Annotated in this window: 50 protein-coding genes, 1 other RNA gene and 1 pseudogene (1 of these 52 cut by a window edge); 28 read left to right on the top strand and 24 right to left on the bottom strand. The window is 66.3% G+C overall.

Features of this window, described 5'->3' with window-relative positions:
• Window positions 1-146: 146 nt before the first annotated feature.
• The gene (locus tag ACZ6YI_RS10270; protein ID WP_465778546.1) at window positions 147-734 is read right to left on the bottom strand and encodes a YceI family protein; all 588 of its coding nucleotides are present in this window, start codon (window positions 732-734) and stop codon (window positions 147-149) included.
• Window positions 735-805: 71 nt separating this feature from the next.
• Window positions 806-1399, bottom strand: coding sequence for a malonic semialdehyde reductase (locus tag ACZ6YI_RS10265; RefSeq protein WP_465778545.1), 594 nt, complete (start codon window positions 1397-1399; stop codon window positions 806-808).
• A gap of 149 nt (window positions 1400-1548) precedes the next feature.
• On the opposite strand from ACZ6YI_RS10265, the gene ACZ6YI_RS10260 reads away from it, so the two are divergent.
• Window positions 1549-2511, top strand: a complete 963-nt coding sequence (locus ACZ6YI_RS10260) for a mitochondrial fission ELM1 family protein (protein ID WP_465778553.1) — start codon at window positions 1549-1551, stop codon at window positions 2509-2511.
• Between the two features lie 86 nt (window positions 2512-2597).
• Here ACZ6YI_RS10260 and recG read toward each other — a convergent pair whose 3' ends face one another.
• The 4 genes from recG to rpoZ all read right to left on the bottom strand — a co-directional run bounded on the left by recG (window position 2598) and on the right by rpoZ (window position 7858).
• A complete protein-coding gene (recG, locus tag ACZ6YI_RS10255; RefSeq protein ID WP_465778544.1) occupies window positions 2598-4718 on the bottom strand; it encodes an ATP-dependent DNA helicase RecG in 2121 nt (706 codons plus the stop codon).
• Window positions 4719-4740: 22 nt separating this feature from the next.
• Window positions 4741-5124: a RidA family protein gene (locus ACZ6YI_RS10250; RefSeq protein ID WP_440330340.1), complete on the bottom strand. Its 384-nt coding sequence runs from the start codon at window positions 5122-5124 to the stop codon at window positions 4741-4743.
• A gap of 143 nt (window positions 5125-5267) precedes the next feature.
• Window positions 5268-7448 (bottom strand): RelA/SpoT family protein, encoded by a 2181-nt coding sequence (locus tag ACZ6YI_RS10245; RefSeq protein WP_465778543.1) that lies wholly within the window; start codon window positions 7446-7448, stop codon window positions 5268-5270.
• Window positions 7449-7567: 119 nt separating this feature from the next.
• The gene (rpoZ, locus tag ACZ6YI_RS10240; RefSeq protein WP_045828432.1) at window positions 7568-7858 is read right to left on the bottom strand and encodes a DNA-directed RNA polymerase subunit omega; all 291 of its coding nucleotides are present in this window, start codon (window positions 7856-7858) and stop codon (window positions 7568-7570) included.
• A gap of 177 nt (window positions 7859-8035) precedes the next feature.
• On the opposite strand from rpoZ, the gene ACZ6YI_RS10235 reads away from it, so the two are divergent.
• A complete protein-coding gene (locus tag ACZ6YI_RS10235) occupies window positions 8036-8866 on the top strand; it encodes an MlaA family lipoprotein (protein WP_465778542.1) in 831 nt (276 codons plus the stop codon).
• A 281-nt stretch (window positions 8867-9147) separates the two neighbouring features.
• Window positions 9148-10740, top strand: a complete 1593-nt coding sequence (locus ACZ6YI_RS10230) for a hypothetical protein (RefSeq protein ID WP_465778541.1) — start codon at window positions 9148-9150, stop codon at window positions 10738-10740.
• Between the two features lie 133 nt (window positions 10741-10873).
• Here the strand turns inward: ACZ6YI_RS10230 and ACZ6YI_RS10225 are convergent, their stop codons facing one another.
• The 9 genes from ACZ6YI_RS10225 to ACZ6YI_RS10185 form a co-directional block, all read right to left on the bottom strand.
• Window positions 10874-11005 carry a hypothetical protein gene (locus ACZ6YI_RS10225; RefSeq protein ID WP_440327267.1) on the bottom strand — a complete coding sequence of 44 codons (132 nt, stop codon included), beginning with the start codon at window positions 11003-11005 and terminating at the stop codon, window positions 10874-10876.
• Between the two features lie 556 nt (window positions 11006-11561).
• On the bottom strand, window positions 11562-11858 hold the full coding sequence (locus ACZ6YI_RS10220) for an STAS domain-containing protein (RefSeq protein WP_465778540.1): 297 nt from the start codon (window positions 11856-11858) through the stop codon (window positions 11562-11564).
• Entirely contained in the window at window positions 11855-12547 is a 693-nt protein-coding gene (locus tag ACZ6YI_RS10215) for an MlaC/ttg2D family ABC transporter substrate-binding protein (RefSeq protein WP_465778539.1), read from the bottom strand. The genes ACZ6YI_RS10220 and ACZ6YI_RS10215 overlap by 4 nt, the downstream gene beginning before the upstream one ends.
• Window positions 12548-12568: 21 nt before the next feature.
• Window positions 12569-13453, bottom strand: a complete 885-nt coding sequence (mlaD, locus tag ACZ6YI_RS10210; RefSeq protein ID WP_465778538.1) for an outer membrane lipid asymmetry maintenance protein MlaD — start codon at window positions 13451-13453, stop codon at window positions 12569-12571.
• A gap of 58 nt (window positions 13454-13511) precedes the next feature.
• Window positions 13512-14279, bottom strand: a complete 768-nt coding sequence (gene mlaE / locus ACZ6YI_RS10205) for a lipid asymmetry maintenance ABC transporter permease subunit MlaE (RefSeq protein ID WP_465778537.1) — start codon at window positions 14277-14279, stop codon at window positions 13512-13514.
• Window positions 14276-15088, bottom strand: coding sequence for an ABC transporter ATP-binding protein (locus ACZ6YI_RS10200; RefSeq protein WP_465778536.1), 813 nt, complete (start codon window positions 15086-15088; stop codon window positions 14276-14278). The genes mlaE and ACZ6YI_RS10200 overlap by 4 nt, the downstream gene beginning before the upstream one ends.
• Window positions 15085-15702, bottom strand: coding sequence for a guanylate kinase (gene gmk, locus ACZ6YI_RS10195; protein WP_440324702.1), 618 nt, complete (start codon window positions 15700-15702; stop codon window positions 15085-15087). Before gmk ends, ACZ6YI_RS10200 begins: the two co-directional genes overlap by 4 nt.
• A gap of 138 nt (window positions 15703-15840) precedes the next feature.
• The gene (locus tag ACZ6YI_RS10190) at window positions 15841-16647 is read right to left on the bottom strand and encodes a DUF4339 domain-containing protein (RefSeq protein ID WP_465778535.1); all 807 of its coding nucleotides are present in this window, start codon (window positions 16645-16647) and stop codon (window positions 15841-15843) included.
• 63 nt (window positions 16648-16710) lie between these two features.
• Window positions 16711-17637 carry an AraC family transcriptional regulator gene (locus ACZ6YI_RS10185; RefSeq protein WP_465778534.1) on the bottom strand — a complete coding sequence of 309 codons (927 nt, stop codon included), beginning with the start codon at window positions 17635-17637 and terminating at the stop codon, window positions 16711-16713.
• A 95-nt stretch (window positions 17638-17732) separates the two neighbouring features.
• On the opposite strand from ACZ6YI_RS10185, the gene ACZ6YI_RS10180 reads away from it, so the two are divergent.
• On the top strand, window positions 17733-18713 hold the full coding sequence (locus tag ACZ6YI_RS10180) for an oxidoreductase (RefSeq protein WP_465778533.1): 981 nt from the start codon (window positions 17733-17735) through the stop codon (window positions 18711-18713).
• Window positions 18714-18859: 146 nt separating this feature from the next.
• On the opposite strand, the gene ACZ6YI_RS10175 is transcribed toward ACZ6YI_RS10180, so the two are convergent.
• The 5 genes and pseudogenes from ACZ6YI_RS10175 to ACZ6YI_RS10155 form a co-directional block, all read right to left on the bottom strand.
• The gene (locus tag ACZ6YI_RS10175) at window positions 18860-20158 is read right to left on the bottom strand and encodes an amidohydrolase family protein (protein ID WP_465778532.1); all 1299 of its coding nucleotides are present in this window, start codon (window positions 20156-20158) and stop codon (window positions 18860-18862) included.
• Window positions 20155-22346 (bottom strand): annotated as a pseudogene (locus ACZ6YI_RS10170) (penicillin acylase family protein). Before ACZ6YI_RS10170 ends, ACZ6YI_RS10175 begins: the two are co-directional and overlap by 4 nt.
• Before the next feature lie 82 nt (window positions 22347-22428).
• Window positions 22429-23796 carry a VgrG-related protein gene (locus tag ACZ6YI_RS10165; RefSeq protein WP_465778531.1) on the bottom strand — a complete coding sequence of 456 codons (1368 nt, stop codon included), beginning with the start codon at window positions 23794-23796 and terminating at the stop codon, window positions 22429-22431.
• 22 nt (window positions 23797-23818) lie between these two features.
• Window positions 23819-24613 carry a lysozyme inhibitor LprI family protein gene (locus ACZ6YI_RS10160; RefSeq protein WP_465778552.1) on the bottom strand — a complete coding sequence of 265 codons (795 nt, stop codon included), beginning with the start codon at window positions 24611-24613 and terminating at the stop codon, window positions 23819-23821.
• Window positions 24614-24791: 178 nt separating this feature from the next.
• Window positions 24792-25694, bottom strand: coding sequence for a LysR substrate-binding domain-containing protein (locus tag ACZ6YI_RS10155; RefSeq protein WP_465778530.1), 903 nt, complete (start codon window positions 25692-25694; stop codon window positions 24792-24794).
• A 100-nt stretch (window positions 25695-25794) separates the two neighbouring features.
• Here ACZ6YI_RS10155 and ACZ6YI_RS10150 point away from each other — a divergent pair, with 100 nt between their 5' ends.
• Window positions 25795-27021, top strand: a complete 1227-nt coding sequence (locus ACZ6YI_RS10150) for an MFS transporter (RefSeq protein WP_465778529.1) — start codon at window positions 25795-25797, stop codon at window positions 27019-27021.
• A gap of 3 nt (window positions 27022-27024) precedes the next feature.
• Here ACZ6YI_RS10150 and ACZ6YI_RS10145 read toward each other — a convergent pair whose 3' ends face one another.
• Complete coding sequence (locus tag ACZ6YI_RS10145) at window positions 27025-28233, bottom strand: pilin (protein ID WP_465778528.1); 1209 nt, start codon at window positions 28231-28233, stop codon at window positions 27025-27027.
• A 244-nt stretch (window positions 28234-28477) separates the two neighbouring features.
• On the opposite strand from ACZ6YI_RS10145, the gene ACZ6YI_RS10140 reads away from it, so the two are divergent.
• Together ACZ6YI_RS10140 and ACZ6YI_RS10135 are read left to right on the top strand one after the other, a co-directional pair.
• On the top strand, window positions 28478-29686 hold the full coding sequence (locus tag ACZ6YI_RS10140; protein WP_465778527.1) for an AAA family ATPase: 1209 nt from the start codon (window positions 28478-28480) through the stop codon (window positions 29684-29686).
• Window positions 29683-30207 carry an RloB domain-containing protein gene (locus ACZ6YI_RS10135; RefSeq protein WP_465778526.1) on the top strand — a complete coding sequence of 175 codons (525 nt, stop codon included), beginning with the start codon at window positions 29683-29685 and terminating at the stop codon, window positions 30205-30207. Before ACZ6YI_RS10140 ends, ACZ6YI_RS10135 begins: the two co-directional genes overlap by 4 nt.
• Window positions 30208-30271: 64 nt before the next feature.
• Here the strand turns inward: ACZ6YI_RS10135 and ACZ6YI_RS10130 are convergent, their stop codons facing one another.
• Window positions 30272-31135: a YicC/YloC family endoribonuclease gene (locus ACZ6YI_RS10130; RefSeq protein ID WP_465778525.1), complete on the bottom strand. Its 864-nt coding sequence runs from the start codon at window positions 31133-31135 to the stop codon at window positions 30272-30274.
• Window positions 31136-31210: 75 nt separating this feature from the next.
• Here ACZ6YI_RS10130 and rph point away from each other — a divergent pair, with 75 nt between their 5' ends.
• The 12 genes from rph (at window position 31211) to cydX (ending at window position 42505) form a co-directional block, all read left to right on the top strand.
• Window positions 31211-31942: a ribonuclease PH gene (gene rph / locus ACZ6YI_RS10125; protein ID WP_440326911.1), complete on the top strand. Its 732-nt coding sequence runs from the start codon at window positions 31211-31213 to the stop codon at window positions 31940-31942.
• On the top strand, window positions 31939-32448 hold the full coding sequence (locus ACZ6YI_RS10120; RefSeq protein WP_440326910.1) for a GNAT family N-acetyltransferase: 510 nt from the start codon (window positions 31939-31941) through the stop codon (window positions 32446-32448). The genes rph and ACZ6YI_RS10120 overlap by 4 nt, the downstream gene beginning before the upstream one ends.
• Window positions 32448-33041: an RdgB/HAM1 family non-canonical purine NTP pyrophosphatase gene (gene rdgB / locus ACZ6YI_RS10115; RefSeq protein ID WP_440326908.1), complete on the top strand. Its 594-nt coding sequence runs from the start codon at window positions 32448-32450 to the stop codon at window positions 33039-33041. The genes ACZ6YI_RS10120 and rdgB overlap by 1 nt, the downstream gene beginning before the upstream one ends.
• Window positions 33038-34195 carry a radical SAM family heme chaperone HemW gene (hemW, locus tag ACZ6YI_RS10110; protein ID WP_465778524.1) on the top strand — a complete coding sequence of 386 codons (1158 nt, stop codon included), beginning with the start codon at window positions 33038-33040 and terminating at the stop codon, window positions 34193-34195. Before rdgB ends, hemW begins: the two co-directional genes overlap by 4 nt.
• A gap of 126 nt (window positions 34196-34321) precedes the next feature.
• Window positions 34322-36583 carry a DUF1631 family protein gene (locus ACZ6YI_RS10105; protein ID WP_465778523.1) on the top strand — a complete coding sequence of 754 codons (2262 nt, stop codon included), beginning with the start codon at window positions 34322-34324 and terminating at the stop codon, window positions 36581-36583.
• Window positions 36580-36927, top strand: a complete 348-nt coding sequence (locus tag ACZ6YI_RS10100; protein ID WP_440329091.1) for a PilZ domain-containing protein — start codon at window positions 36580-36582, stop codon at window positions 36925-36927. Before ACZ6YI_RS10105 ends, ACZ6YI_RS10100 begins: the two co-directional genes overlap by 4 nt.
• Window positions 36928-36988: 61 nt before the next feature.
• Window positions 36989-37636 carry a hypothetical protein gene (locus ACZ6YI_RS10095; protein WP_465778522.1) on the top strand — a complete coding sequence of 216 codons (648 nt, stop codon included), beginning with the start codon at window positions 36989-36991 and terminating at the stop codon, window positions 37634-37636.
• Window positions 37637-37765: 129 nt separating this feature from the next.
• Window positions 37766-39091 (top strand): Xaa-Pro dipeptidase, encoded by a 1326-nt coding sequence (pepQ, locus tag ACZ6YI_RS10090; RefSeq protein WP_465778521.1) that lies wholly within the window; start codon window positions 37766-37768, stop codon window positions 39089-39091.
• Window positions 39092-39423: 332 nt separating this feature from the next.
• Window positions 39424-39642 carry a cytochrome oxidase putative small subunit CydP gene (gene cydP, locus ACZ6YI_RS10085; RefSeq protein WP_440329086.1) on the top strand — a complete coding sequence of 73 codons (219 nt, stop codon included), beginning with the start codon at window positions 39424-39426 and terminating at the stop codon, window positions 39640-39642.
• Window positions 39639-41213 (top strand): cytochrome ubiquinol oxidase subunit I, encoded by a 1575-nt coding sequence (locus ACZ6YI_RS10080; protein ID WP_465778520.1) that lies wholly within the window; start codon window positions 39639-39641, stop codon window positions 41211-41213. Before cydP ends, ACZ6YI_RS10080 begins: the two co-directional genes overlap by 4 nt.
• Before the next feature lie 13 nt (window positions 41214-41226).
• The gene (gene cydB, locus ACZ6YI_RS10075) at window positions 41227-42357 is read left to right on the top strand and encodes a cytochrome d ubiquinol oxidase subunit II (protein WP_465778519.1); all 1131 of its coding nucleotides are present in this window, start codon (window positions 41227-41229) and stop codon (window positions 42355-42357) included.
• Window positions 42358-42373: 16 nt separating this feature from the next.
• Window positions 42374-42505 (top strand): cytochrome bd-I oxidase subunit CydX, encoded by a 132-nt coding sequence (gene cydX, locus ACZ6YI_RS10070; protein WP_465778518.1) that lies wholly within the window; start codon window positions 42374-42376, stop codon window positions 42503-42505.
• 80 nt (window positions 42506-42585) lie between these two features.
• Here the strand turns inward: cydX and ACZ6YI_RS10065 are convergent, their stop codons facing one another.
• Together ACZ6YI_RS10065 and ACZ6YI_RS10060 are read right to left on the bottom strand one after the other, a co-directional pair.
• The gene (locus ACZ6YI_RS10065) at window positions 42586-43824 is read right to left on the bottom strand and encodes an aminopeptidase P N-terminal domain-containing protein (RefSeq protein WP_465778517.1); all 1239 of its coding nucleotides are present in this window, start codon (window positions 43822-43824) and stop codon (window positions 42586-42588) included.
• 44 nt (window positions 43825-43868) lie between these two features.
• A complete protein-coding gene (locus ACZ6YI_RS10060; protein ID WP_440329078.1) occupies window positions 43869-44435 on the bottom strand; it encodes a UPF0149 family protein in 567 nt (188 codons plus the stop codon).
• A 115-nt stretch (window positions 44436-44550) separates the two neighbouring features.
• Between ACZ6YI_RS10060 and ACZ6YI_RS10055 the strand changes: the two genes are divergently transcribed.
• The 9 genes from ACZ6YI_RS10055 to ACZ6YI_RS10015 all read left to right on the top strand — a co-directional run.
• On the top strand, window positions 44551-44775 hold the full coding sequence (locus tag ACZ6YI_RS10055; protein WP_247329781.1) for a TIGR02449 family protein: 225 nt from the start codon (window positions 44551-44553) through the stop codon (window positions 44773-44775).
• 8 nt (window positions 44776-44783) lie between these two features.
• A complete protein-coding gene (locus ACZ6YI_RS10050) occupies window positions 44784-45092 on the top strand; it encodes a cell division protein ZapA (protein WP_440329076.1) in 309 nt (102 codons plus the stop codon).
• Between the two features lie 8 nt (window positions 45093-45100).
• Window positions 45101-45284: non-coding RNA, 6S RNA (ssrS, locus tag ACZ6YI_RS10045), on the top strand.
• 108 nt (window positions 45285-45392) lie between these two features.
• Window positions 45393-46004, top strand: coding sequence for a 5-formyltetrahydrofolate cyclo-ligase (locus ACZ6YI_RS10040; protein ID WP_440329074.1), 612 nt, complete (start codon window positions 45393-45395; stop codon window positions 46002-46004).
• A complete protein-coding gene (locus ACZ6YI_RS10035; protein ID WP_440329072.1) occupies window positions 46001-46459 on the top strand; it encodes an EVE domain-containing protein in 459 nt (152 codons plus the stop codon). The genes ACZ6YI_RS10040 and ACZ6YI_RS10035 overlap by 4 nt, the downstream gene beginning before the upstream one ends.
• On the top strand, window positions 46456-47109 hold the full coding sequence (gene rpiA / locus ACZ6YI_RS10030; RefSeq protein ID WP_465778516.1) for a ribose-5-phosphate isomerase RpiA: 654 nt from the start codon (window positions 46456-46458) through the stop codon (window positions 47107-47109). The genes ACZ6YI_RS10035 and rpiA overlap by 4 nt, the downstream gene beginning before the upstream one ends.
• Before the next feature lie 129 nt (window positions 47110-47238).
• Entirely contained in the window at window positions 47239-48690 is a 1452-nt protein-coding gene (locus ACZ6YI_RS10025) for a DNA recombination protein RmuC (protein ID WP_465778515.1), read from the top strand.
• A gap of 48 nt (window positions 48691-48738) precedes the next feature.
• Window positions 48739-49335: a GTP cyclohydrolase I FolE gene (folE, locus tag ACZ6YI_RS10020; RefSeq protein WP_331641818.1), complete on the top strand. Its 597-nt coding sequence runs from the start codon at window positions 48739-48741 to the stop codon at window positions 49333-49335.
• A 2-nt stretch (window positions 49336-49337) separates the two neighbouring features.
• Window positions 49338-50315, top strand: partial view of a hypothetical protein gene (locus ACZ6YI_RS10015; RefSeq protein WP_465778514.1) — the 5' portion only. Its footprint extends 333 nt past the window's final position; the window shows 978 of its 1311 coding nt (coding positions 1-978); its start codon is at window positions 49338-49340; its stop codon lies beyond the right edge, outside the window.

Genomic DNA, 50315 nt, shown 5'->3' with positions numbered 1-50315 from the left:
GGGGGTGGGGGGTGGGGGGGCGGGCGGGGCGCGCCCCCCCAAGGATACCCCCGCCGTTTTTTATTTTGGGGGGGGGGGGGGGGGCGGGTGGGGGGCCCCCCCCCCCCCCCCGCGCCCCCCCCCCCGCTCCCACAGGGCCTTTCGCCTTATTTGGCGGCCGAGGCGTCGTGGGCTTCGGTGGTGATGCGGATCTTGATCTCGTCCGAGACGTTCGGGACATAGGCGCCGACGCCGAAGTCCGAGCGCTTGATGGTGGCGGTGGCGTCGAAGCCAACCGTCTGTACCTTCATCATCGGGTGCGGGCCGACCTTGTTCAGGGTGACGTCCAGGGTGACCGGCTTGGTCACGCCGTGCACGGTCAGGTCGCCGGTGACCTTCAGCTTGCCCTTGCCCGCCGCGGTGACCTTGGTGCTCTTGAAGGTGACGTTCGGGTACTTGGCGGCATCCAGGAAGTCGGCGGACTTCAGGTGCTCATCGAGCTTAGGCACGAAGGTGTCCAGGCCGGCGAGCGGCAGGGTCGCTTCGACGGTGGAATCGGCCGGCTTGGCTTCGTCATAGACGAGCGTGCCATCGACCTGGCCCAGGTTGGCCGACGGGTTCGAGAAGCCGAAGTGGTTCCAGCTGAACAGGACCATGGTGTGGCCCGGGTCGAGCTTGTAGGTAACCGGGGCAGCGTTGGCGGCGCCGGCGGCGGCGAGCAGGCCCGCGAGGGCAACGTAACGGAGAGCGCGCATCGGTAGAACTCCTGCAGTGGGGTGGGTACTGCCAGTGGACAGCGGGACCACGAGGTCACCGCGGGAAACGATCAGAGGATCTGGGCCACTTCGTCGAAATCGAAGCGCGGCAGGCGGCCGAACAGGTTCTTGTCGGGATCGCCGTAGCCGATGTTCACGAGGAAGTTCGACTTCACGTGGGTGCCCGGGAAGAACTCGGCATCGAGGCCGGCCTGGTCATAACCGGACATCGGGCCGCAATCGAGGCCGAGCGAGCGGGCGGCCATGATCAGGTAACCACCCTGGAGGGTGCTGTTGCGGAACGCCGTGGCTTCGATGAGCGCGTCGTTGCCGACGAACCAGTCGCGCGCCGGGGCATGCGGGAACAGCTTCGGCAGGTGGTCGTAGAAGGCGAAGTCGGTGGCGATGATCGCGGTGACCGGCGCCTGCATCGTCTTCTCAGCATTGTTCTCCGACAGGAACGGCTTCAGGCGCGCCTTGGCATCCTGCGACTTGATGAAGATGACGCGGACCGGCGACGAGTTCGCCGAGGTCGGGCCCATCTTCATCAGGTCGTACAGTTCCTTGAGCTGCCCATCCGTCACGTCCTTGTCCTGCCAGGCGTTGAAGGTGCGGGCGTGGCGGAACAACTGGTCAAGCGTGGCATCGGAAAGCGGAGCGCTCATGGGATTCCTTGTACAGTGAACGGGCGCCGGTCTAACCGGCAAGGCCAACAGTGTAAGGGTCGCGGCCTGCCTCGTGGACCCATCTGGCAGGAACGAACTGTGTCGAATTCGACAACAATCCGGTACGAGGGGTCGCGGTGAGTGCCGCGATGCTGCCCCGTGGTTCATGCTGGGTGATCACGGACGGCGCCGCCGGCAACCGTCGGCAGGCGCTCGCGCTCGCCGAGGCGCTGACCCCGTCGATCCGCGAGCTCGTCGTGGAGCTGCGCACGCCGTGGGCATGGGCCGCGCCGCGACTCCTGCCCGGCGGGCGCATGGCGCTATCGCGCCGCGCGGAAAGCCTGGAGCCGCCCTGGCCGACCCTGGTGATCGGCTGCGGCCGCGCCGCCGCCTGGGCGACCCGGCAGGTGCGTGCGTGGTCGGGTGGCCGCACCCTCGCCGTGCAGGTGCTCGACCCGCGCATCGCGCCGCGGCACTGGGACCTCGTCGTCGCCCCGAAACACGATGGGCTGCACGGCGCGAACGTGCTGACCCCCGTGGGCTCGCTGAATCCGGTGGATGACACGTGGCTGGCGGACGCGCGCGAGGCCTTCGCCGCCTTCGGTGACCTGCCGGGCCCAAGGATCGGCCTCCTGCTTGGCGGCCCGCGGCATGGGGGTGCGCCGGATACCGCCGGACTCGCCGCGCTACTGGAAGCCGTGAAGCAGCGCGTGGCGCGTGAGGGCGGCTCGGTAATGGCCGTGGCCTCGCGGCGCACGCCGGGCGCGCTGCTGCCGATGGTCCGTGCCGCGTTCCACGACATCCCCGGTTTCCTGTGGGCGCCCGACGATGGCGATCCGAACCCCTACCCCGGCGTGCTCGGCTGGGCCGACCGCCTGGTGGTTACGCCCGACTCGGTGAACATGCTTTCCGAAGCCTGCGCCACGGGGCGGCCGGTGCACACGCTGGTGAGCGCACCGCTACCCGCGAAGCTCGAACGCTTCCACGCGGAACTGCGCGCCACCCGCCGCCTCCACGACATCGAGGCCAGCACGCCACCCACCCAGCCCATCCTCCGCGAAACCGAACGGATCGCCGCGGAAGTGCGCAGGCACCTGGGCCTGGCGGGCTGACAAAAGCGCTTGCCCTTGTGGGAGCGCGCTCGCGCGCGATGGGGCTGGCGGCGAGCACCCATCGCGCGCAAGCGCGCTCCCACAGGTCAGGCATCGACGTAGCGCGCGGCGTCGCCTACCCAGCGCGCGATGAGCTGCTCACATCGCGCGGCGTGGTCGCGCATCATCGCTTCCGCGACGCGCTGGACATCCGGCATGAGGTGCGCATCGCGGGTGAGGTCGGCGATGCGGAACTGTAGTTGTCCGGTCTGCCGCGTGCCCAGCACTTCGCCGGGGCCGCGTAGCTCGAGGTCTTTCTCCGCGATGCGGAAACCATCGTTGGTCTCGCGCATCACCTGCAGGCGCTCCTTCGCGAGGCGCGATAGCGGCGTCTGGTAGAGCAGCACGCAGGTGGAGGCGATGGAACCGCGGCCGACGCGTCCACGCAGCTGGTGCAGCTGGGCCAGGCCAAGTCGCTCGCTGTTCTCGATCACCATGAGGCTCGCATTGGGCACGTCCACGCCGACCTCGATGACGGTGGTGGCGACCAGCACGGCGATCTCGCCGGCCTTGAAGGCATCCATCACCGCCTGCTTTTCCTTCGGCTTCATGCGGCCATGGATCAGCCCGATGTTGAGGTCGGGGAGGCCCGCCACGAGTTCGGCGTGCGCCACCTCGGCGGCCTGCGCATTCATCTGCTCGTTTTCTTCAATCAGCGTGCAGACCCAATATACCTGCCGGCCTTCCATGCACGCGCCGTGGATGCGTTCCATGACGTCGTAGCGGCGTTCGTTGGAAATGGCGACGGTCTGCACCGGCGTGCGCCCGGGCGGAAGTTCGTCGATCGACGACACATCGAGATCCGCATACGCGCTCATCGCGAGGGTACGCGGGATCGGCGTGGCCGTGAGCACGAGCTGGTGCGGGATGAGTTCGCCGCTGGCGCCCTTGTCACGCAGCGCCAGCCGCTGGTGCACGCCGAAGCGGTGCTGCTCGTCGACGATGACGAGGCCGAGCTTGTGGAACACGACGCCTTCCTGCATGAGCGCGTGCGTGCCCACGACGACGTGCGCCGTGCCTTCCGCGGCATGGGCGAGCGTCGCCTTGCGCGCCCTGCCCTGCACCTTGCCGGCAAGCCATTCGACATGCAGGCCCAGCGGCTCCAGCCACGCACGGAAGTTGCGCAGGTGCTGCTCGGCAAGCAGTTCGGTCGGTGCGACGAGCGCCACCTGATAACCGGCTTCGACCGCAGTGAGCGCAGCCAGCGCAGCGACCACGGTCTTGCCGCTGCCTACATCGCCCTGCACGAGACGCAGCATCGGATGCGCACGGGCGAGGTCGCGACCAACTTCACCGGCGACGCGCGCCTGCGCTTTCGTCAGCGCGAACGGCAATGCTTCGAGCATGCGCTCACGCAAGCTGCCCGCGCTCTTCAACGCCGGCGCCTTGCGCTTCTTCACCGCCGCGCGCATGCGGCGCAGCGTGAGATGCTGGGTGAGCAGTTCTTCGAAGGCGAGGCGCTTCTGCGCGGGATGGCCGCCCTCTTCCAGCTGGCGCAGGTCGACATCCGGCGGCGGCCGGTGCACGTACAGCAGCGCATCGCGCAACGAGGTGAGGCCGAGCGGGCGGCCTACCTCGGCGGGAATCAGTTCGAGCCGGTCATCGCCCGGCAGGTGGAACAGCGCCTTCGCGATGACGCTGGCGAGCCTTCGCGGGCCAAGGCCTTCCGTGGTCGGATAGACCGGCGTGAGGCGCTCGTCGACGACGACCGCCTCGTCGCTTTCGATCCGCTGGTATTGCGGGTGCACCATCTCCAGGCCTTGCGGGCCCTGGCGCACCTCGCCGAAGCAGAGCAGGCGCGTGCCCTTCTGCAACTGATCCATCTGCGATTTGCGGAAGTGGAAGAAGCGCAGCAGCAGCGCGCGGCCGGAGTCGTCGCTGATGATCACCTTCAGCTGCATGCGGCCGCGGAAGCTGCGCTCGACGAAATCGACGCTGCCCTCCACCTGCACGTGCATGCCCGGGCGGAGGTCGCCGATGGACACCACGGTGGTGCGGTCTTCGTAACGCAGCGGCAGGTGGAACCAAAGGTCCTGCACCTCGCGCAGGCCGAGCTTGCCGAGCGTCTCGGCAAGCGCCGGCCCCACGCCACCGAGCGTCGTCAGGGGCGCGCGACCCGGATCCGCCACGCTGGGCGCGGCGGGTGGCGTGCTGGTGCTGCGGGCCACGGGAATGGCGGTGCCCTTGCGGTTACGGCAGGACGAGGATCGCGTCGACCTCGACGTGGGCGCCCTTCGGCAGGCCCGAGACCTCGATGGTGGAACGCGCCGGGTACGGCTGCTGGAAGTACTCGGCCATCACCGCGTTCACCGCGGCGAAGTTGCCGAGGTCGGTCACGTAGATGCCGACGCGGACGATATCCGCCAGCTTGCCGCCCGCGGCTTCGGCCACGGCGACCAGGTTGTCGAACACGCGGCGGGTCTGCGCGGTGATATCGCCTTCCACGAGGTTGCCGGTGGCCGGATCGAGCGGGATCTGCCCGGAGAAGTACACGGTGTTACCGGCGCGCACGGCCTGCGAATACGGGCCAATGGCGGCCGGCGCCTTGTCGGTGGCGATGATGCTGCGGGTCATGGGCGATCCTCCGGAATAAGACACCCAGTCTAAACCGTGAGGGGCTTTCTTGTGGATGGGGGGATCCGCCGTGGGGGGGGGGGGGGGGGCGGGGGGGGGGGGGGGGCGGCCCCCCCCCCCCCCCCCCCCCCGCTCCCACACCTTTAGAGCGGGTGGCGGTACACGCCGCTGACGACGCCGGTGCGGCGGACGCGGCGCATGACGTCGGCGAGGTGCTTGCGGCCCTTCACCTCGATCGCGAACAGCAGCGTGGCTGCCGTGCTGTCACGCTCGATGTATTCCACGTTCTCGATGTTCGACCCGGCATCGGCGATGGCGGCCGCCACCGTGGCGAGGACGCCCGGGCGGTTGAGCACTTCGATACGCAGCTCGGCGCGGTAATCGCCGGTGACATCGCGATCCCATTCGATCGCCACGATGCGTTCCGGCGTCTTGCGGAACTCGGCCACGTTCGGGCATTCCACCCGGTGCACGACGATACCCTTGCCGGAAGAGAGGAAGCCGACGATCTCGTCGCCCGGCAACGGATGGCAGCAGTTGCCGAAGCTGAGCACGCCACGCTCGGCACCGCTGATGCGGATCTTCTCGACGGCGTGCTCGGCGGCCGCCTGCGGCTGCGATTCGCGCGGGCCCATGGCGTGGACCAGCTGGCTGGCCACCTGGTCGGCGAAGCGATTGCCCAGCGCGATCTCGGACAGCAGTTCCTCGAGGCGCTTGAACTTGGCTTCGTCGAGGAAACGATCGAGCACCGCCGGCGGGATCGCGTCGAGGCTGAGCCCGCGGGCATCCAGCGCGCGGTCGAGCATGCGGTGGCCGAAGTCGACCGCATCCTCGTGCTGCAGGTGCTTCAGGTACTGGCGGATCGCAGTGCGCGCCTTGCCGGTGACCACCGCTTCCAGCCACGCCGGGTTCGGCACGGCGGAAGGCGCGGTGATGATCTCGACCACCTGGCCCGAGATGAGACGGGTGCGCAGCGGCACCAGCTTCTTGTCAACGCGCGCGGCGACCGCATGGTCGCCCACGTCGGTATGCACGGCGTAGGCGAAATCGAGCGCGGTGGCGTTACGCGGCAGCGAGAAGATCGCGCCACGCGGGGTAAACAGGTACACCTCGTCCGGGAACAGGTCGATCTTGACGTTTTCCAGGAACTCGGCGGCCGACGGCGTGCTGGCCTGGCTGTCCGCCAGCGCGGAAATCCACTCGCGCGCACGCAGCTGCGCGTTGTTGGCCGGGCCCGAATCGGTCTTGTACGCCCAGTGCGCCGCCACGCCGCGTTCCGCCACGGATTCCATCTCCGACGTGCGGATCTGGATCTCGATGGGTGCGCCGAACGGCCCGAGCAGCACGGTATGCAGCGACTGGTAGCCATTGCCCTTGGGAATGGCGATGAAATCCTTGAAGCGCGCATCGACCGGCTTGTACAGGCCGTGGACCGCGCCGAGCGCCATGTAGCAATGCATGGCGGTATCCGTCACCACGCGGAACCCGTACACATCCATGAGCTGCGCAAACGATTTGTGCTCGTTGCGCATCTTCGAATAGATGCTCCACGGGCTCTTGATCCGGCTGACCGCGCGGCCAGGGATCTTGTCGGCGGCGAGGCGGCCTTCCAGGGCCATCTCGATCTTCGCCATGGCCTCGCGACGGTTGCCCAACGCGGCGCGGATGCGCTCGCCGATGATGCGGTGGCGGTCGGGATACAGGGCCTTGAAGCCAAGATCCTGCAGCTCGGCCTTGAACTTGTTCATGCCCAGCCGCTGTGCGATCGGGGCGTAGATCTCCAGCGTTTCACGCGCGATGCGGCGGCGGGACGCGGCGTCCTTCGCCCCGAGCGTGCGCATGTTGTGCAGGCGATCGGAGAGCTTGATCAGGATGACGCGCAGGTCGCGCGCCATCGCGAGCAGCATCTTGCGGAAGCTCTCCGCATCCGCTTCGGCGCGGGTGGAGAAGCGCATCTTGTCGAGCTTGGTGACACCATCGACCAGCTCGGCGACGGTTTCGCCGAACGCGCCGGCGAGTTCCTCGCGGCTGAGGTGCGTGTCTTCGAGCGTGTCGTGCAGGATCGCCGCGATGATCGTCTCGGCATCGAGGCCAAGCTCCGCGAGCACCTGCGCCACCGCGACCGGGTGGGTGATGTACGGCTCACCGGATTTGCGTGTCTGCCCGTCGTGCGCCAGCGCGCCAACCAGGAAGGCGCGGCGGATGCGCATGACCTGCTCTTTCGGCAGGTACGCGCCCACGCGATCTTCCAGCGCCTGCACATAGGCCGGCACCGGGGTGTCGTCGGAGACGTCGGTCAGTTTTTTGGCGGGGATGACTTCCATGGGAATGCCTCGCGCCCTGGTTCAGGCGACCTGGCCTCCCGCGCGCGGCTGCGAGAGCCGCGCTTCAACAACGTGCGCAGTGAACGGATGAACGCAGGGTCGACAGGGACCCGGCGTCATCAGTCATCTCCACCCTTCGAGAGGTCGTCGTCCACTTCCGTGGCGGCCCACTCGAGGGCTTCGCGCTCGGCACGCTCGCGAGCGGCCTTGTCGATTTCGTCGATCATCTGCTCATTGACGCGGCGATCGGCGATCTCGCGGAGGGCGAGCACGGTCGGCTTGTCGTTGTTCGGATCGAGCGTGGGCTCAGCGCCCTTGGAGAGCTGGCGAGCGCGCTTGGTCGCCATGAGCACGAGCTCAAAGCGGTTGTCGACTACCTCGAGGCAGTCTTCGACGGTAATACGGGCCATTTCAAATCCTTGACAACAAAGACACTTATGACCGTGCAGTTTAGCGGCCCAGCCCGTTGGCTGTCCATCAGGGGGAGGGGTATCATGTCGGGTTCTGGCCAGGAAGGACGGGCGTTAGTGCAAATAATAAAACCAAGCGGTACACTAAAGTATCGCCCCACCCCCAGAGTCACCCCGATGGACCCCAAGATCAACTTCAAGCGGCTGGCCCGCCTCGCGTTCGGCCTGGTGGCCATGACGCTGCTGGCGGCCTGCCACGTGGCCCCGCCGCGTACGGATGACCCGAACGAGAACCTGAACCGCAAGGTTTACGCGTTCAACGACAAGCTCGACAAGGCGGTGATCCGCCCGGTCGCGGTCGGTTACCGTAATGTGACCACCCCGGGCGTCCGCACGGCGGTGAGTGATTTCTATACGAATATCCGCCTTCCGATCACCATCGGTAACCAGCTGCTCCAGGGCCGTCCGGGCCAGGCGGCGGTGACCACGGGCCGGTTCATCGTGAACCTGGGCATCGGCTTCCTGGGCTTCAAGGACCCGGCGAGCATGCTGGGCATGCCGCTGTATGACAGCGACTTCGGCGTGACCCTGGCCCGTTGGGGCGTGCCCGAAGGCGAGTACCTGGTGCTCCCCTTCGTCGGCCCGACGACGGTCCGCGACGTCTGGCGCCTGCCGGTGGATAGCTACTTCTTCGATCCGCTGAGCTACCTGTCGCGCAACCACGATTTCCACCATGGCCAGTACTACGTGCCGTCGGTGCTATACCTCGTGACCCTGCGCGCCCGTGCGATCGATGCGGAGAGCTTCCTGGCGTCGGCGTACGACCCGTACGTGTTCATGCGTGATGCGTACCGCCAGCGGCGCCTGTACCAGATCTACGACGGCAACCCGCCGGCGGATGTGATCGAGCAGATGCAGGGCCTGAACGACACCAAGGATTTCGACCCGGATGAGCTGCTGAAAGAACAGCACACGTGGGAGAAGCAGAACGGGCAGAACCCGGACTGATAATTCAAGAAGGCCGCCTCCGGGCGGCCTTTTTTTGGTTAGTCGTTTGCTTACGCAATCCCCGGTCGTCCCGGTTGACCTGGTCCCAGGAACGAACGGCGAGCTCCTACGCGCGAAAAAAAGCCGCGAACCATGAGCGTTAAGCCCTCGTGCCGATTGCCGAGCATTTACCATCGGCGCCGGCGTCCTCGGAAAACCCGCTCGATGCGGCTACGACCCGTACCAGGGTATCTGGCGCCAGACGACGACGCCGGAAGTCGAACTCGGAGGATTCCATACTCATGCGTTGTAAGATCATTTTTGGCGCTTGCCTACTTGCTATGAACCTTTCCGTCTCGGCTTCAACGACTGACGAACACCCCGTCAGCGTGCTGTTCATCGGGAACAGCCTGACCTACTACAACGCGATGCCAGCGACTTTCGCACGGATGGTTGAACGCACGCAGCCGGGCATGCGCCTTTACGTCCGTTCCGTGGCCAGTGATGGCGCGATGCTCGAGGACCACTGGAAGCTTGACTGGACGCGCACGCGACTGGCCGAACGCCATTGGGATTTTGTCGTGTTGCAGGACCAGGGGGCGTTATCGCGCTGGGTGGAAGACGGCAAGTCGCACCAGGCTCCGCCTGCATCCCTTGATGCCTATGTCGACAAATTCGCCCGACTGGCCCGCGACGCTGGCTCGACGGTCGTACTGTACGAAACCGCTCCCACGGGTGCCGATCGCATGCCCTACATTGCCTGGGCGTACACCCAGGCTGCCAATCGTGAACGTGCGATCCTGGCGCCGGCAGGTAGCGTGCTGTATGCGTTGGATGACGACGCGAGGAAAATCATGCTTCCCAAGGGCGGCGGAGGACATCCTTCACCGCGAGGCTCTTGCGTCATCGCCGCGACCCTTGCCTCGGCCATGTTTCGGGCTCCTTCTCAACCCATGCTCGACTCCTGCGCCTCTGGGGACGAGGCGGTCCGCGCCGCGGGCCCATTGATCGACCGTCAACTTGTGAGCATGGGGCAGCCCGGTGGCTACCATGTGCCGGCGGCGCCGCACTTTGATCCACCTCCGTCAGTCACCCCCGGGCAACCGGTGGGGGTGAGCGACACGGCGGGCAGGTGGTACGCGAGGGAGAGCGGTCTCCCCATGAGCTTTGGTGTGCGCCTTTCATTTGGAAAGGCAACCGTTGAGCCAGAGGTGGCGATCGACAACTACGGCGTAAACACCCGGCAAGGCATGCGGATCGATAGCGTGGACCGTGCTCACGGACTGATACGTATCGACTCGCATGGTGATGGGCGTACGTATCGATACACCCTCGCCCGGCACGGCAATACGCTGTCCGGCTACCTTGCCGCATATGTGAACGGGGGAACCACGTATACGCCGGTCTCATTCGTCCACAGGGATGCCGCAGACGGCCACTTCACGCGCCTTGATGACCTGCAAGGTACGTTTGATCGCGAGCGCAAGGAACTAGGCCTCGACGCAGCCTTACTCGGACGCTACAAGGCGCTCAATGCCTGGCTGGGCACTGAGGAGGTGAAACGCGTTGCATGGGCGGATCCAGCGTCGGACGCCTGGTATGCGCTCCTCACCGGCCAGAACTACGCTGATCTCGGCAACGATACCCTGGCCCTCGAGTACTACACGTTCGCGGTGCGGCACTTCCCAAAAAGCTATGACGCATATGGCGCGCGCGGCCAACTATTGGAACGCATGGGGCGTTTTGGTGAGGCTCTCCCGGACCTGACGCGAGCTGCCGCCATGCTTGCCGCGGATCACCGCAGTGACGGCGAGACGGAATACTCGTGGCGGCGCGATCGCGTTCGACAGTCGCTGATGCCGCGCCAGAAGGACTCACCCGTAGCTACGCAATAAGCGCAATGAACGGCGAAGCTACAGCAACGTGCTGTCGCCGGACACGCGGGCCAAGGCTTCAAGGCCCTTCGGTACGGTGGTTGTGGGAGCGCGCTTGCGCGCGATCACCTACAGAGCGGCGAAGCCGTATCGATCAGCGAGCCGCAGCGATCGCGGTCACCGGCAGTTGCGGGCCACTGGTCGTCACCATCGCGCCCATCGTCAACACGCTCAGCAGCACGGCGGCGGCGAAGAAGGTCTTCAGCAGGAAGGTTTCGGCTTTCATGGCAGGTCTCCGTGATCGAAAAGGTGAGCCCGAGAGCTCTTGCCATGGATCTTGCATCCGCCGTGCCAACATCGAGTCTGGTTCGCAAACCGCGCTGTAAAGCCATTTCGTCCTGACTTTGAGATGCGAGCTTTGCTGTCCGCGGACGAAGCCGTGTCCGGCCAGACCTGTCCGCACGCCGGACACGAAGCGAGCTTTAGCTCTCCAAACACCATGCCTCAGTGTGTCCGGGAGGCCTGGGTGCCCAACCTCGAGGCGAGTTCCGGACAAGGGAGCGGCCGAAGGCCACATAAGTACATTTGCGCCGCAGGCGCACTCCGATACGGACGTGGAGGACTGTTTGAGCAGCGAGGGTGGGCACCCGGGCCTCTTTCCGGAGACGTCAGAGCGCGAGGCGGCGTAAGCCGCTGACCACATGCATTCGCGCCAGCGGATGAACCGATTCGATAGCGCGAAGCCGAAGGCGAGCCCGCTCGATCAAGCACAAAAAACCCGGCACATGGCCGGGCTTTTGGATACGGGTATCGCGCGCAAGCGCGCTCCTACAGGAGCTGGGCTAGATCAGCGAGCTTACGCCCGAGACGCGGGCCAGTGCTTCCAGGCCCGTGGGGACGTTCGCGACGTTCAGGGCCTGGCCCTTCTGCCGCGCATGCGCCAGTAGCGCCAGCACCGTCGCCAGGCCCGCGCTATCCGCCTGGGTGACGCCGGCGAGATCCAGCGTTGCCGGCTTGCTCCGGTCAAGCGCCGAGCGACCCGCCTCCAGGACCGACGCCGACGTAGCAAACGTCAACGCGCCGGAGACCCGCAGGGCCCCCGGCGCATCAGCCAGCTGGTACGTGGCCGGCTGGATCACTTGCCGCCGCCGGCCGCCTGGCCGCCGTTGGTTTCCTGCTTCATCTCGTCGATCGCGCCGGCGCCCTTCTGCTCAAGGTCGGCCGTGAGCTTGTCCAGGCCTTCCTTCTTGATCTCGGCATCCACCTGGTTGCGGTAGTTCGTGATGTACGAGATGCCCTCGATGATCACGTCGTACGCCTTCCAGTCGCCGCTCTGGCTCTTACGGAACGCGTAGTCGACCGAAACCGACTTGCCGTCGTCCAGCATGACCTGCGTACGCACCACGGTGCGCTTGTTGTTCAGATCACCCGAGAACGGAAGCACCTTCACCTTGCCACGGGTGTAGTTGAGCAGGCCCTCGGCGTAGCGGTGGGTGATCGAGTTGTAGAACGCCTTGGCGAAGCGCTCGCGCTGCTGCGGCGAGGCCTTGGTCGCGTTCTGGCCGAGCACCAGGATCGAGGCGTAGTCGATGTCGAAGTGCGGCAGGAACGTGTCGTCGATGACGGCGATCAGCTTTTCCTTGTCGTTCTTCAGTTCGGCCTGGTGGCCCTCGATGGCCTTGGAGAGGTCATCGGAGATCTGCTGCACGACCTGCTGGGGCGACTGGCCCTGCGGGGCCGCAGCCGGAGCGGTGGCCTGGGCGAAGACCGGCGCGGCGGCGACGGTGCCGACGGCGAGGGCGATAGCGAGGGAAAGCTGACGCAACATGCGGGTATCTCCTGGACCGGCTTACTTCTTGCCGGCGTTATCGGGTTGGGCGCCGCCCTGGCCATTGCCTTGGGCGTTACCGTTGTTTGAGCTCGGGGAGCCGTTCACGAGGAACTTGCCGATCAGGTCCTCCAGCTGGAGCGCGGACTGGGTCAGCACGAGCTGGTCCCCATCCGCCAGGTACTCCGGCGACCCGCCTGGCTGGATCGCAACATACTGGCTACCGATCAAACCGCTTGTGAACACCGCGGCCGCCGAGTCATCCGGTATCCGGGAGTAGCGCTTGTCGATCGCAAGGGTCACCGTGGCCTCGACCGCACCCGGCTTGACCACCACCGATTCCACGCTGCCGATGGGCACGCCGGCCATCTTCACCGCGGCGCCGGCCTGCAGGCCGCCGATGTTGGTGAAATCACCCGTGACATGGAAGGTTCCGCCCAGGCGATCCGGGGCGCTGCCGCCGCCGAAGAACTTGCCGAGCATCTCTTCCAGCTGCTGGGCCGGACGGGTGAAGGCGAGCTCACCGCCCTCCTTCACCGGGTTCTTCGAGTGGCCGAACTGCAGGCCGATGTACTGGTCGCCGAGCAGGCCGCTGGTATAGATGGTGGCCACGGAATCGTCCGGGATGTCCTTGCGGGCATCGTCGATCGCCAGGGTCACCCTGGCCTCCTCCTTGCCCGGCACCAGCTCGATCGACGAGACCGAACCGACGCGGACACCGGCGATCTTCACCGGGGCGCGGACCTTGAGCTGGCCGACGTTGGCGAAGCGGGTCTCCACGTTGTACGTGGAACCGCCGTGCTGGTTGGCGACGGAGGTGGTCTGGGTGGCGAGGTAAGCCAGCGCGGCGAAGCCAAGCACGATGAACAGGCCGGTGCCGACGGCATAGGAACGTCTCTGGGTCACGGCACGATCCTCGAGGTAGATGCGAAAAGGGTTGCGTTCATGGCGGGCCTCCCTGCCTTCAGATCAGGAACGAAGTAAGGACGAAATCCAGCGCCAGGATGGCAATGGACGAGGCGACCACCGTGCGCGTGGTGGCGTACGCGACGCCTTCGCTGGTGGGCGGGGTGGCGTAGCCCTGGAACACCGCGATCAGCGAGACCACGATGCCGAAGGCAAAGGACTTGAGCAGCACGCCGTTGACGATGTCCTTGTGGACATCCACCGCGGCGGTCATGTTGGACCAGAAGGTGCCGTTATCGATGCCGAGCCAGGTCACGCCGACCAGGTGGCCACCGAACACGCCCATGGCGCAGAACACGATGCCGAGCAGCGGCAGCGCGATGACGCCGGAGAGGAAGCGCGGTGCGATGACATAGGCGATCGGGTCGACCGCCATCATTTCCATCGCGTCGAGCTGGTCGGTCGCGCGCATCAGGCCGATCTCGGCCGTGATCGAGGTGCCCGCGCGGCCAGCAAAAAGCAGCGCGGTGACCACGGGGCCAAGCTCGCGGTAGATGGCGATCGCCACGACGGTACCGGTGGCCGAGGTGCCGCCGAAGATCGACAGCACGTCGTACAGCTGCAGGCCCAGCACCATGCCGACGAACAGGCCGCAGGTCATGACGATGGTGAGGCTCATCGCGCCGATGAACCAGATCTGGCGGATGGTCTCGCGGAAGTAACGGAGGCTACGCGGGATCGCCGCGAGGATCGTCAGCAGGAACAGCCCGCTCGCGCCGATCTGCGCCAGGCTGCGGACGACGACATTATCTTCCCTGGTGGTCATGCCTTGTCTCCGGGAAACCCCAGCTGCGTGGCGTAGTCGCCTGCCGGGTACTGGAACGGAACCGGGCCATCGGCCTGCCCGCCGAAGAACTGTGCCGTCCAGGGCGAACCATCGCTGGCGAGCGTAGCCGGCGCGCCCTGCGCGACGACCTTGCCGTTGGCGATAAGGAACACGTGGTCGGCCACCTTCTGCACGGCGGCGAACTCATGCGCCACCAGGATGCTGGTGATGCCGAGGGTTTCGTTGAGGGTGCGGATAAGCAGCAGCACCTGGTTCAGCGAGATCGGATCGAGGCCGACGAACGGTTCGTCGTACAGGATCAGTGCCGGGTCGAACACGATGGCGCGGGCCAGCGCCACGCGGCGGGCCATGCCGCCGGATAGCTCGGTGGGCATGAGCCGCGCGGCACCGCGCAGGCCCACGGCCTGCAGCTTGTTGAGCACGATGTTGCGGATGAGTTCTTCCGGCAGCTTCGTGTGCTGGCGCAGCGGGAAGGCCACGTTCTCGAACACGTCGAAATCGGTAAGCAGCGCGGAGTTCTGGAACAGGTAGCCGATGCGCTCGCGCAGCTCGAACAGCTTCTCGCGCGAAAGCTCCGGCACGTTCTCGCCGTTCACTTCCACCGTGCCCTCATCGCCGCGCATCTGCCCGGTGATGTGCTTCAGCAAGGTGGTCTTGCCGGTGCCGCTGGGGCCCATGATGGCGGTGACCTTGCCGCGCGGGATATCGAGATCCAGCGCGTCGAAGATCGTCTTGCCATTGAGCACCGTGGTCAGGCCGCGTACGCGGACGATGGCATCGTCGGTCATGGTGCGAGCAGTTCCTCGATCAGTGCCTCATGGCGTTTCGCCGCCCATTTCGCGCGGAGGCGGACGGCACGGACGATCGACTGCAGGTCGGCCAACGCATCTTCAAACCGATCGTTGACGATGATGTAGTCGAACTCGTGCGCGTGCGCGATTTCCTCGCGGGAATTGAACAGGCGGCGTTCGATGACGTCAGGGGCGTCCGAACCTCGACCGCGCAGGCGGCGCTCGAGTTCCACGCGCGAGGGCGGCAGGATGAACACGCTGACGCAGTCGGCCTTGCCCTTGCGGACCTGGCGGGCCCCCTGCCAGTCGATCTCGAGCAGGACATCCACGCCCGTGGTGAGCTTGTCCTCGACCACCGTGCGCGAGGTGCCATACAGGTTGCCGTGGACCTCGGCGTGCTCCAGGAAGATGCCATCCGCGATCTCGCGCTCGAAATCCGGCCGTTCCACGAAGAAGTAGTGGCGGCCGTACTGCTCACCCACGCGCGGCGGGCGCGTGGTGTGCGAGATAGACAAGGAGATCTGCGGTTCGCGCTCGAGCAGCGCATTGACCAGCGTGGATTTGCCCGCGCCCGAGGGCGCGGCGACCACGAACAGGGTGCCGTCACTCATCCGCGGGGATCTCGTTGGGGGGTCATGGCTCTTTCCCGTAACGCAAAGCGGGATTGTAGCCGGAATCGTGGGTTGGCCGCCTTGCAACGGCCTTTCCCACCCATGCCGGGATAGGCGAACCGACCCCGGAAAGCCCCCTCAGTGGCCCTGGCTACCAAACACAGCCAGCATCGCCGCCATGCCGACCAGGAACGCGAAGCCGACCCACACCGCCATAAGGATCCAGAAAACACCCTTCGGCGCAGGCGGATTCACCTGGCCGGTGGTGCGCCAGCGTGCCACCCAGCTCATCTGCCCCTGCAGGTAGTAGTGGGTGAAGAAGAACAGGGTGACGTTGCCGATATCCGGCACCAGGCCGTAGGCGGGCAGCTTCTCACGCATGGAGCGGGCCATGGAGAACATGGCCACGTAGCGGAACACGATCATCGCCAGGCCCAGCAGGAAGAACAGGCCGAAGTAGGACATCACGCCCATGATGGCGCCGAGCCCGGGGTCGGGTGTGTCCAATGACCGGTTGAGCACCACGCCCATCATCACGAACCAGGTGACCGGCAGCAGGCACACCGAGATCACCAGCCACATCGTGGCCTTGCTGGCCGGATCGATCTTCTTGATCCACGACGCCTGCACGAACTGCCAGATCAGGGCCATCAACCCGCCGACGAAGAGATCGATCACGAAGATCAGCGCCCAGTGCATGTCGGGCGGCGGCGGCAGGTCATTATTCAGCGCGGCGGCCGGCATGCCCGGCGCCCGCGCCATCGGCGGCGGCATGGCGATACCCAGGATCATGTGCAGCGGCTGCCAGTCGGCCATGCCCTCGCGCCAGCCCATGGCGGTCGCCTCGACCTTTCCTTCGGCGATCCACGCGCGCAGCGTGGCCTCGTCGTACGGGCCAAAACGCTCGTCGTTTCGGCCTACCCAGATCTTGCTTTCGTCTGCCATTGCCCCTGTTCCCTTGCCCGGCGTGATGTCGCTGGCGAGTATGCCCAACGCGGGGCGCGGGCGTCACGCGACCAGCGGCGGCGTGACGGGCGCATAGCGCGCCGGCGATACGCCGACCACGCGTTTGAACGCATGGGAGAAGGCACTCTCGGAGCCATAACCCAGGTCGCGCGCCAGGGTTGCGACCGGCACGCTGCCACGCTGCAGCGCCTGGCAGGCCAGCCGCATGCGCCACTCGGTGAGGTAGGTGAGCGGCGCCGTGCCGGAGACCTTGCGGAAGTGCGCGGCAAACACGGTGCGCGACATCGCGGCCAGGCGCGCCATCTCGTCGAGGCGCCAGTCGCGGCCGGGTTCGGCATGGACGCGCCTGAGCACCGGCGCGAGGCGCGGGTCGGCGACGGCGCGTAGCCAACCCGGGGGAAGCAGGTCGCCGGAGGCCATGTGCGCGCGCAGGATCTGCACGAACAGCAGGTGGGCGAGCTGGGCCTGGGCAAGGCCGGCACCCGGTAGCGCATCGGCGCTTTCCTTCACCATCTGGTCGATCAGCCAGCGCATCGTCGCCGCTTCGGGTGCATTGCCTGGGATGTGGATCCACGGTGGCAATGCGGCGAGCAACATGGGTTCATAGGCAGGATGCACGCGGACGTGCCCGCCAATCTGCAGGGTTTCCGTGCCCTCGTTGAACGCGACGAGCCGCTGTGCGCCGTGCCATTCGAACTCGCCCGCAAAGCGCGCCGGCAGGTCCGGATCGCTCGCGAGCACGAAGGACAGCGGCGCGGCGAGGAGGATCACATCGCCCTCGCCCAAGGCGATATCGCGCGACTCCCCTTCGATCCGCATGACCACGCGACCGCGGGCCACGGCGAAGAATTTCAGCTTGTCGGGCGGCGGGAAGCGCACGGCCCAGTCGCCGCCCGCGGTGAAGCCGCCGGAGAGGACCGATTCGAACTCAGCCAGGCGGAGGATGGCGGTGATGGGGTCGTCGCTCATATCCGTACGATTGCGCATGCATGGCGTACTTTCAAGCATTCATCGTCCGGGAGGGCGCCCCTACCTTGATAGGGCACCCCACCCTGGAGCCTTCCATGCAGTCCCCTATCCCCTCTGGATTCACCGCCGCCAGCACAGCCGCGGACGTCATCAAAGGCCACGATCTCGCCGGCAAGACCGCCGTGGTCACCGGCGGCTACGCCGGCCTCGGTCTCGAAACCGCCCGCACCCTGCGCGACGCGGGCGCTCGCGTCATCGTCCCGGCCCGCGACATGGCCAAGGCGCGCAAGGCCCTCGATGGTGAGGCCGGCATCGAGATCCTGCCGATGGACCTGGCCGACCCGGCGTCGATCGATGCCTTCGCGAAGCAGGTGGTCGATCGCGGCGAGCCGCTGCACCTGCTGATCAACAACGCGGGCGTGATGGCCTGCCCGCTCGAACGCGACGCGCGCGGCTACGAGCGGCAGTTCGCGACCAACCACCTGGGCCACTACCAGCTCGCCGTACGCTTGTGGCCCGCGCTGCGCCGCGCGAACGGCGCGCGTGTGGTCTCCGTGTCGTCGCGCGGCCACCGCTATTCACCGGTGGTGTTCGACGACCCGCACTTCGAACGCCGTGATTACGATCCGTGGCTCAGCTACGGCCAGTCGAAGACCGCGAACATCCTCTTCGCCATCGGTGTCGACCAGCGCGGCAAGGCCGACGGCATCCGCGCGTTCTCGCTACACCCGGGCGCGATCGTCACCGACCTTGCCCGTTACATGAGCGTCGACGACATGCGCAAGTTCGGCGCCATCGACGACGAAGGCAAGCCGGTGGTCGATATCCAGCGCGGCATGAAAAGCGTGGCGCAGGGCGCGGCGACCAGCGTGTGGGCCGCCACCAGCCCCATGCTCGACGGCAAGGGCGGCCTGTACCTCGAGGACAGCGACATCGCGCCCCTGCTCGATGACGCGACCGTCGCCGCCGAAGACCTGCGCAACCTGCACGGCGTCCGCCCCTACGCAATCGACCCCGACGCAGCCGACGCGCTGTGGGAACTAAGCGAACAACAAACCGGCGCCCGCCTGCCCTGATGCGATAGTGCCCTTGTGGGAGCGCGCTTGCGCGCGATCGCGTAGGAGCCCACCCTGTGGGCGACATCTTTCGCTTCGGCGCGCAGGGTCTGCGGCCGTGTCGCGAACAGCGTCGCCCACAGGGTGGGCTCCTACGACGAGCCAGGTCACGGTTTCTTGTAGATCGCGCCGCCCTTCATCACGAAGGGCACGTTCGCCAGCACGGCGATGTCCTTCGTCGGGTCACCGGGTACGGCGATGATGTCCGCGTCGAGGCCGGCCTTGAGCTGGCCGATATGGTCCTGCTGGCGGAGTACCTTCGCATCGACGGCGGTGGCGGCGAGCAAGGCCTTCGCCGGGGTCATCCCGTCGCGGACCATCCACTCGAGTTCCTTGTAGTTCATGCCGTGGGTGAAGACGCCCACGTCGCTGCCCGCGCCGATCGTCACGCCCGCATCGAGGGCGCGCTTGAATGCCGTGGCCGAGGCCTGCATCGATTCGGTCGGCGGCGCGCCGGGCTTCCAGCCGCCGAAATACTCCGCATAGGCGGCACTGGCTTCGAGCGTGGGCATGTACGCGACGTTGTGCTTCTTCATCAATGCGAACACTTCGGGCGTACCGTCATACCCGTGCTCGATGGTGTCGACACCGGCGAGCACCGAACGGCGCATGCCTTCCGCCGTGGTCGAATGCACCGCCACCGGCAGGTTCAGCGAGTGCGCGACTTCCACCGCGACGTTCAGCTCCTCCTGCGTGAGCGTGGGCGAAGAGCCCTTCGCCTTGCCGCAGTGATAGTCGGCGTAGAGCTTGATCCAGTCGGCGCCATGCGCGGCCTGGTCACGCACCGCATCCACCATCTGCGCGACGCCACTCACGGGGATCGCGCCCTGCGGCAGGTCCATGTCCTCGCGGAAGCCGAGGGGCCCCGGGCCGTAGCAATGCGCGGCCACCGTCGCGCGTGTCGCCACGAACAGATGCGGGCCGGGAATCAGTCCCTTGTCGATCGCGCGTTGCACGTCGACATCGGCATAGCCCGCACCCTCGGTGCCAAGATCGCGCAGGGCCGTGTAGCCGGCCATCAGCGTATCGCGCGCGTGCTTCACGGCTTCGACGGTACGAAAGGCCAGCGTCTCCTTCACCACCTGGTCGTTCCACAGCGTCTCGTTATACGGGTGCAGGAAGATGTGCGAGTGCGCGTCGATCAAACCCGGCAGCAATGTCATGCCCGGGAGGGAGAGCGTCTCGGTGCCGGCCGGTGCGGTGACCTGGTTTTCCGGGCCGACCGCGGCGATCTTGTCGCCCTGGACCAGCACGACCCACCCCGCGTGCGTTTGCTCATCGCGCGCGTCGAAAACACGATCGGCCTTGAGCAGCACGGGATGTGCCGCCGGCTTCGGCAGGTCTTCCGCATGCGCGGCGAACGTGAGCGCGAGGCCGGTGGCGAGGGCAAGCAGCGTCTTCTTCATGGCGTGGTGTCCTTGTCACCGGGGTGGTAGGCGCGCTCGACGTGGCCTTCGAGCTCGTCAGGCCAGAAATACACCTTGCGGAGGTTGCCCGTGGTGTAGCGCTCGGCCTCGTCGTTGAAATGCTTCGAGCCGGGATGGCCGCTTTCGCCGCCGGCGGTGATCGCCCGCGCGCTCACCCTGGGCCCGAACTCGACCACGGCGACGAAGCTGTTGCCGCTCGTGCCGTAGTAACGCTTCGTGCCCGGCCAGCGATGCGCGCCGAACGAGGCCAGCGAGCCCCAGCGCGAAGAGGTGAACGGCACGGGGATGCTCGGCTTCGCATCGTCGAACACTTGCGCGATTGCCGCATCGTTGCGCTGGTAGCGGTTGACCTCGCCCCACGGAACGCCCCAGCTCCCGAAGTCCTTTTCCAGGCGGTCGGCGGCATCGGCGAGCGCCTGCAGCCGCGCCTGTGGCCCGGCCTTCCCGGCCATCACGTCATAGATGCTCAGGCCTTCCTGCGTGTCTTCCTTGCTGGCCTTGTCCCAAAGAATGTCACCCCAGAACACGGCCAGCGTTGTTGGCATCGAGGCGATGCCCCAACGGTAATCCCACGCGCGCAGCAGCCCGACCGGACCGCGCAGCTTTGCTTTCAGCGGGTCGTTGGCGGGCAGCGCGTCGTAGTCCCTGATCAGGATCGGAAGCTGGCGTTCGAAGGCGGGCAGGTACGAGTCAAACGCCGCCGCGAGCAGCGAGGCCTTGGTGAAGTCGCGCTGGCCGGTGAGCACGCGCGTCGCGTGGATGCCGCGGGATTCTCGCCTACCGAGTCCATGTACTTCGGAAAGTCCGCCTGCTTGGGGCTATCCGGGCCCGCGGCCGAGTACGGCCAGTCGTTCGTGTTGAAGATCCAGCCGGTGCCGGGATTGAACAGGCGGGGTGCCTTGTCCAGCGGCAGGAGCGCCTGCCAGTCGGTCGCCGGATCGCTGCCGTCCACCGGCTTGGTGTAATCGAAGCGGTCATCGCGCTTCGGAATGAACTGCGGGTGCAGGTAAGCGATGTTGCCCTTGTCGTCTGCGTAGATCGTGTTGTTCGACGAATTGGCCTTCAGCTCGGCGACCTTCATGTAGGCCGCATAGTCGTTGGCCTTCGTCCGCAGCCAGCTCTGCTGCAGCGCCTCGAGCGGCTTGTTCATCAGGGCAAAGGCGATCCACTTGTCGCCCTGCGTGCGCACGATAGGACCATGGTGCGTCGCATAGGTGGTGAAGTGCCGGTCGCCCTGCCCCTTCACCCGCACCACGGTCTCGCGCGTCGCCACCGGCCGCGTTTCCTTGCCATAGCGATAGAACGGCTTGCCATCCCGCTTCACGATCGTCTCGGCGAACTCATCGACCACGTCGATACCCGACGAGGTATGCATCCAGCCGATGTGCTTGTTGAAGCCCTGGTAGATGAAAAACTGGCCCCACGTCACCGCGCCATACGCGTCAAGGCCCTGGTCGCTCGACATCTGCAGTTCCGAGCGGAAGAAGAACGAGGTGTGCGGGTTGATCAACAGCAGCGCGTGCCCATCCGCGGTGAGCTTCGGCGCGATGGCGATGCCATTGGAACCGGTCGGCTCCCACCAGCTCGATGGCGGCGTGACCTGGGCCAGCGCACCGGCTGGGTCATTGCCGTAGAAGGCCTGGAGATCCTTCGTCGAGACACGCTCGATGTCGCCACCGATGCTGCCTTCCGAAAAGCTCAGCGCCATCCATGGTTCGAAATGGGTGATGACGCGCGGGTGCGTATCCGGATGACTGGCGAGGTAGTAGTTCAGGCCATCGGCCCAGCTATCCATCAAGGCCTTGAGCCACGCGGGGCTACGGGAATACATGGCCTTAAGCTGGGCTTCGTCGACGAATAGCTTCTGGCGCAGGTCTTTCCAGACCGCAGCCTCACCTTCTGCTTCGGCCAGCCGCCCGAGCGAGACCAGGTAATTGGTCTCCACCCGGTTGAAGTCGTCCTCGGCCTGCGCATAGGCCATGCCGAATACCGCATCGGCATCCGTCTTGCCATGCACGTGCGCGATACCCCAGTCATCACGGGTAATCGAAACCGCGGCGGCCTCCCGTTGCCAACGCGCGGCATCCGCATCGGCGGCGGCATGCGCCACCGGCACAAGAAGCGACGCACAAAGCACGGCCAACGCGCGACGGCGAATTCCAGACATGATCGGTTACCCCTGACGGACCGCCGATCGTAGCGCCTTGGGATGCGGCGGCGTCAAGTACCGGGACGCCGCCGCTCGATTGTTAGCGCGTCATGGTCGGGCCGCTCATCTGGGCCTGCTGGGATTCGGCCTGGATTCGATCCTGGGCCCTTTGCTGGGTAGCCTCTCGATTGAGTTCGTGCTGCTGGAACTGTTGCATCGCCTCCGGCCAGCGCGCCGCACTCTGCTCCATCGATGTATTGGCTGCGGAGGTCTGCACGCAGGTCTGCAGATCAAACAAATGATCCCGTCGCCCAGGTGGGGTTTGCACACCCCACAGCTTGGTACCGTCAGGAGAAAGAGCGACCTGGTCGACACGCTGCAAACCGTCGGACCTTGCCTGAACAGTCAGTGCGGCCGCGATGTTATCGCTGTATTGGTCCGGCGACCGGCCAAGCGATTGGTCCAACGCCACGACGTGCTCTCGCACCTGCTGATAGAGAGAGAAGTCCGGGTGCATTCTATCGTCCAGCCGGCAGGCAGCTATGCGCGGGGCAGGATTTGTGAGCGCATCTTGCTTGCGGGCTTGGACCTGTTGATCAAGCATGGTCATCGTGAGGGCCCCGGCCTCGCCAGACGCAGTCAACCCGACGGATCGCTGGAAAGCGATGACGGCTTGAGCGGTCGACGGGCCGAAGTCACCGTCGGCACGAATTTGCTGCCCGCGATCGTTCAGAATGTTAAGGGACGCTAGCTTCCCTTGGAGGTCGGTGACACGTTCACTCGGCGCCCCAGGCTTGATCGGCGACGCTTCATTCCAGAGCTTCGCAAACTCCGCGTTAGTTGCAACTCGCCCCGTCTCGTCCAACACACCGAGGGCGGCCTTTTCGCTCGCTATGCGCGTCTCCACGCCTGAACGATTCCTGGCGTCAGAACTTCGAAAGTCAGACGCGACATGGCGAAGCTTGGAATCTTGCACAGCGTCGACGATCTGCCGATCCGTCAATGATCCGGCGTCAAAGTCCTTCCCGAACGACTCCTCAAGGCCCCGCACAACGATGCCCGGCGCACTCGGATATTGAACCGACGTGCTCCAAACCATGTCCTGCACAGCCGGCCCGCGTCCCTCGACGTCAATGCCGCGTGCCGCAAGCCGTGAAATGGCCGGGTCGACATGGGTCCGCTTGATGAAGTCGTGCTGATCGGCACCGAAATCAGGCTGTTCGGCCGCAACTTCACGCCACTTGTCATTGAAGGCTGGTGTACCCGGCTCAAGATCCTTGAATTGCTCGCCGAACCGCGACTGTCGCAGATACTTCTGTAGCGTCCCCGGCCCGGTTGCCAATTGATAGGTACCGTAGGAAGCGCCACCGTGGTCACCCCTGCCGAGCGATACCGCGCCGGGATCGCCGGTCGCGCTTTCAAACCGAGCGGACGTGGCGCCTACGCGCCACTGCTCCTGATCCGTCATGTCGTGCTCCAGTGTTACGGCCTTACTTGGCCAAAAGCTTCTCTAATTCATTTGCTCGCGTAGCCGTGCCTTCCAGCCTGCAATCGGATGCCTGGACTTCCTCGGATTGCGACGCGCCCGGACGCACTTCGCATTGCTTATCCAATCCGTCGGCCCACTGCTTCTGATCCGCTTCCATCGAGGCCCTGGCGGCAGGTGCGACCCGAGCGTCCTGTCGCTCGCGGGCATGCTTGATTCGAGATTCCTGAAACTCAAGCTCTTCATCGGCACACGCGATTATCCGTGGATTGTTCGCGAAGCTGTTATCGATGCATTCCTGATACGAGGGGCGCAACCCTCTCTTCGCATTGAGTGCCAATACGTCGCGGCCGGCCGTGAGCGGCTTTGCACCATACGTTGCCGGATCGGTAAGGCGACGCTCAATTTCGGTCGCCCTGGTGGCTGTTTGAACTAGAGCGCAATCGTACGCCACCATGTCGGCGCCCTGCCCGGATTCATCGGGGGACGTACATGTGGATTCCTTGTGCTTTATCCACTGCCGTTCCTCGAGCTTCAGCGGCGTCCTGTTCGCATCGCCAACAGCCGCCATGAGCTGCTTATAAGCGGCATTGAGCCTCTTATCCTGGAAGGCGAACTCGTCACTCATGCAGGACTTGATCGCGGGCGTAACGCCGCCCGCAGCATCAAGGCACCGTAGGTAGGATGGCCTGATCTTGACGGCCAGGTATTGCGACCGTTCTTGCTCGGTTGCTGCGTGCGACGCGGAAGAAAAGGCTCCCAGTGCGCAGGAAACAATGCACAGCCATGCGTGCAACATGGAATGGTACGCACCGCCCCGGGCTATCAACGACATAGACGATCCCTGTAAACCCATATGACACACGCTGCACCGATCGACAGTCTAATGATCACCGCCGAAACTTCAAGTAACTTACTGTCGATAAAGAAAAAATGAGAGTTATCTCACGAATTTCCATCGTGCACGCGCTACGCGCTTAAGCATCTAGCGGAAGACGCCCACGCAACCGCGGCGCGGCAAAATCCAGGAATGCGCGCAACTTCAACGGCAGCGGTGCCTGCCCTTTATGCACAAGGTGGATCGGCAGCGGCGCGGTTTCGTACGGCGCGAGCACGCTGCGTAGCGAACCCTCGCGCAATGGCGCGGCGACCTGGTACGAGAGCACGCGGACGAGCCCCACGCCGAGGATCGCCGCATCGATCGCGGCCTCCGCGGTGTTGACCGCGAGGCGCGATGGTACCGGCACAGCGACCTGGGCCTTGCCTTCGCCGAACACCCACGCGCGGGTGGATTCGAGGACTTCGAAACTCACGCACTCGTGCTTTGCGAGGTCGCGCGGCGTCTCGGGTGTGCCATGTGCTGCGAGGTATCCCGGGCTTGCGCAGACCACGCGGCGCACGTTGCCGACGCCGACCGCCATGAGGTTGCTGTCGGGCAGTTCGCCGATCCGGATCGCTGCGTCCACCTGCTCTTCCATCAGGTGCACCACGCGGTCGGTCAGGTTGAGGTTCACCCCGATCTCCGGGTACTGAGCCAGGAACTCCGCGACCACCGGCACGACGTGGAGCCGGCCGAAGACCACCGGGGCGGTCACCGTCAGCTCGCCACGCGGCTGCACGTATTCGCCCATGGCGTTCCGCTCGGCCTCGCCCACCTCCTCGAGGATCCGCCGGCAGGCGGCGACGTAGGAGGCGCCCGCCTCAGTAAGGGTGAGCTGCCGGGTCGTGCGGAGGAGTAGCCGCGTGCGCAGGTGGGTTTCCAGCGCCGCGACCTTGCGGCTCACCGTCGCCAGCGGCAGTCCGAGCTGCCGCGCGCCCGCCGACAGGCTGCCCGCATCGACCACCGCCACCAGGATCGCCATGGATTCGAGCTGGTTCATGCGGCCCTCTCAAAATATGGAAGGATCATTCCCGATCGTGCCAGATTCTCTTGGATCACGGCCAGACCTATCTTCCGGTCATCCCACCCAGGAGCCTGCCGTGAACGGCCCATCCCCCACCGTTTTACCCGCCCCCGCCGAGGCCGCCTCGCGCGGGAAGATCCTGATGATGGCCGTGGTCGCCGGCGCCGTCATCACCAACCTGTATTGCGTGCAGCCGATCCTTCCGCTGATCGCCGGTGGTCTGCATGCCACGCTGACCGCGGTGGATCTCGTCGCCGGCGCGGCGCTGCTCGGCTTCTCTGCCGGCCTGGCTCTTCTGTTGCCGCTCGGCGACCGCTTCGACCGGCGCGCGCTGGTGCTCGCGCAGATCGCCGTCGCCTTTGTCCTCGATATCGTCGCGCTGTTCGTCCCAGGCATCGTCGGCCTGGCCATGGTTTCGTTCGGCATCGGCATGGTGAGTTGCGTGCCGCAGCAGCTGGTGCCGTTCGCCGGTGCGATGTCGGCACCGAGCGAGCGGGGCCGCAATGTCGGTACCGTGGTGAGCGGCATCATGATCGGCATCCTCGTCGGCCGCACGGTCGCGGGCCTGGTCGGGCAGGCGTGGGGCTGGCGCGCGGTGTATGGCGTCGAAGCCCTGCTCATGGTGCCTTCCGCCATCGTCGCGCTGTCGATGCTGCCGAAGGGCGTGCCTTCGACGACGCTTTCCTATGGCCGCCTGCTGGCGTCGCTGTGGCCGCTGATGCGCGACAACCGGCCGATCCGCGATTCGATGGTGGTGCAGGCCCTGCTCTGGGCGTGCTTCAACGCGTTCTGGGTGAACCTCGCCGCGCTGCTCGCGAATGGGCCGTGGCACCTCGGCAGTGCGTGGGCCGGCGGCTTCGGCATCATCGGCGCGGCCGGTGCGTTCGCGGCATCGCTCGGCGGGCGCACCGCCGACCGCAAGGGCACGCGCTATGTCGTGGGCGCGAGCATCGGCATCGTCACGCTGGCGTACGTGCTGCTCGCCGGTGCGAACAGCTCGCTCGCCCTGCTGGTCATCGGCGTGATCGTGCTGGATATCGGCGTGCAGGCCGGCCTGGTCTCGAACCAGACCCGCGCCTTCGCGGTGGATCCGAAGGCGCAGGGGCGGATCAACAGCCTCTATATGACCGCTACGTTTATCGGTGGCGCACTCGGCACGGTCATCAGCGGGTGGCTGATGAACCGGTTCGGCTGGAACGGTGTGGTGGGCCTGGGCTTAGTGCTCGGCGGCCTGGCCATGGCCTGGCACCGGCTGGGTGCGCCCGGGCGCCAGCCCGCAGACGATCGCCTGCAGGCTGGCTGAGGCTTAGCGGCAATCCTTCGGCAGGTACTGCGCCGGGATCGTATCCGTGCTGCAGGTGAACTGCAGCGCGCCCTGCGCAACGGCGGGGGTCAGCGTCAGCACGCCGCCGGCTACCTTGATATTCGCCTCGCCACCCAGCGTCACCGAGATGCGGCCGTCTTCGACGCTGATGGCGGTTACATACTTCGCCTGCAGCGCCGTGGCATCCATGAGCCCAGCCTGCAGGTTGTCGTGCGGCAGCTGGCCGTGGCTACCGTAATAGGCCGTCACCGCCTGCCGCACCGGGCTCGCCGCGATCTCACCCGCCATGACCTGGCTGCGGATGATGTAGTTCTGGTACTGCGGGATCGCGATGGCCGCGAGGATCGAGACCAGCGGCAGGGGAATCAGCAGGATGCACCACATGACACCGTTCGGCGGCGCCGGCTCGGTCAGGCCGGTACCCTTCCAGCGCCCCAGCCAGGTCAGCGTGCCCTGCAGGTAATAGATATGGAAGAAGAACAGCGTGATGCCGCCGAGCCGCACAAACAGGCCTCGCCTGCGGGCATCGTGTTCGACCGCACCTGCCATGGAATAGATGGCGATGTAGAACAGCACGATCGAGACAAGGAAGAGCAGGAGCATCACCAGCGGACCGAAGGGCGGCTTGTCATAAAACGCGACGGCGAAGCCGCCGACATAACTGACCGCAGAAAGGCCAAGCAACAGCATCGACTTGCTGTCCTTGTCGATCTTCTTCACCCAGCTCGCCTGGACGAAGGCCCAGGCCCAGCCGAACACACCGCCGGTGATGAATGCCAGGACGAGCACGCCAAACCAGTGCAGCGCAGGCGGCATGGGAAAACCCCGGCGCACATCCGGCGCGAACCCGCCATCGTCGCGTGCGCTGAAGGAGCTCACGGCGGGACGATGGCTGAACGGGTTGAAGTCGGGCTCTGGCTCGGGCTCGGCCCGGGCCTGGGAGGCAGGCGAATACGCACGTGCAGGTGATGGAGCAGTACCCACGTCCCAGCCAGCCGGCGACGGCGGCATCGGCGGCGGCGCCTCGACATCCGGCAGCAGGCTGGCGAGCTTCACCCACTCCACCATGCCCTTGCGCCACGCCAGCACATCCGACGTGACCTTGCCTTCCTGCACCCAGCGGCGCAGCGCGGCTTCCTCGTACGGGCCGTACTTCTGCCCGCCCCGGCCAATCCAGATCTTTTCGTCCACGTTTTCCCCCTGGGCGGCTCCCTTGCCGCGCCGGCGTACTTTCCTTTGCGCAGGAGTGGCCGTCAATCGGCCGAACCGGATATCGACGAGGCCGTTTTTTCCGGCCGGCGGGCACCCATCTCAGGAAAATCTGAGACCCAGGCGGCCCGCTCAAAATCGCACATATCAGGCAAATCGACGATTTTTTGTCGATTACGGAAAGTTATGAGATATTCGGACCCCTCTCTCTCGATCGAAGCCCGCCATGCTGCACTCCTTCAGTTGCACCAACTACCTGAGCTTCCGCCAGCGGGTCGACGTGTCGCTGCGGATGACCGACAAGGCGACAAGCACAGGCTGGGACACCATCTCGGAATCTGGCCAGCGCCTTGCGACGGCCATGGCCGTCGTCGGAGCCAATGGCGCCGGAAAGACCTCCGTGCTGAAACCCCTGGCGTTCCTTTGCTGGTTCATTTCCGGCTCGTTCCAGACGCCCGTCAATTCGAAGATCCCCATCAAGCCCCATTTCACTGCGCCCGAGGAACCCTCCGAGTTCGAGGTGGAGGCGGATGACGAAGATGGCGTCCTATGGCGCTATGTTCTTCGCGCCACGTCGCAGCGCGTCCTGCACGAGGCGCTTTACCAAAAGCCTGCGCGCAAGAATGCGGGCTTTTCGTACGTCTTCGTCCGCGATTGGGATCCAACGACGTCCGAATATGTCATTCGCCAAAAGTCCTTCGGTTTCCTGCCCTCGGAAGCCAGAAAGGTAAGGGAGAACGCGTCACTGATTTCAACCGCGGCGCAGTACGGCGTCGAGGTGGCGCAGCGCCTCGCCGCGATCAACATTTCGACAAACCTGAGTGTGTCTGGCCGCATACAGACCGATCTGTTCGGCGAGATGGCTACGCGCTTTTTCATGGAAAAGGAGGATCTGCGCACCGGCATGGAAAGCCTACTCAGCAGTTGGGACCTTGGCCTGTCTGGCATCGAAATTCGCGAACGCCCGATGGAGCTGCCACCCGGCTCGATCCCCGACGATGTCAAGCCACCGGTGAGGCTTATTCCTTACGGCATTCACGAGGTGAATGGCGAACGCTATGAGCTCCCCATGTCAGAAGAGTCGAACGGCACCCGCACGGCATTTATCAATCTCGGTCGGTTCCTGAGCATCCTCTCGACGGGAGGTATTGCCGTCATCGATGAACTCGAGAGCGACATGCATCCTCACATGCTGGAACCGTTGCTCGACCTGTTTGCTAATCCGCGCACAAACCCGAATAAGGCGCAGATCCTCTTCACCTGCCATTCCGCCGAAGTCCTGCACCTGCTCGGCAAATCGCAGGTACTTCTCGTTGAGAAGACAAGGTGTGAGAGCACAGCGTGGCGCCTCGATTCAATGTCGGGCGTGCGCAGCCAGGACAACCTGTATGCAAAGTACATGTCCGGTGCCTATGGAGCGGTTCCGAATCTATGACCAGGCCGTCACCGATCAAACGAGCCGTCAAGGTCACCTTGCTGATTGTCTGTGAAGGGGATGCCGAAGTTGCATTCATGCGTCACGTGAAGATGACCTATGAAGCGGGCCTGGGACGGGCCGTCACCATCAAGAACGCCAATGGCAAAGGAGCGCGCCACGTTCTCGAACACGCAATCAGAAGCATGACCGCCATCCCCTACGACAAGGTTGTCGTGGTCGTGGACAACGACACCTGCTGGGAGGATCACGATCGGAGGCGCGCCAGGGACCATAGCATCCTGGTCGTTGAGTCGACCCCTTGCTTCGAAGCAACACTACTGAAGATCGCAGGTCACCCGTGCGCCGGCTCAACAAGAGATCTAAAGAAGCGCTTTTACGACATCATTGGATGCGAAGCACACGAACCGCGATACCTCCGAGAACGGTACGATCGCGCCGTACTCGACGCTGCGCGTACGCACGTCGAGGAGCTGGGAGCCATAATGAATCATATGGGCATCGCGAAAGCGCGCCGGTGAGGTAGTTGCCGACATCGTCCGGGCGTCAATATCGCCCTAATGGCCACGATGACTTCGCGCAGCCTTACTCGATATTCTGCACCTGCTCCCGCATCTGCTCGATCAACACCTTGAGCTCCACGGCGGCATTGGTCGTACGCGAGTCCACCGACTTCGAACCCAGCGTGTTGGCTTCGCGGTTGAATTCCTGCATGAGGAAATCGAGGCGGCGGCCGACGGGTTCCTTCAGCGCCAGTACGCGGCGGGCTTCGCTGATGTGGGTCTTCAGGCGGTCGAGTTCTTCGTCCACGTCGATGCGCGTGATCTGCAGCACCAGTTCCTGCTCCAGGCGGCCCGGTTCGGCGGGCTGGCGGACATCGGCGAGGCGGGTTTCGAGGCGTGCGCGCAAGGCGGTGCGGATGTCCGGCAGCCAGCCGCGGACATCGCCCACGATCTTCTCGATGCCATCGAGGCGCTCGCGCAGGATCTCGCCGAGCTTTTCACCTTCGCGGCCACGGGTATCGGAGAGCGCATCGAGCGCGCGGTCCACGACATCGAGCAGGGCGGCCTGCAGGGCATCGGCATCCGCCTCGGGCTGCTGGAGCACGCCGGGGAAGCGAAGCAGTTCGGTGAACTCGATGTTCATCCGCGGGAAGCGCTGCTCCAGGTCGAGCGCCAGCTCGGAGAGCCGCGACAGCACGGAACCATTGATCCGCAGGCCGTCGGCGTTGCCCTGCTCGCTGCGTAACCGGACGGTCACGTCCACCTTGCCGCGTGACAGCTTCGTGGCGATGCGCTCACGCAGGGCGCTTTCGAAGCTGCGCAGGTCCTCGGGCAGCCGGGGGCTGATCTCGAGGTAGCGGTGGTTCACGGTGCGCAGCTCGCAGGTGAGCGTGCCGGACGGGCCCGCGCGCTCGGCGGAGGCGTAAGCGGTCATGCTACGGATCATGGGAGGCTCGCTCGCGCGTGGGGAAAGGAGGCAATGGTAAACTGACCCACCGCCCGCGCCCAACCCAGGCCCCACATGACCTTCTCCCGACCGAGCGCCCGCGCTGCCGACCAGCTGCGTACCGTCACCATCGAACGCCATTACACGCGCCACGCCGAGGGCTCCGTCCTCGTCAGCTTCGGCGATACCAAGGTGCTCTGCACCGCCTCGGTGGAAGAGCGCGTCCCGCCGTGGCTGCGTGGCAAGGGCGAGGGCTGGGTCACCGCCGAGTACGGCATGCTGCCCCGCGCCACCACCGACCGCACCCAGCGCGAAGCCGCGCGTGGCGGCCAGGGTGGTCGCACCATGGAGATCCAGCGCCTGATCGGCCGCTCGCTCCGCGCCTGCGTCGACCGCGCCGCCCTGGGCGAGCGCGTGATCACCCTGGATTGCGACGTGATCCAGGCCGATGGCGGCACCCGCACCGCGGCGATCACCGGCGCGTACGTCGCGCTGGTCGATGCCGTGGGCACCCTGCTCGAGCGCAAGGCGATCAAGCGCAACCCGATCATGGGCGCGATCGCCGCCGTGTCGGTCGGCGTATACCAGGGCGTGCCGGTGCTCGACCTGGACTACGCGGAAGATTCCAACTGCGATACCGATATGAACGTCGTGATGAACGACGGCGGCGGTTTCATCGAGGTGCAGGGCACGGCCGAGGGCCACGCATTCCGCCGCGATGAAATGAACGCGCTGCTCGACCTGGCGACCAAGGGCATCAACGAACTGGTGGTGGCGCAGCGCACCGCCCTGGGGATCGCGCCATGACCGACATCCGCGCCGCCACGCCCGCCGACCTCGACGCGATCGTCGCCGTGCACCACGCCGCGTTCGGTCGCCCCAACGAGGGTGACCTTGTGCGCCGCCTCGTCGACGCCGGCCACGCGAGCATCTCGCTGGTCGCGGTCGACGACGATGAGACCGTGATCGGCCACGTGCTGTTCTCCCCGCTCACGATCGAGACCGGTGACGACGGCAAGGCCCTGGGCCTCGCCCCGATCGCCGTGCTGCCGGATCACCAGCGCCAGGGCGTCGGCCATGCGCTGATCGAGGAAGGCATCGGCGCCTGCTTCGTCGCGGATGCCCGCGCGGTGTTCGTGCTGGGCTCGCCGGCGTATTACGCGCAGTTCGGCTTCTCCAAGGCATCGGCGCATGAACTGCACGATGCGTTCGAAGGCGGCAACGCGTTCCAGGTGTTGCCGCTCACCATCAGCGGCCTCGAAGGCTACAAGGGCCGCGTGAACTACGCACCCGCCTTCGCGGAAGGCCTGTGATGCGCATCGTCCTCGCCTCCGGCAATGCCGGCAAGGTCGTCGAACTGGAACAGCTCCTCGCCGGCAGCGGCGTGGAGCTCGTGCCGCAGACGGCACTTGGCGTGTCCGACGCCGATGAAACCGGCCTCACCTTCGTGGAAAACGCGCTGATCAAGGCGCGGCATGCCGCGCGCGCGACCGGTCTGCCGGCGCTCGCCGACGATTCGGGCATCTGCGTCGATGCGCTCGATGGTGCTCCCGGCCTGTATGCGGCGCGTTACTCCGGCGTGCACGGCGACAGCGCCGCCAACAACGCGAAGCTGCTGCGTGAGCTCGATGGCGTGCCCATGGAGAAGCGCACCGCTTACTTCATCGCCGTGCTGGTGCTGCTGCGCCACGCCGACGATCCGGCACCGCTGATCGCCGAAGGCCGCTGGCACGGCAAGATCATGGAAGGCCCGCGTGGCGAGGGCGGCTTCGGCTATGACCCGCTGTTCCTGCCCGACGGTTCCGACCTGGGCGCCGCGGAGATCGAGCCGGCATTGAAGAACCGCCTGAGCCACCGCGGCCAGGCGCTGGACGTGCTCAAGGCGCGCTTCGCCGAACTCGCATGAGCCTGCTTCCGCCGCCGCTGTCGCTTTATGTGCACATGCCCTGGTGCGTGCGCAAATGCCCGTACTGCGATTTCAATTCGCATGGCGTGCGCGGCACGCCCGAGTACGCGGCGTACGTGGATACGCTGCTGGCCGACATGGACGCGGACCTGCGTGACTTCGGCGGCGCGATCGCCAGGCGCCCCATCCACTCGGTGTTCTTCGGTGGCGGCACGCCGAGCCTGTTCACCCCCGAGCTGATCGGGCGCTTCCTCGATGGCGCGCGCGAGCGGCTGCCGTTCGCGGCGGGCGCGGAAGTGACCCTGGAAACGAACCCGGGTACGGTCGAGCACGGCCGCTTCGATGGCTACCTGGCTGCCGGGGTGAACCGGATCTCCTTCGGCGTGCAGAGCTTCGATAACGATAAGCTGCACCGGCTCGGCCGGATCCATTCCGCGCACGAGGCCGCCGATGCCGTGAAGCAGGCCCAGGATGCGGGCATCGACAACATCAATATCGACCTGATGTACGCGCTACCCCAGCAGGACCTGGCGGGCGCCCTCGATGATGTTGAGAAGGCCATGGCGCTCCGGCCGACCCACATCTCGCATTACCAGCTCACACTGGAACCCAACACGGCATTCGCCGCCAACCCGCCGCCGCTCCCGGATGACGATGCGGCCTGGGCGATCCAGGAAGCCTGCCAGGATCGGCTGGCCGCGGGCGGTTACGGCCAGTACGAGGTGTCGGCCTACGCCCTGCCCGGCCGCCGCTGTGCCCATAACCTTAATTACTGGCGCTTCGGCGATTACCTCGGCATCGGCGCCGGCGCGCACGGCAAGGTGAGCGGGCCCGAAGGGGTCCGCCGCCGCTGGAAGACCCGGCTGCCCGCGGCCTACCTTTCGTCGGCGGCCGGCCCCGGCCGCATCGGTGGCGACAGCACCGTCGCCGCCGACGACCTGCCGTTCGAATACATGCTCAATGCCCTGCGTCTTATCGATGGCGTGCCCATGGCCGACTTCGCCGAGCGCACCGGGCTCCCGGCCGAGGCCATCGCCGCCGGCCTGGCCGAGGGCCGCCGCCGTGGCTGGATCGAGGGCGACCCGGACACCCTGCGCACCACCGCGCTGGGCCAGCGCTTCCTCAATGACGTCATCGAAGTATTCATGGCCTGAGCCCGCGTCTCCGGCCCGGCGAGACCTACACCATTTGCCTTAGTCCGGATGCCGACCACGTCACGCTGGCGCAGGAGACGGATGGCCGTCTAAACTTGCGCCCAAGGCCGGGGAGGGGCCTAGCTCATGAATCCTGGCACGCCGCCGTTCGGTCGGACGGGACCGTATCCCGTCGCCCTTTCGCCGCGTGCCGAACGCGAGGCGCAGCAGGGTCTGTCGTTGTGCCTTACCTGGCTGGACATGCCGCTGCGCGAGGCACTGCGCGATTTCGACCAGCGCATGTTCGCCGTCGCCGAAAGCAGCCGTAACCACCTCGAGCAGCAGGATTGCTTCGAGAGCCGTGGCATCGTCCAGCGCGAGGGCCCGGCGTTCCGCAACCGCTTCGCCGCGCACCTCTCCGAGCGCTTCCGCCGGCTGGGCGATACGGGGGATAACCGCCCCTCGGCAAACGAGTACGGCGGCCTGAACCTGAGCCTGGTGGATCCGGAGGAACAGGAGCAGACCGACGCCCTGTCCAGCATGGCCGCCCGCGCGGAGGCACGCAGCGCCAGCAGCCTGTTCGAGCTGGGCTACCGGCTGGCGGTCCTCGCCGGCACACCGCCGCTCGAAGGTGAAGCCCTGCCCGCCGGCCCGCGTGCGCTGACCGCCGCGCTGCAGGCGGCGATGGAGAACATGCCGTTGGTGCCCGCGCACCGGCTGGTCCTGTTCCAGGCCGTCGATGCGCGCGTCCTGGGCCACACCGAGGCCTTCTACGGTGCGCTGAACGAGCATTACCGGACGCGCGGCGTCCTGCCAGGCTTCCGCGTGTACCCGAACGTCCGCGTCACGAGCGCCCCCGCCGGCGAGCGCCGCGGTCGCCCGGGCGAGCCCGGCTCCGCCGAAGGTGGGGTGGGTGGTGGTGCCGGCGGTGCTGGCGCTGGCACGGGCGGTGCCGGTGCGGGCGGCGGCGGCCAGGGCGGCGCGACGCCGGAAGGCAATATCGGCGTCCTTGAAAGCCTGCGCCAGTTGCTCTCGCAGCGTGCCCAGACGGGCCGTGGCGCCGGCTTCTCGCCGGGCCGCCTCGCGTCCGATGATGAATTGCAGACCGCGCTGCTGGCCCTGCAGGGCCATGTCAGCGACGTAACCGATGCCGCGCAGCGCGAGATCCGAAGCGCCGGCGCCCTTCGCGACGAGCTGCTCGCTCAGCTCAACCGTGGCCGCCCGGCGGGCTCGCCGCTCGCCGAACTCACCCTGGAACAGGGCGATACGGTCGAGCTCACGGCCATGCTGTTCCAGAACCTGGGGCAGCAGATGGCCGCCGAGAGCGCGGGCCGCCGCGTACTGGGTGGCCTGCAGTGGCCGATGCTGCGCGCGGCGGTGAACGACCGCGGCTTCTTCGACCAGCCGGAACACCCGGCCCGGCAGCTGCTGAACACCGTCAGCGAGGCCGCCCACCACTGGCTCGACCCGGCCGAAGGCGAGCCGGATACCGCCCTGCTCGACCGCCTGGAGCGCCTGGTCGTCGATGCCAGCGTCGCGCAGGTGATCGACCCGGCATGGCGCGCGGATATCGAAACCCAGATCGCGCAGCTGTCGCGCAAGGCGCACGTCGCCGAGCGCCGCCAGATCGAGGCGATGGAAGGTCGCGACCGCCTGGAGCGCGCGCGCCAGCGGGCGGGCGAAGTGATGGGCGAGCGCATGGTCGCCGGCCAGGCACCGCGCGGGGTCCTGCGCATCCTGCTCGAGCGGACCTGGGCGGACGTGCTCGCCCTGCATATCCTGCGTGGCGGCGAGACCGGCGAGGCCTACCTGCACTGCCTCGGCGTGACCGACCAGCTGCTTGGCCGCCGCCCGGTGACCGACAAGGCGAAGCTGCGCCAGGAAGTGGAGCGCGGGCTGGAACACCTCGGCATGCATCCCTCGGAGGCCGCGCAGGTCGCCGCGGGGTTGTTCGAGCCGGCACAGGAACGCCAGAGCGACGAGACACCCACCGCCACCGACGTGGCGATGCGCCTGAAACAGCGCCCGCGCCTGGGCGAAGGCACCGCGCACGGTGAGCCGGTCGCGCCGGTGGAGCCCACGCCGCTGGATACGGCGGCGCGCGCGATCTACGACGGCTTCGCGAGCCTGCGCTTCGGCACCTGGTTCGAGTTCACCCAGCCGGATGGCGAGGTCGTGCGGCGCAAGCTCGCGTGGTTCTCGCCAGCCACGGGGCGTTGCCTGTTCGTGAATCAGCGCGGTGCGCGCACCGACGATCTCGACCTCACCCGGCTGGCCCGCATGATCTCCAGCGGCGAAGCGCGCGAATGGCGCGAGGAACGTGTCCCGCTGATCGATCGCGCCTGGCAAGCGGTCGCGCGTGCCCTGCGCCGCGAGCGGATGAGTGAACGCATGGCAGGCCACGCATGAAGAATGAATTCGAACAGCGCCGCGCCCCGCGCAAGCGCGCCTCCTCGCCGATGCCCGTGGTCGATGTCATGACCGACGCCGTGCTCGGCCAGCTCGGCAACCTGTCGGCCACCGGCATGATGCTGCTGGGCACGCGCGCACCGCGAACCGGTGCCGTGCACCAGGTGACCTTCCAGCTGCCCGATGCCCAGCATCGCGAACACGCGGTGGTCATCGGTATCCAGGAGCAATGGCACGAGCCCGCCGCCTCCGCCGGCCAGTTCTGGTCCGGCTACCGGATCATCTCCGGCAGCGAGGATGACGTGCGCGCCATCGACGAGTGGATCGGGCCACCGGCCGACTGAACTGAACGGCGGCCCGCGGCGGCGCTTTACCCCGGTGGCCCCACGGGCCACCATCCCCACGATGAGCCAGCCCACCACACTTCTCGTTGATACCGAGCTCGACCGCGACGACGCCGCGGCCGCGGCGATGGAGCTGTACCTGCGGCTTGCCGCCGATGGCACGATTTCACCGCTGCCGTTCGCTGGCGCCACCGGCGTGGCGGGGCAGCCGCTGCCCCTGCGCGGGACGGATACGCGCTTCGAGATCCTGGACCGGCACCTGGTCGAGGAAACCGGCATCACGGCGATCGGATTGCACGCCAGCGGCCACTACTGGCGCCTGGACGGCCAGGCGGCCGAGATGGTCGAGGGCGGCCCGGAGAACGGGATTTTCTGCCGCTACGACGGCAGTTTCACCATCCGTTGCCCGCAGTGCCTTGCCCCGCTCTCGCCCGGCGACGACGGCAGTGACGCGCTGGAAGAGGCGCTGGCCGTGTGGAGCGACTCGCCGGATTCGGCCTTCGTCGCCTGCCCCAACTGCTCGACCTGGACGCCGCTCACCACCCGGCGCTCGCCCGGCCACGATTTCGCGGTGGGCCACTTCGCGATCAGCCTGCACGGCGTCCACCTGCGCGCGTTCACCGAGCCCGGCAACCACGCCGCCATGGCCCTCCGCCAGCGCCTCGGCGACCTGGCCACGGACTACACGGTGGTCTTCTCGTCCGTCTGATCGGCTCTTGTGGGAGCGCGCTTGCGCGCGATCGCGCGCAAGCGCGCTCCCACATGTCAGGGGTTGGCTCGGGCCCCGGGGAGGCGCACCATTAGGGGCTGCCCCACCCCACGTCCCCGGAGATTCCCCATGAACGACGCGCTGGCCGCGCTTTATCCGCAGCACCTCGCCACCGTGCGCGAACGCACCGATGTCGCCCTGGCACGGGGCGGCTTCGACCACCTGATCGTCCCGGCCGGCCGCCCGATCACCAAGTTCATGGATGACCTGGATTACCCGTTCACGGTGAATCCGCACTTCAAGCACTGGCTGCCGCTGGTGGATGCCCCGGGCAGCTGGCTCGTCTACACGCCGGGCCACAAGCCGAAGCTGGTGTTCCTGCAGCCGCACGATTACTGGCACGTGGTGCCCGAAGCGCCGACCGGTTACTGGGTGGACCATTTCGATATCGTCACCGTGCGCAAGCCGGCCGATGCCATCGCCGAGCTGCCGGCCATGCTGTCGCGCTGCGCGGTGATCGGCGACCAGTACTGCGGCGCCGACGAGGTGAAGCCGAACAACCCGCCGGCCGTGCTGGATTACCTGCACTACCACCGCGCGTACAAGACGCCGTATGAGCTGGAACTGATGCGCGAGGCCAGCCGCCGCGGCGTGCGTGGCCACCGCGCCGCCGAGCAGGCCTTCCGTGCCGGCGCCAGCGAGCTTGGCATCCACCAGGCGTACCTCGCTGCCGTGGGCCAGACCGATGCCGAGCTGCCGTATGCCAGCATCGTCTGCCTCAACGAGCACGCCGCGATCCTGCACTACACGCACTTCGGCCGCACCCCGCCCGCGGAGAGCCGCTCGTTCCTGATCGATGCCGGCGCGAGCGCATCGGGTTACGCCAGCGACATCACCCGCACCTACGCGGGTAAGAACGCCGGGGAATTCCAGGCGCTGATCGATTCGATGGATGCCGCGGAGCGCTCCTTCGTGGCGAAGGTGCGCGCCGGGCAGAACTACCCGGAGCTGCACGTCCACGCGCACCACGTGATCGGCGGTGTACTGCGTGAGCATGGCTTCATCCGCATGAGCGCGGAAAGCGCCGTGGAATCGGGCGTGACGTCCGCGTTCTTCCCGCATGGCCTTGGCCATGGCATCGGCATGCAGGTGCATGACGTCGCCGGGTTCCACGCCTCCGACGCCGGCGGCACGATCGCCCGGCCGGAGGGCCATCCGTACCTGCGCCTCACCCGCAACCTCGAGCCGGGCATGGTCGTCACGATCGAGCCGGGCCTGTACTTCATCGACATGCTCCTGGCCGAGCTGAAGCAGAAGCCCGTCGCGAATGAAGTGAACTGGGACAAGGTCGATGCCTTCCGCAAGTACGGCGGCATCCGCATCGAGGACGATGTCGTCTGCACCACCGGCGAGCCGGAGAACATGACGCGCGACGCGTTCGCGGCGTTGTCGTAACACCATCGCGCGCAAGCGCGCTCCCACGACAGCCTGGCTGCTTCTTGTGGGAGCGTGCTTGCACGCGATGGCGCCCGCCCCGGCCCCCAAGGCAGCCGCACTTCCGGCAAGGACGGCACGTGGCGTAAAGCCGCATGCCGTCCCCGTGCCTCCCGCACCGCCCTCCCCCGCGCCCCCTTATCCCACGCGAAAACTGGCGTATGCTCGGCCCCAGGGGTAGTACGCGCAAGAATCGCGGTCGGGCCACTGCGACAATCGGCCATCGGTCGCCAGTGAACATGCAGGCATAAGCTTCCCGCAGTTGTTCCCAGACCATTGCCGGAGTCGCACCCATGGATGTCGACGTCCCAACAAGGCGCCCGCGCTGGCGCGACAAACCGCTGCCGAGGCTTGCCCTCGAGCTCTCGGTGATCGTCGTCGCCAAGCTCGCCCTGCTGATGCTCATCTGGTACATCGCCATCCGGCCCCTGCCGCGCGCGGACGTCTCGCCCGCAGGCGTCAGCCGCGCGCTCGCCCCCGCTTCCGCATCCACCCAGGAAACCAAGCCATGATCGTCGTCGACCCCGAAGTCGTCGGCCTGTCACGCATGCAGTTCGCGCTGACGGCGCTTTATCACTTCCTGTTCGTACCGCTAACGCTGGGCCTCGCCTTCATGCTCGCCATCATGGAGAGCGTGTACGTGATGACCCGGCGCGAGATATGGAAACGCATGACCCAGTTCTGGGGCGTGCTGTTCGGCATCAACTTCGCCATGGGCGTTGCCACCGGCGTCACCATGGAGTTCCAGTTCGGCACGAACTGGGCTTACTACTCACACTACGTCGGCGACATCTTCGGCGCGCCGCTCGCGATCGAAGGCATGATGGCCTTCTTCCTCGAGTCCACCCTCGTAGGCGTGTTCTTCTTCGGCTGGGAGCGCACCACGCCGCTGAAGCACATGATCGCCACCTGGTTCATGGCCTTCGCGACCTCGCTTTCCGCGCTGTGGATCCTGATCGCCAACGGCTGGATGCAGAACCCGGTCGGTGCGGCGTTCAACGCGCAGACCATGCGCATGGAGGTCACGAAGTTCAGCGACGTGATCTTCAACCCGGTGGCCCAGGCCAAGTTCGTGCATACGGTGAGCGCGGGCTACACGATGGGCGCGATGTTCGTGCTCTCGATCAGCGCGTGGTACCTGCTGCGCGGGCGCAACATCGATTTCGCCAAGCGCTCGATGACGGTGGCGGCCAGCTTCGGCCTCGCCGCCTCGCTGTCCGTCGTGGTACTGGGCGATGAGTCGGGCTACACCGTGTCGGAAAACCAGAAGATGAAGATGGCCGCGATCGAGGCCATGTGGGAGACCGAACCCGCGCCCGCGTCGTTCACGCTGTTCGGCTTCCCCGACGTGGCGAAGCGCGAAACGCATGCCGCGATCCGCGTGCCCTGGGTCATGGGCCTGATCGGGACGCGTTCCATCGATGAACCCATCCTCGGCATCCACTCGCTGGTCGATGAAGCCAAGGTGCGCATCAACGATGGCATCAAGGCCTACGACGCCATGCTGGTGCTGCGTGAGAACAAGGATGATGCGCAGGCGAAAGCGATCCTCGCTGCGCACGACAAGGACATGGGCTATGCGCTGCTGCTGAAGCGATTCATGGATGACCCGCGCAAGGCGACCCCGGCCGATATCGAACGTGCGGCCGAGAGCACCATTCCCAATGTGCCGGTGCTGTTCTGGTCGTTCCGCCTCATGGTGGCCTGCGGACTCTGGTTCATCGCGCTGTTCGCTTATGCGTTCTGGCGCGCCAGCAAGCGTCGGCTCGAGGGGCGCCGCTTCCTCCGCGTCGCGCTATGGAGCATGCCCTTGCCTTGGGTGGCCGCGGAGCTCGGCTGGATCGTCGCCGAGTACGGGCGCCAGCCGTGGGCGATCGAGGGCGTGCTGCCGACCGCCATGGGCGCGTCGGCGCTCGCGCCCGGCCAGGTCTGGATCTCGCTCGGCGGCTTCGTGCTGTTCTACACGGCACTGGCCGTGATCGACGGTTACCTGATGGTGAAGTTCGCGAAGAAGGGACCGGATGGCCTCGGCATGTGGCCACCTTCGCCCGAGCCCCTCCCCGCCACGGCCCAGGCGGCCTGAAGGAGCACGCGCCATGCTTGATTACGAAACACTCCGTGTGATCTGGTGGGCCCTGATCGGCGTGCTGCTCAGCGCGTTCGCGATCATGGATGGCTTCGACTTCGGCGTCGCCGCGCTGCTGCGTGTGCTGGGCCGCGATGAACACGAACGCCATGTGCTGCTCGAGACGATCGAGCCGACGTGGGAGGGCAACCAGGTGTGGTTCGTCCTCGGCGGCGGTGCGGTGTTCGCCGCGTGGCCGCTGCTCTACGCGGCATCGTTCTCCGGGCTGTACGTGGCGATGTTCATCCTGCTGCTGGCCTTCATCGTCCGGCCGGTGGGCTTCAACTTCCGCGAGAAGGTGGAGAACACGCACTGGACGCGCACCTGGGATTACGGGCTGGTCGCGTCGGGCGTCATCGTCATGACAGTGTGCGGCGTGGCGTTCGGCAACCTGTTCCTCGGCCTGCCGTTCCATTACGACGCCGACCTGCGCATGGCCTGGGATGGCAGCTTCTTCGAACTGTTCCGCCCGTTCGCGCTGCTGTGCGGCCTGGTGAGCCTGAGCATGCTGCTGACCCACGGCGCGGCATGGGTGTCGATGAAAGCCGATGTGAGCATCGCAGCGCGTGCGGCGGTGATCGCCCGGGTGATGTCGCTCGTGTACGTCGTGCTGTTCGTGCTGGCCGGCATCTGGCTGGCGTACGGCATCCCGGGTTATGCGGTGGCTGGGCCGGTCGTCACGGACGGCATCTCGAACCCGCTGACGAAGCAGGTTGCGGTCGGTGCCTCGTGGTTCGCGGGGTATCTCACCCACCCGTGGTTCTGGGCCGCACCGGTCGTGGCCTTCGTGGGCGCGCTCGGCGTGCAGCTGTTCGTGTCGCGCCAGGGCTTCCTGGGCTTCTTCAGCAGCTGCCTGTCGGTGGCGGGCACCATCTGCGCCGCGGGTTTCGCGCTGTTCCCGTTCCTGATGCCATCGTCGGTGGATCCGCGCTCGAGCCTGACGGTGTGGGATGCCTCGTCGAGCCAGGGCACGTTGTTCCTGATGATGTGCCTGGTCGCGTTCTTCCTGCCAATCATCATCCTCTACACGACCTGGGTGTTCCGCGTGATGCGCGGCCGGGTCAGCCTCGAACAGGTGCGCAAATCGCACCACATGTACTGAAGGAGGAAAACACACCATGTGGTACTTCGCCTGGATCCTCGGCCTTGGCCTGGCCTGCACCTTCGCCATCCTCAACGCGATGTGGTTCGAAGTTAACGCCGACGACGCCGCCCACCAGAAGAAAGACCCGAAGGTCAGCGCGAAGTAGGGAGCGACCTTGTGGGAGCGCGCTTGCGCGCGATGGGGCTTCCCGCAAGCACCCATCGCGTGCAAGCACGCTCCCACAGATCAAAACGCCGCGGGGTCCTTTGGCACCATCGCCGTCATGACCTCGGGCGCGCCCCGGGTCACCACAACGTCATCCTCAATGCGGATGCCGATGCCGCGCCAGCGCTCGGCCACGCCCTTGTCGCCCGGCGGGATGTAGATGCCGGGCTCCACGGTGAGCACCATGCCTTCCTCGAGGACGCGCGGTTCGCCGTCGATGCGGTAGTCGCCGACGTCGTGCACGTCCAGCCCGAGCCAGTGGCCGGTCTTGCTGGGGAAGTACGCCTTGTAGGTACCTTCAGCGATCACGCGGTCGACGCCGCCCTTGAGCAGGCCGAGCGCGCAGAGGCCGGTAGCGATCACGCGCACGGCCGCCTCATGCGAATCAGCGAAGGAACGCCCGGGCCGTACCGCATCGATCGCGGCGAGCTGGGCCTCGTGCACGATGTCGTATAGCGCGCGCTGCTCCGGTGAGAACGTGCCGTCCACCGGGTAGGTGCGGGTGATGTCCGAGGCGTAGCACTCGACCTCGGCGCCGGCATCGACCAGGAGCAGGTCACCCGCCTTGAGGACGGCGCGATTGGCCTGGTAATGCATGATGCAGGCGTTGGCACCCCCGGCGATGGTCGGCGGGAAGGCCGGCACGGCGCCGCGGCTGCGGATGGTGCGGAGGATCTCGCCCTCGATCTCGTATTCGGCCACGCCAGGGCGGGCCATGGCCATGGCGGCCAGGTGCGCGGCGCCGGCCACCTCGGCCGAACGACGCATCAGGGCCAGTTCGTCGCGTGACTTGAACAGGCGCAGGTCGTGCAGCAGGTGGCCCAGGGCCACCAGGTCCTTCGGCACGACGCCACCGCCGCGCGCGGTACGCAGGCGGCGCATCCAGGCGAGCAGGCGGGCATCGAAGTCGGGTTCCTGGCCGAAATGGCAGTACACCCGCGCCCTGCCCTCGATCATCCCGGGCAGGATGTCGTCGATATCGTCGATCGGAAACGCGTCATCGAGCCTGAGTTCGCGCGCCGCACGGTCGGTGCCCATGCGCTCGCCATCCCAGCGCTCGCGGTCGGCATCGCGCTCGCGGCAGAACAGGACCGTCTCGCCATGCGCGCGGCCAGGCAGCAAGGCCAGCACGGCCTCCGGTTCGTCAAACCCGGTGAGGTAATGGAAGTCGGAATCCTGCCGGTACGGCCAGGGCGCGTCCGCGTTGCGCATGCGCTCCGGCGCGGCGGCAAGGATCAGTACGGCATCCTCGCCGGCCATGCGCATCAGCTCCCGGCGCCGCCGGGCGTATTCCGCCGCCGCGATCAATGCAGGGTATCGCTGGCCGGTTCCTGGCGCGGGGCCATTTCCGCATGCAGGGTCAGCGCGCCGACGCGCACGTATTCCTCCAGCTCGGTGAGGGAATCCTCGTCGCCTTCCACATCCTCATCGAGGGTGACCTCGGTCGAAGCGATGGTGGCCATGTCGCGGAGGATTTCACGGGCGTCTTCGCTCAGCTTCTTCGCCGCCTCGGGCGATCCGCCCAGGCCGAAACCGCCGAGGAAGCCGCGCGTCCAGTCGGCAAGGCCTTCGACGCGCTCGTGCAGCGGGGCCTCGTCATCGGGGATCCACGGCATGAAGCTCAGGTCGGTATCCGCGAGCCATTCCTCCGTCTGGTGGCGCAGGCGCAACAGCGTCGCGGTTTCTTCCGTGGTAAGCGCCGGATCCGGCTCGAGTTTCAATGCGTCCAGCACGTTACCGGCCGGAAACGTGCCGCCGGCACTGATGTAACCGACGAGCGAGCCGTGGAACTCGCTGACGGTGGTCCCCAGGTTGCAGCGCCCGATCAGTTCGGCGATGTCTTCGGGGTCGACGGTCTGGTTGGCCGACATGGCGCGTACTCCTCAAGAATCGCCTTTAAGTCTAATCCACCCGGCCAGCTGTCACGTGGAGGAATTACGCTTCACGGCCTGCTGACAACTCGCGAAGCCCTGTTATAGTCCGCGCATGACGAACCCGGATGCCTTCAAGACCGAACTGGAAGCCCTGAGCGCCACGCTCGACCGGCTCGTCGATACCGTCCGTCGCCTGACGGAGGAGAACCGCAGCCTGCGCCACAGCCAGGAACAACTGGCCAATGAGCGTGCGAGCCTGATGGCGCGCAACGAGCAGGCCCGCAGCCGCGTCGAAGCCATGATCCAGCGCCTGAAGGCGCTGGAGAACACGGGTTGAATCCACGTATGAACGCACCTGCCTCCGAACCCGTCGCCCTGCGGTTCCTCGACCGCGAATTTCACATTGCCTGCGCGCCCGAAGAGCGTGAAGGCCTGCTGGCGGCCGGGCGTTACCTGGATGACAAGATGCGTGCGCTGAAATCCAGCGCGAAGGTGCCTGGTTTCGACCGCATCGCCGTACTGGCGGCCGTGAGCATCGCCCACGAGCTGCTCTCGCTGCGCGGGCAGCACAACACGCAGGAACAGTCCCTGACCGACGGACTGGCCGCGCTGCGCAAAAAACTTGATGGCCTGCTCGACGCCTCGGTAAAATAACCACCGGGCGTTCCCTGCGGTGCTCGCCAGCGCACTTTACATTTGCCTTGTTCCTACATACGACCCCGGGTCGGCCATACACGGTTGTTGCGCATGTCCGCCTTCGTACGGAAAGCCTTGAGACCGTGTGGCTCTCCCACCTGATCCTTTGGATCAAGGTCGTTTGGTGCGCAGCGGCATCGCGGAGAACGCCTCTTTCTTTTGCCGGCCGGCCCCGCCTGGGGCCGGTCAGCGCCTTGCCCGCGGCACCGGGCGTGGCGGCTCACGGGCGCCCAGACCGTGCCGTTCGGCTGAACGACCATGTCAAAGCTCCCCGAAAGACGTGAACTGCGGGCCGACCTTGTCCAGCGCCGCCGCGAGCTCAAGCCCGCCGAGCGCGTTGCCGCGGCCGCAGGCCTGCGCCATTCGCTGGAACAACTGCCTGAATTCCTTACCGATAAGCACGTGGCCGGCTACTGGGCCACGGGTGGCGAGTTGCCGCTGAACGTGGCGATCGGCCCGCTGGCCGAGCGTGGGCAGACCTTCTACCTGCCCATCGTGACCAAGACCGCCGGCAAGAAGCGCCTTACGTTCGCCCCGTGGACCACGGGCGAGGACGTGGAATCGAACGAGCTTGGCATCCCCGAGCCCAAGGCCGCGTCGCACATCATCGAGGCCGAAAAGCTCGACCTGGTGCTGGTGCCGCTGCTTGGCTTCGACCGTAACGGCAATCGCCTGGGTTTCGGCGGCGGCTACTACGACCGCAGCTTCGAGTTCCTCCGCGGGCAGAAGCGCCCGGCGCAGCCGTTGCTCGTGGGCGTGGGCTATGCGTTCCAGGAACTCGATGCGATCGAAACGGCCGAGTGGGACATCAAGCTCGACTACATCGCGACGGACAAGGAACTGATCGACTGCACGGGTGGCGCTGAATGAAATACTGGCTCATGAAGTCCGAGCCGGACGCGTTTTCCATCGATGACCTTGAACGCAAGGGCGTCGAGCCGTGGGATGGCGTGCGCAACTACCAGGCACGCAACTTCATGCGCGATGGCATGAAGGTGGGCGACAAGATCTTCTTCTACCACTCGAACACGGATGTCCCCGGCATCGTCGGCATCGCGACCGTCGCGTCGCCGGCGTACCCGGACGAAAGCCAGTTCAATCCGAAATCGAAGTACTACGACGAAAAGGCGAAGCGTGAAGAGCCGCGCTGGATGCTGGTCGATGTGAAGTTCGAGCGGAAGTTCAAGCGGACGATCTCGCTGGATGAAATGAAGAACCTCGACGCGCTCGCGGAGATGCCGCTGGTGCGCAAGGGCAACCGTCTGTCGGTCATGCCTGTCGCCAAGCACGACTGGGACATCATCCTCAAGCTGGAAAAAGCATGAGCCAGGACAACGAGAAGCGCCTCGCCGCCGAAACCGCCGCGTTCAAGTACGTGGGCAACGGTCCGAAGGACCGCATCATCGGCGTCGGCACCGGATCCACGGTGAATTTCTTCATCGATGAGCTGCCGCAGTACCGCGATTACATCAAGGCCTGCGTTTCCAGTTCCGAGGGTTCCAGCGAACGCCTGCGCAAGCTCGGCTTCGACGTCATGGACCTGAACGCCGCGGGCCGCCTCGATCTTTATGTCGATGGCGCCGACGAGTGCGACGGCAACAAGTGTCTGATCAAGGGCGGCGGCGCGGCGCTCACCCGCGAAAAGATCGTCGCTGCGGCGTCGGACAAATTCGTCTGCATCATCGATGCCAGCAAGCAGGTCGACGTGCTGGGCAAGTTCTCGCTGCCGATCGAAGTGATCCCGATGGCGCGCAGCCTGGTGGCCCGCGAGATCACCGCCATGGGCGGTACGCCGGTGTGGCGCGACGGCGTCACCACCGACAACGGCAACTGGATCATCGACGTGCACGGCTGGCGCATCACCGACCCGGTGGCGCTCGAAGCCCAGCTCAACCAGATCACCGGCATCGTCTGCGTCGGCCTCTTCGCCAAACGCGGCGCCGACGTCGTCATCGTCGGCAATCGCGAGATCTGAGACCCCGGAGCGGCACGCTGGCTGCGCTACTGCCCTTGTGGGAGCGCGCTTGCGCGCGATTGGGCGCGGCGAGCACCCATCGCGTGCAAGCACGCTCCCACACGCGCTCCTACAGGTAATCTCTCGCCCATGAATCTCGAAATCGCCCTGCTTGCCGCGCTGCTGCTCGTCGGCATCGCCTGCCTCGCCCTGCTGTTCACCCTGCTCTCCCGCGCTAAACCACGCGATGACGGCAGCGCCACGAAACTGGACGCCCTGCGCGAAGACACCCTCCGCCTGGAAGGTGTCCTCCGTGACGAACAGCGCGCCGGCCGTGGCGAACTGGGCGAGAGCTTCGGCCAGTTCCGCGGCCACGTGCAGGATCAGCTGCAGGCCGCCGCCACCCACCAGCACGAGCGTATCGATGGTTTCGGCCGCCGGCTCGACCAGCTGACCGAGCGCACCGACCTCGGCCTGCAGACGCTGCGCCAGGGCATGCAGGATGACGCCCGCAAGACGCGTGAGGAGTCCGCCCTCACCCTGAAGCACTTCGGCGAGCTGCTCGACCAGCGCTTCACCGCGCTCTCCGCCGATAGCGAAAAGCGCATGGCCGACATGCGCGGCACGCTGGAAACCCGGCTGGCCGCCATCCAGCAGGACAACGCGGCCAAGCTGGAGCAGATGCGCGCCACCGTGGACGAAAAGCTGCAGTCCACCCTCGAGACCCGCCTGGGCCAGTCGTTCCAGCTGGTGTCCGAGCGGCTCGAGGCGGTCCAGCGCGGCCTGGGCGAGATGCAGGCCCTTGCCGCCGGTGTCGGCGACCTCAAGCGCGTCCTGACCAATGTGAAGACCCGAGGCACCTTCGGCGAAGTGCAGCTGGGCGCCTTGCTCGAGCAGATCCTGGTCGCCGAGCAGTACGACGCCAACGTCGCGACGGTGCCCGGTTCGGCCGAACGCGTGGAATTCGCCATCCGCCTGCCCGGCGCCGAGGACGGCGCCCCGGTCTGGCTGCCGATCGATGCCAAGTACCCGATCGAGGATTACCAGCGCCTGCTCGACGCGCAGGATGCCGCGGACGCCGAGGGCGTGCTCAGCGCCGGCAAGGCCCTGGAACTGCGCGTCCGAGAGGAAGCGAAGCGGATCCGGACCAAATACGTGGCGCCCCCGCATACCACGGACTTCGCCATCCTGTTCCTGCCCACAGAAGGCCTGTACGCCGAGGTGATCCGCCGCCCGGGCCTTTCCGACCAGTTGCAGCGCGACCACCGGGTCACCGTGGCCGGCCCGACCACCCTCACCGCCCTGCTCAACAGCCTGCAGATGGGCTTCCGGACCCTGGCGATCGAAAAGCGCTCGTCCGAGGTCTGGCAGGTGCTGGGCGCGGTGAAGAACGAGTTCGGCAAGTTCGGCGTGGTGCTGGAAAAGACCCGCAAGCAGCTGGACACCGTCCGCAACAGCATCGACAACGCCGGGATCCGCACCCGGGCGATCGAGCGCAAGCTGCGCGGCGTGGAGACCCTGGGCGGCGACGAGACCCAGCGGCTCCTGGACCTGGTGCCTGGGGCGGAGGAAGGCGAGCCTGAGGGCGAATCCGAGGACTGAGGCGCGTTACAATGACGGTTTGCTTACGTGCCCGAGGAATCCACCCCGATGAGCGACGACGCCAAGTCCCGTCCGGTCACCCGCGAGCAGGCTGAAGAGGCCGTTCGCACCCTGCTGCTCTGGTCCGGTGAAGATCCGACGCGCGAAGGCCTGCTCGACACGCCCAAGCGCGTGGTCAAGGCTTATTCGGACTGGTTCAAGGGCTACGACGAGGATCCGGCGGAATACCTGCGCCGCACCTTCAAGGAAGTGGAAGGCTACGACGAGATGATCGTACTTCGCGACATCGAGTTCGAGAGCCACTGCGAGCATCACATGGCCCCGATCATCGGCCGCGCGCACGTTGGCTACGTGCCGACCGATCGCGTGGTCGGCATCAGCAAGCTCGCCCGCGTGGTCGATGGCTTCGCCCGCCGTTTCCAGGTGCAGGAGAAGCTGACCGCGCAGATCGCGCATTGCATCGAAGACACCTTGCGCCCGCGCGGCGTCGGCGTGGTGATCGATGCCAGCCACGAGTGCATGACCACGCGCGGCGTGCACAAGCGCGGCGTCTCGATGGTGACCAGCCAGATGCTCGGCAGCTTCCGCGAGGATCCGCGCACGCGTGGTGAATTCCTCCGTTTCGTCGGCGTCGACCGTCGCTGACCTTGAACGGGCCAGCCGATACCACCGTCCACGACGAACGCCTGCAGGATCTCTTCCGCGACGGCGTCGTCGCCGAGGACCTCCCCACCGTCTTCCCGCTGCTGCGCGGGCGCAGCCTGTTGCGCACGTTCTCCGCGCTGTTCCACGGCAGCGAGGCGCAGGTGCTGTTGCGCCTGCTCGTGCTGCGTACGCTGGGTGCGCGCACGCATGCCACCGAGTGGGCGCCGCAGGAGATCCGCGACCACCTGTCGTTCGTCGACCCGGTCAAGCTCGAGACCGTCGTCCAGCGCCTGAAAGACCACGACCTGCTGGTCTACGACGCGGAAACCCTGCGCTACCGCGTCGGCCCCATGGGCCGCAAGGCACTGGGTGCGCTGGCGACCATGCTGGAGTTCGAGAACGACGATGACGATGGCCTCGGCTATCTCACCGCGCAGCTCGCCGCCGGCCAGGCCGTGGGCCGCGTCTCCGCGGATGAACTCGGCCACTTGCTCTCGCGCCTCACCGAGCTGAAGGAAGATTTCGACCGCGCGGTGCTCTCCGGCTCCGAACACCGCATCCGCCGTGCCGCGGAACGCCTCGATTCGGTCTGGACCTGGGTGGAGAAAGGCACCGAGATCGTCGCCGCCATCACCGAGGCCGAGGAACTCGAGCCCGTGGCGCACCGCCTCGCGCAGGCCGTCGGCCGCGCGCAAAGCGCGCTGCTGCGCCAGGCCGGCGTGTTCCAGCGCGAACTCAACAAGATCGACCAGCACCGCGTGCACCTGGGCCGTACCGGCCTGTCGTCGTCGGACCTGGTCGGCTGGCTGCGTGCGCAGGATATCGACACCCTTGCCTCGTTCGAGGAGGGCCAGCTGTCGCTGCCGCTGCCCGCGCCGTTCCTGCACGACCAGATCGCGCTCGACGTCGCCGAATATGAGCTGCTGGAACGCGAACGCCTGGCGGCCGAAGTCACGACGCTCCCGGGCGCTGAAGAACCG

Source organism: Luteibacter sp. NPDC104163, from assembly GCF_055584245.1.
This window is presented reverse-complemented; position numbering and strand designations above follow the sequence as displayed.

Excerpts from the sequence above, each read along its gene's own strand:
- ACZ6YI_RS10270 (WP_465778546.1), bottom strand. The coding sequence starts at position 734 with ATGCGCGCTCTCCGTTACGTTGCCCTCGCGGGCCTGCTCGCCGCCGCC.
- ACZ6YI_RS10265 (WP_465778545.1), bottom strand. The coding sequence starts at position 1,399 with ATGAGCGCTCCGCTTTCCGATGCCACGCTTGACCAGTTGTTCCGCCAC.
- ACZ6YI_RS10260 (WP_465778553.1), top strand. The coding sequence starts at position 1,549 with ATGCTGCCCCGTGGTTCATGCTGGGTGATCACGGACGGCGCCGCCGGC.
- ACZ6YI_RS10250 (WP_440330340.1), bottom strand. The coding sequence starts at position 5,124 with ATGACCCGCAGCATCATCGCCACCGACAAGGCGCCGGCCGCCATTGGC.
- ACZ6YI_RS10245 (WP_465778543.1), bottom strand. The coding sequence starts at position 7,448 with ATGGAAGTCATCCCCGCCAAAAAACTGACCGACGTCTCCGACGACACC.
- rpoZ (WP_045828432.1), bottom strand. The coding sequence starts at position 7,858 with ATGGCCCGTATTACCGTCGAAGACTGCCTCGAGGTAGTCGACAACCGC.
- ACZ6YI_RS10235 (WP_465778542.1), top strand. The coding sequence starts at position 8,036 with ATGGACCCCAAGATCAACTTCAAGCGGCTGGCCCGCCTCGCGTTCGGC.
- ACZ6YI_RS10230 (WP_465778541.1), top strand. The coding sequence starts at position 9,148 with ATGCGTTGTAAGATCATTTTTGGCGCTTGCCTACTTGCTATGAACCTT.
- ACZ6YI_RS10225 (WP_440327267.1), bottom strand. The coding sequence starts at position 11,005 with ATGAAAGCCGAAACCTTCCTGCTGAAGACCTTCTTCGCCGCCGCCGTG.
- ACZ6YI_RS10215 (WP_465778539.1), bottom strand. The coding sequence starts at position 12,547 with ATGTTGCGTCAGCTTTCCCTCGCTATCGCCCTCGCCGTCGGCACCGTC.
- mlaE (WP_465778537.1), bottom strand. The coding sequence starts at position 14,279 with ATGACCACCAGGGAAGATAATGTCGTCGTCCGCAGCCTGGCGCAGATC.
- ACZ6YI_RS10200 (WP_465778536.1), bottom strand. The coding sequence starts at position 15,088 with ATGACCGACGATGCCATCGTCCGCGTACGCGGCCTGACCACGGTGCTC.
- gmk (WP_440324702.1), bottom strand. The coding sequence starts at position 15,702 with ATGAGTGACGGCACCCTGTTCGTGGTCGCCGCGCCCTCGGGCGCGGGC.
- ACZ6YI_RS10190 (WP_465778535.1), bottom strand. The coding sequence starts at position 16,647 with ATGGCAGACGAAAGCAAGATCTGGGTAGGCCGAAACGACGAGCGTTTT.
- ACZ6YI_RS10185 (WP_465778534.1), bottom strand. The coding sequence starts at position 17,637 with ATGAGCGACGACCCCATCACCGCCATCCTCCGCCTGGCTGAGTTCGAA.
- ACZ6YI_RS10180 (WP_465778533.1), top strand. The coding sequence starts at position 17,733 with ATGCAGTCCCCTATCCCCTCTGGATTCACCGCCGCCAGCACAGCCGCG.
- ACZ6YI_RS10175 (WP_465778532.1), bottom strand. The coding sequence starts at position 20,158 with ATGAAGAAGACGCTGCTTGCCCTCGCCACCGGCCTCGCGCTCACGTTC.
- ACZ6YI_RS10165 (WP_465778531.1), bottom strand. The coding sequence starts at position 23,796 with ATGACGGATCAGGAGCAGTGGCGCGTAGGCGCCACGTCCGCTCGGTTT.
- ACZ6YI_RS10160 (WP_465778552.1), bottom strand. The coding sequence starts at position 24,613 with ATGTTGCACGCATGGCTGTGCATTGTTTCCTGCGCACTGGGAGCCTTT.
- ACZ6YI_RS10155 (WP_465778530.1), bottom strand. The coding sequence starts at position 25,694 with ATGAACCAGCTCGAATCCATGGCGATCCTGGTGGCGGTGGTCGATGCG.
- ACZ6YI_RS10140 (WP_465778527.1), top strand. The coding sequence starts at position 28,478 with ATGCTGCACTCCTTCAGTTGCACCAACTACCTGAGCTTCCGCCAGCGG.
- ACZ6YI_RS10135 (WP_465778526.1), top strand. The coding sequence starts at position 29,683 with ATGACCAGGCCGTCACCGATCAAACGAGCCGTCAAGGTCACCTTGCTG.
- ACZ6YI_RS10130 (WP_465778525.1), bottom strand. The coding sequence starts at position 31,135 with ATGATCCGTAGCATGACCGCTTACGCCTCCGCCGAGCGCGCGGGCCCG.
- rph (WP_440326911.1), top strand. The coding sequence starts at position 31,211 with ATGACCTTCTCCCGACCGAGCGCCCGCGCTGCCGACCAGCTGCGTACC.
- ACZ6YI_RS10120 (WP_440326910.1), top strand. The coding sequence starts at position 31,939 with ATGACCGACATCCGCGCCGCCACGCCCGCCGACCTCGACGCGATCGTC.
- rdgB (WP_440326908.1), top strand. The coding sequence starts at position 32,448 with ATGCGCATCGTCCTCGCCTCCGGCAATGCCGGCAAGGTCGTCGAACTG.
- hemW (WP_465778524.1), top strand. The coding sequence starts at position 33,038 with ATGAGCCTGCTTCCGCCGCCGCTGTCGCTTTATGTGCACATGCCCTGG.
- ACZ6YI_RS10105 (WP_465778523.1), top strand. The coding sequence starts at position 34,322 with ATGAATCCTGGCACGCCGCCGTTCGGTCGGACGGGACCGTATCCCGTC.
- ACZ6YI_RS10100 (WP_440329091.1), top strand. The coding sequence starts at position 36,580 with ATGAAGAATGAATTCGAACAGCGCCGCGCCCCGCGCAAGCGCGCCTCC.
- ACZ6YI_RS10095 (WP_465778522.1), top strand. The coding sequence starts at position 36,989 with ATGAGCCAGCCCACCACACTTCTCGTTGATACCGAGCTCGACCGCGAC.
- pepQ (WP_465778521.1), top strand. The coding sequence starts at position 37,766 with ATGAACGACGCGCTGGCCGCGCTTTATCCGCAGCACCTCGCCACCGTG.
- cydP (WP_440329086.1), top strand. The coding sequence starts at position 39,424 with ATGGATGTCGACGTCCCAACAAGGCGCCCGCGCTGGCGCGACAAACCG.
- ACZ6YI_RS10080 (WP_465778520.1), top strand. The coding sequence starts at position 39,639 with ATGATCGTCGTCGACCCCGAAGTCGTCGGCCTGTCACGCATGCAGTTC.
- cydB (WP_465778519.1), top strand. The coding sequence starts at position 41,227 with ATGCTTGATTACGAAACACTCCGTGTGATCTGGTGGGCCCTGATCGGC.
- cydX (WP_465778518.1), top strand. The coding sequence starts at position 42,374 with ATGTGGTACTTCGCCTGGATCCTCGGCCTTGGCCTGGCCTGCACCTTC.
- ACZ6YI_RS10065 (WP_465778517.1), bottom strand. The coding sequence starts at position 43,824 with ATGGCCGGCGAGGATGCCGTACTGATCCTTGCCGCCGCGCCGGAGCGC.
- ACZ6YI_RS10060 (WP_440329078.1), bottom strand. The coding sequence starts at position 44,435 with ATGTCGGCCAACCAGACCGTCGACCCCGAAGACATCGCCGAACTGATC.
- ACZ6YI_RS10055 (WP_247329781.1), top strand. The coding sequence starts at position 44,551 with ATGACGAACCCGGATGCCTTCAAGACCGAACTGGAAGCCCTGAGCGCC.
- ACZ6YI_RS10050 (WP_440329076.1), top strand. The coding sequence starts at position 44,784 with ATGAACGCACCTGCCTCCGAACCCGTCGCCCTGCGGTTCCTCGACCGC.
- ACZ6YI_RS10040 (WP_440329074.1), top strand. The coding sequence starts at position 45,393 with ATGTCAAAGCTCCCCGAAAGACGTGAACTGCGGGCCGACCTTGTCCAG.
- ACZ6YI_RS10035 (WP_440329072.1), top strand. The coding sequence starts at position 46,001 with ATGAAATACTGGCTCATGAAGTCCGAGCCGGACGCGTTTTCCATCGAT.
- rpiA (WP_465778516.1), top strand. The coding sequence starts at position 46,456 with ATGAGCCAGGACAACGAGAAGCGCCTCGCCGCCGAAACCGCCGCGTTC.
- ACZ6YI_RS10025 (WP_465778515.1), top strand. The coding sequence starts at position 47,239 with ATGAATCTCGAAATCGCCCTGCTTGCCGCGCTGCTGCTCGTCGGCATC.
- folE (WP_331641818.1), top strand. The coding sequence starts at position 48,739 with ATGAGCGACGACGCCAAGTCCCGTCCGGTCACCCGCGAGCAGGCTGAA.